Source organism: Mesocryomonas lacus, from assembly GCF_055730105.2.
Map to the genome: position 1 here is coordinate 455,005 of NZ_JBUZWF020000001.1, position 57,671 is coordinate 512,675.

A 57,671-nucleotide genomic window follows, 5' to 3' on the forward strand; every position below is an offset into this window, starting at 1 on the left:
GGCGCGGGCCGCCTTCGTGCGGCCGACCTGACGGCAACCGGTGTCGGACGGCGGGAAAGCCCCTTTCAGTCGATACGCCTTACGCCTGAATCACGCTGGCCCCTTGCACAAAAGGCGGAAAGATTTTATTGGCTCGCCCGGACGGACGTCGTCATGCGGTTGTAGCTCAGTTGGTTAGAGCGTTGGATTGTGGCTCCAGAGGTCGGTGGTTCGAACCCACCCAACCGTACCACTATTTTTTCCTGGTAATGTCAGTAAGATAGAAGACCCGCGCGCCGCCTGAGACATGGCACATTGCGCAGTCTTGTCACGCGGCTATCACCGCTTGGCCACCTCTCCAGGTATTCAGTCAGCCGTTTCGAACGACGGGACGCCACGCTGGTAGGCGGATGCGCCTAAAGGAGCAGTGACGCTCCGATCTAAAATGGCATGCGGCCGCCGGGAAGAGGATCCCCGACGGCCGTTCGGATGGGCGGACAGCCGGACTATACGTCCGCCTTGGTTCCGGATCAGAACTCTTCCCAGCTATCGGCACTGGCGTTAGCGCTAGCGCTCGGCTTGGCGGCGGCGCCCCCGGTGCCGGTGCTGCGCATCTGCACGACGGGCTTGGGGCTGGCGGCCGGGGGAGCGCGGCGGGCAACCGGCGCCGGGCGCGACTGCTGCACGGCCGCGGTCTTGAAGCGGTCGACCATGGCGGCGAGTTCCTCGGTCTCCGTCGACAGGTTCTGCGCGGCGGCCGTCGTCTCCTCGACCATCGCCGCGTTCTGCTGGGTAACCTTGTCCATCTGGTCGGCGGCGACCGAGACCTCCTTCAGCGAAGCCGCCTGCTCGCGGGCGCTGCGGGCGATGTCTGCGACGACGCTCGACATTTCGCCGACCTGCATCACGATCTCCTCCAGCGAGCGGCCGGAGGCGGTGACCAGCTCGACACCCTGCGTCACCTGGGTGGTGGAGGTGGAAATCAGGTTCTTGATCTCCTTGGCGGCTTCCGCCGAACGCTGGGCAAGCCCGCGCACTTCCTGGGCGACCACAGCAAAGCCGCGACCGGCTTCGCCCGCCCGGGCGGCCTCGACACCGGCGTTGAGCGCCAGCAAGTTGGTCTGGAAGGCGATCTCGTCGATGACGCCGATGATCTTGCCGATCTCGTCGGATGATTTCTCGATCTCCGCCATGGCCGCGATGGCGCGGCTGACGATCTCGCCGCCCTTCTCGGCATTTTTCTGCGCCGTAGCGGCGGAGGCCTGCGCGCGGTTGGCGCCGGTGGCACTCTCGTTCACCTTGCCGGTCACCTCGCTGAGCGCCGCGACCGTTTCCTCGAGCGAGGCAGCCTGCTGCTCGGTCCGCTGGGCCAGATCCCCGGAGGCAACGGAGATTTCGCTGAGGCCGACCCTGATCGCGCCGATCGCCGTGACCACGGAGCCGATCGTCGCCTCGAGGGAAGTCACACTGTCGTTGAACTTGACGCGGATCGGCTCGAACTCCGGCGCCACCGCCCGGTTCATCCGCACCGTCAGATCGCCGTTGGCGAGAGCGTTGAAGCCCTGCTCAACCGCCATGACAAAAGCCTTCAGATCCTCCGCCTTGGAGTTGTCCAGCGCCGACTGTCGGTCACGCTGCGCCATCTGGGCATTTTCGGCCTCGATGGCCGAAGCGGACAGTCGCCGGTTCTCGAGACCAGCCTCCTTGAAGACTTGAACAGAGCGAGACATGGCGCCGATCTCGTCACGACGCTCGATGCCCATCACTTCTACTGCGAGATCGCCAGCGGACAGCCTGACCATCGTGCCTTCGAGTTCCTTGATCGGCTTGACCAGCCAGGCTCGCACGCCGAAGAAGCCGGCGACACCAACGAGGGCGAGGCCCGCAAGGATCATGGCCCAAGTGTTCCTCATCGTCGAGACGGACAACGCGCTGAGCTCGTTCGAACGATCGTCGACCGACTTGGTGAGGCTGGTGGCTTTTGCGGTGAAAGACTTGGAAAGGCCAGGGAACTTTGGCTGACAATCCTTCAGGTAGCGATCCTGCGACACTTTGACGTCGGCTTCCGAGACCGCCTTCGCGGCGAATTCCATCACGGACCCGCAGTCCTTATCCACCGCCTTCAGGGCCGATGCCCGCAGAACCGGGAGATCAGCGTCTGCCGGCAAGGCCTGAATCGCCTTGTTCATGTATTCGACAAAACCAGCGCGGGCTTCCGCCACCTCCGTCAACGCGGACTTGTTCATCTCATCGCTGCGGGACATCATGAGATCGCCCACAGCGGCGCGGGCGGTCTGCAGGGAGCGGTTGGCCCTCGCCATTACCAATGCCGCCTTGGCATTCGTGTCGATCACACCGCTATAGGAGTCGTCGACTGCCTGCAACTGTGTTCCCGCATAGTAAGCAACGGCAATTCCAAAGACGCCAAAAGATGCTAGCAGTACAAAAAATTTGCCAATAATAGAAACATTCTTCATCGGTTCCGCGCCTTTGGTAAGTGACGATTAGAGGATGCGACAACATCTCTTACCCGGCACAATACGGTCGCGGCTATTAAAGAATGTTAAAAGTAAGTTATTGTTATTATTGCCAGAACTTCTCTAGCTTGGTCTTACGGCTTGCTTACAAAAACTCATCTCGGAAGCATCGAGACACTTCTATCATCCCAGTTTCTGGGACTGCGGGCGGGACTTGGCAGCAGAAAAGCCTGCATGCCCGCCGAAGATGGTCTTCCGTAACGATGGCCCGCGCGAAAACGAAAAGCGCGTCCCACGCAAAATCTTCGATAGCTCGTCTTCCTAGGTTGGCGAGTCGGCTCCGACCAGAGGAGTGTCGGCGCAGCGAGCGTCGCGCCTGACAACCGCAGCCCTAGAACAGCGTGCCTTGCATGTCGGTCCCGGCCTTCGCCGGTTTCGCCCGCTTGACCTTCGGTGCCCTCGCCGGTGCCGTGCCGAGATCGAGGGGCTCGACGGCCACCGCGTCGCGGCGCTCACGGCCGGTGAACTCGACCTGGAAGGCCATGCCGGGAACGAGGTTTTCCGCCCGTGTGATGGGCACGTCGTCCGTCCCGCGGATGATCGCATAGCCGCGCTGCAGCACGCGGCGGGGGTCGAGGCTGGCCGCAACCCGGCTCGCCGCATCGAGCGCCCGCCGGCGCTGGTCGAGCCTCTGCGCGAAGGCCTGGGTGAAGCGCGCCGACAGGCCGTCGAGCCGGTGGCGGGCCTGCAGGCTGCGGGCGGCGATGATGTGCGGGCGCAGATCCGAGGTCAGCCGGTCGAAGCGCTGGCGGCGCCGGGCGACCAGTCCCTCGAAGGCGTGCGCGGCATGGCTGTCGGCATGGCGCAGATCGCCGCGCTTCTCGCGCAGCAGCGTGTCGAGACTCGACGGCGCCAACCGCAGACCAACCTCGCCGTAGGCGCGGCGCTTCTCGAAGACGGCGAGCGTCAGGCAGCGGCCGATGGCGGTGGCGGCTTCGTCGAGCCGGCGGCGCGGCAGCGCGAGCAGCATGTCGGGCGTCGGCAGCGCGCGGGCGGCGCCGGCCACCGTGCGGCGCGATTCGCCGAGGCGGCGCGAGACCGCCTGGCCGTGGCGGGCGTGGAGCACGGCGAGCGTCGCGACGAGATCAGCCCGCACCGGCACGGCCATCTCGGCAGCGCCGGTCGGCGTCGGCGCGCGCACGTCCGCGGCGTGGTCGATCAGCGTCCAGTCGGTCTCGTGGCCGACGGCCGAGATCAGCGGGATGACGGAGGCCGCGGCCGCGCGCACCACGATCTCGTCGTTGAAACCCCAGAGATCCTCAAGGCTGCCGCCCCCGCGAGCGACGATGATGACGTCCGGCCGCGGAATGCCGGTGCTGCCGTCGAGCGCGTTGAATCCTTCGATCGCCGCCGCCACCTCGGCACCGGACGTCTCGCCTTGCACCCGGACCGGCCAGACCAGGAGATGAACCGGGAAGCGGTCGGCGATGCGGTGGCGGATGTCGCGGATGACGGCGCCGGTCGGCGAGGTCACGACGCCGATGACATTCGGCATGAACGGCAGCAGCTGCTTGCGCTCGCCCGCGAACAGGCCCTCGGCCTCCAGCCGCAGCCGGCGCTCGTTGACCAGCGCCATCAGCGCGCCGGCGCCGGCCGGCTCGATCTGCTCGATGACGATCTGGTATTTCGACGAGCCGGGATAGGTGGTGAGCTTTCCGGTCGCGATCACCTCCAGCCCCTCCTCCGGCTTGAAGGCGAGCTTGGAAAACGAGGTACGCCAGATCATGGCTTCGAGCCGCGCCCGGTCGTCCTTCAGCGCGAAATAGGCGTGCCCCGAGGAGTGCGGGCCGCGATAGCCGGAAATCTCGCCGCGCACGCGCACATGGTCGAAGGTTTCCTCGACCGTCCGCTTCAGCGCCCCGGACAGCTCCGAGACCGAATATTCCGTGACATTGCTGGGCGCGGGATCGAGGAGGCTCATGCCGCCCATCTGCCGGCGAAGATGTCGAGAGGTCAAGTAAACCAAGCGGGGTAAATTGCGGGACGCAGCTTGCGGCCGCTCATCCAAAGATGCCGCAAGCGGTTGTCGCGACCCTCAACCACCCGCCGCTCTTGGCGACAAGGGATAGCTTCTTGGCGTCGGCGTTCGGCAGCGGATCGTCGGGGCCGCTGTCGTCATAGCCCTGTTCGATCACGACGGCGCAGTCCCCCTTTTGCAAGACGAAGACGACCGGGGCACTCGCGCAGTTTTTCGTGATGCCGCACCGGCCCGCTTCGTGGAAATAGACCTCGGAATCCGCTTGAACAACGTCGCCCCAGCCGAGCGCGTTAAACTCACGTTCGCCGTTGCGCAGAAGGTAAAACTGGCCTTGGCCGGTGGGCTGGCGGAGCAAGGTAGCGCACTCTGTACCGGGTGGCCGGCGCACACTTCCGACCTCGTATTTGACATAGCCGACGGCGCCGAAACGCCATGCGGTGATGACTTTGAGGGTGTTGCCAACCGGTGGCAGCAAGACGCCAAGCAGGGCGACGGCTGCACCGATTGCGCCGACCTGCTTCACCAGGTGGTCGGCCAAACCGAGCCCACTAATCCATCGCTGCTTCCAGGCATCCGGCATGGTGAGCCCCCCCCGAGCGCCGATCAGGAGACTACGATGCACCAGGCATTTCAACCCCAGACTGTATTGCCACCAACACAGATGCGCGTTTAAGCAAGTGGCTGCGGCGTCTCACCACCCGGCGGCCACCATGCCCGAGCGCTGGCGCGGCGCGGGAAGGGCGCGGTTGTCCTGCAGCCGGCCGGCCGCCTGGGCAGCCTGGGGCGGCACCATGTTCTGCAGGCTTTCGCGGATATGGGCGATCAGTGCCTCGATTGCCGGGCGGGACGAGTTCTTGGCGCGGATCATGCCGATCTCGGCGTCCTCGAGCCGCGGAAAGCCTTCGGCTTCACCGAGCACCCGCATGCCCGAGCGCAGCGCGCATTCCGGCAGGACGCTGACGGCGAGACCCGACAGCACCGCCGAGGTGACGATGGTCGCCGACCAGGAGGTGAACAGAATCCGGTGCTCGCGGCCCATCAGGTTCAGCGCGTCGATGCACTGCTTGCGCCAATGGCAGTCGGCCCGGCCGATGGCCAGCGGCAGGACCTTTTCCAGATGCACCGAATGGGCCGCCGAGGTGACGAAGTGCAGCGGCTCGCGCCGGACCACCTCGGCCTGCATCGTCCGCGTCGGGCAGACCAGCGCGACGTCGAGATGACCCTTCTCGACGTGCTCGATAAGGTTGGTGGTCGGCTCGCAGGCGATCTGCAGCTCGACCTTCGGGTTGGAGCGCGAGAACCGGGCCATGATCTCGGGCAGGAAGCGCTCGGCATAGTCGTCGGGCAAGCCGATGCGCACGAATCCCTCGATCGATTCTTCGTCGAAGGCGCAGAGCGTCTCCTCGCTGAGCGCGAGCATCTTGCGGGCGTAGGTGAGGAGCCTGGCGCCCTCGTCGGTGAGGCGGGTGGCCCGTCCGGCCCGCTCGAACAGCTGGACCGACAGTCGCTCTTCCAGCCGACGCATCTGCATCGAGACGGCGGACTGAGTCTTGAACACCTCGTCGGCGGCCCTCGTGAAGCTGCCGGAATCGACGATGGCGACGAAGGTACGGACCTGGTCGAGATCGAGTGGCGATGCCATGCGGGCCTCCATCATCCCTGTTGATGATTCATATAACCAACATTCGTTGGTTTGATCAATCGCTCCCGGTTAGAACCATTTCGTCAGGAGCATTTCGCCTCTTCGGTTCTCGCAAGACACGGTTTGCGGGAAACGGCGAAGCCATGCCCGGCGCCCAAAGACACTGGCTCGACAGGAGTTTACAGCCATGACGATCTTCTCGAGGCCCTCGACGAGGTCCCTTCCCCGCATCCCCTCGCCCCGCATTCTCTATGCCGGTGCCCGCGCCGTGCTGCGGATGATCCGCAACCGCCGCGCCGCCTACCAGATTTCGGAATTGCCGGATTATCTCCTGAACGATGTCGGGCTGAAGCGTGACGACGTGCACGAGGCGCTGCACCGCGGCTGGCGCGAAGACCCGACCTTCCAGCTCGCCGTGAAGGCATCGAAGCGCCGCCGCGGCCTATGAGGACTGCCCGCCCCGACCCCTCCAACACATGAACGGCCCGCTTTTGGCGGGCCGTTTGCATTTCAGCGTCAGTCGTCGAGGATCTTCCGGAGCACGGATCGCTCAGAGCGAGGTATCGTCGCCCTCGTCCGGCTTGGTGACGATCGGCATCGCCATCACCTTGTCGATGCGGCGGCCGTCGAGATCGATCACCTCGAAGCGCCAGTCGGCCCAGTCGAAACCCTCGCCGACGCCCGGGATATGGCCGAACTGCTCCAGCACGAAGCCGGCGAGCGTCTCGTAATCGCGGTCCTTCGGCAGCTTCAGCCAGTCCAGCGACCGCTCGAGATCGTCGATCGGCATGCCGCCGTCGAGCAACCAGGAGCCATCCGCCCGGCGGACCGCGCTGTATTCGTCGTTCTGGCCTTCCGGTAGCGACCCGGCGATGGCGACGAGGATGTCGGTCGGGGTGACGATGCCCTCGAACGAGCCGTATTCGTCGAGCACGATCGCCATGTGCAGGTTCACCGCGCGGAACCGGTCGAGCAGCTTCAGGATCGGCATGGTCTCGTTGACGAAGAGCGGATCGCGCACCGCCTTGGCAAGGTCGATGCCATGGTCCTGGCGCTGCTGCTCCAGAAGGTCCTTGGCCTGCACGACGCCGATGATGTCTTCGGCATCGGCGCCCATGACCGGGAAGCGGGAATGGCCGGAGGAGTGGATCTCGTCAAGGATCTCGGTCTGGCTGTCGGAGACCGAGAGCCAGACCGTGTCCGGGCGCGGGATCATGATCGAGCGCACGGAGCGGTCGGCGATGCGCAGCACGCCCTCCAGCATCTCGCGCTCCTTCTCCTCGAACACGCCGCTCTGCGTGCCCTCGGCGATCATCGCCTTCACGTCCTCTTCCGTCACCATGCTGGAATCAGCCGAGTTCGCGCCGACAAGGCTCGACACCGCGACGGTGGAGACGCGCAGCAGCCAGACGATCGGCGCGCCGATGGTCGCCAGTGCTTGCATGATCGGCGCCACGGCAACGGCGATGCCCTCGGCGCGGGTCATGGCGAACCGCTTCGGCACGAGCTCGCCGAGGATCAGCGAGAGATAGGTGATGACCACGACGACGATGATGAAGGCCGTGGTGTTAGCCGAGCTGCCGAGGGTCGGCTCCAGCACCTTCGCCAGGGGCTCGGCGAAGACGGAGCCACCATAGGCGCCGGCGAAGATGCCGACGAGGGTGATGCCGACCTGCACGGTGGAAAGGAAACCGGTGGGATCGTCGACGAGCTTCAGCGCGCGCCGGGCGCCGTGGCTGCCATCATCGGCCAGCTGCTGCAGTCGGGAGCGCTTGGCCGAGACCATGGCCAGCTCCGACATCGCGAAGAACCCGTTGAGAATGATCAGAAAAAAGACGATCAAAAAGTTGATCAGGAGCATTTCACCACCGGTTGCGGGCCGAGGGTCCGGCCGCCTTTGCAAATCGAGATAGCGTCAGGGACCGACAATCCAAGCACCGCGTCTCGCCCTGACATGCTGCGGGCAAAGCCCTTCCGGCAGAACACGCTGCCGCAATGCACAAGGTTCAAGGTCGAGCTATGCCATAGAACCCCCGGCCTTGTCGCCCATCCGCGATCGCCGGGCGTCAATTAGGCTCGGACGGCCCTTGGTAGCGCTCGAACAACGTGGCCATCTCGCGGGCATAATCGGCCTGGATCTGCTGGCCAGATCGCATGAGATCGGCGACCAGTCCGTCATCGGCCGGGGCGAGCGCGTCGGCGGCGGGCGACGGCGGCGGATCGCCGGCAGGCGGCGCCGGGACCTTGGCGGATTGCGCCGTTGCGCCGCTTTTTGCTGGCGTCGATGCAGCCTCGTCCAGCGTACCCCGCATGCCCTCGGCGAAAGCCTCGAACAGGGTGGCGAAGGGCAGCATCGGGTTGAAGGTCTCGGGCGCCGGGGGCGCTTGCGGCGGTGCCCGGCCCGGCGATGGCGGCACCGCGGGCATGAAGGCCATGCCTTGCCTCAGCGCGTCGCCGAAGGCGTCGGCGAAATGCCGGGGCGCGAAGGCGGCGAAGCCGGGGCCGAGCCCGGCGCCAAGCGAATCCGAGGGACGGCCCAGCGCCTCCACGGCATTGGCGCCGCGCCGCATCATCTCGGCGGTGGCCCCGGCGAAATCGCCGGTGGCAAGCCCCGCCGGCTGCTGCCGGGACAGGGTCGCCATGACCTGGCGCACCATCGTCTCCATGCTGAGCAGCGCGAGCCCCGGCATCAACTTCTGCAGGGTCTCGGGAGCAATGCCGGCGAACAGCGACGCCTGCCGGGCGATCGCCGCCGTCAGGGCGTCCGAGCCGAAGACGGTGTCCGTGAAGGCGCGGCCGCGTTCGATGCCGGGCATCGCCGCCCCGTCGCCCGGCACCATGGCGCTGAACGCCCGGGCAAGATCATTCCACGCAGCCGGGCTCGCCATCGCCTTCTCTAGACCGAGCGCGAAGGCCGGCTGCAGCGCGGCCTGGGCTTTTTCCAGCTCGTTCCGGCTGAGCCGGAACTGCTCGGCCATGGTCTCCGCCAGAAGGGTCGGATCGGTGACCATTCGCCAGTCCTCGAACCCTGCCATCGCCTTCTCCCACGGGAGCGCTACCGGCCTTTCCGACCGGAACGACGCGCTCCAAACGAAGAGAATGAACGGCTTTCGGCGGCGATGCAAAGGCACCGGCGCCGCAGATCAGCGGCGGCACCGGCATCGGGACGTAGGAATCGCCGGCAATCCGGCTTCGACGGCGCGGTGCCGATCAGTAGGTGAGGTGTTTGAAGACCTTGCCCATGTCGCGGCCCCACTCCTCCTCGTAGAGGCGGACGAGCTCCTCGGCCGAGGTGGTGCCGCGCGCGACCACTTCCTTCAGCGGCGCGAGGAAGACGCTCTCGTCATTGCCCTCGTCGTTGAGTCGGGCACGGCGCTTCAGCCCCTCGTTCGAAATGTCGAGGGTCTGACGGGCGAGGTCGAGCACAGTGCCCGAGCGGAACGGCGTGCGGAAACCCTCCTTCGGCACTTGGCTGCGCAGCGCCGACACTTCCTCAAAGCCCCAGTCCTTTGTCATCTCCTCGGCCTCGTCGAGCGCCGTCGCATCGTAGAGCAGGCCGACCCAGTAGGCCGGCAGCGCGCAGATGCGGCGCCACGGTCCGCCATCGGCGCCGCGCATCTCGAGGAAACGCTTCAGCCTGACGTCGGGGAAGAGAGTGGAAAGGTGGTTGGTCCAGTCGCCCATGTTCGGGCGGGGATCGCTGACCTTGCCCTTCAGCGCGCCGTCGAGGAACTGGCGGAAGGTGATGTCAGTCGCGTCGCGGTAGCGCCCGTCGCGCATGACGAAGTACATCGGCACGTCGAGCGCCCATTCGGCATAGTCGGAATAGGTGAAGCCGGGCTCGAACACGAAGGGCAGGAGGCCCGAGCGCTGGTTGTCGACATCGGACCAGACGTCGGAGCGCCAGGAAACCAAGCCATTCGGCTTGCCCTCGGTGAACGGCGAATTGGCGAACAGCGCCGAGGCGACCGCCTGCAGCCGCATGCCGACCTGCATCTTCCGGCGCATGTCGCGCTCCGAGGAGAAGTCAAGGTTCACCTGGATCGTCGTCGTGCGGTACATCATGTCGAGACCGCGGGTGCCGATCTTCGGCATGTAGTTGCGCATGATGTCGTAGCGCGACTTCGGCATGATCGGCGTCTCGGCCAGCGTCCAGGTCGGGCTGGAGCCGAGGCCGAGGAAGTCGATGCCGAGCGGCTTGGCGACCTGGCGAACCTGGGCCAGGTGCTGGTTGGATTCGCGGCAGGTTTCGTGGATCGTCTTCACCGGCGCGCCGGAAAGCTCGAACTGGCCGCCCGGCTCCAGCGATATCGCGCCCATGCCGTCGGCGCCGGCGAGGCCGATCAGCCGGCCATCGTCGATGATCGGCTCCCAGCCGGATAGCGCCTGCATGCCCTCGAGCAGCTTGCGGATGCCCCGCTCGCCCTCATAGGGCACCGGCGAGAGGTCGGCGGTATAGAAGCCGAACTTCTCGTGCTCGGTGCCGATGCGGAAGGCGTCTTCCGGCTTCTCGCCGTCCCGCATGTGCTCGACGAGGTCTTCCATTCCGGCAATCGGCGTCAGATCGGTGGTATCGCGCGCCATGGAATGCCCTCGAAGTTTTGGTCGCGACCCGTCCGGGCGGAAGGGCGCGTCTGTTGCAGGGATCGCTGTCTGAAATCTTTCAGGATGTTTCGCAAGCGGAATCGATTGAACGGTGTGGCCGCTTCGCCCGGCAGCGCCTCAGCTGGGGTTGGTGTTCCAGTCGCCGACGGCCGCCTGCAGGACCGCAAGGGCTGCGACCGCTGCAGTATCGGCGCGCAGGATGCGGGGACCGAGCGACATCACGATGACGCCATCCACCGCCAGCAATTGCCGGCGCTCGTCGGCGGAAAAGCCGCCCTCCGGCCCAATCAGCAGCGATAGCGGCCTCGCGCTCGCGGCCATCGCATCGCGCAGCACGTCTATCGAGCTCGCAGCATCCGCACGCTCGTCGCAGAAGACCAGCGTCCGCGTGCCGTCCCAGGCAGCGAGGACATCCGTGAGGCGCAGCATGTCGCGGCAGTCCGGAATGGACAAGATGCCGCACTGCTCGGCGGCCTCCACCGCATTGGCGCGCATGCGCTCGGTCTTGATGCGCGGCGCCTGGACATGCTGCGTCATCACCGGCTGCAGCACGCCGGCGCCCATCTCGACAGCCTTCTGCACCATGTAGTCGAGCCGTGCCTGCTTCAGCGGCGCGAACAGATATTCGAGCGCCGGCACCGGCGTCTGCGGCCGCACAAGGCGTTGCGGCGTCAGCGAGAGGCGCTTCTTCGACGGCTGCTGCAGGCCGGTCAGCCACTCGCCGTCGCGGCCGTTGAACAGGAGAACGCCATCCGCCGCCGTCAGGCGCAGGACGTTGACGAGGTAGTTGAACTGCTCGGGCGTCGCCTCGATGGGCGCATCCGCGGCGAGGTCGGCATCGACGAAGAGGCGGGGGCTGCGAAAGTCGTGATCGGGCATCGCCGTTCTTAACGCCTCTCCTGGCGAAACCGAAAGTCCCCAGCCCCGTTGTCGGGCAAACAGCAAGGGATTGTATCATGGACTTGGGTATCAAAGGTCGCGTCGCGATCATCACCGGTGCTGCCGGCGGCATGGGCTTCGAGACGGCAAAGCAGTTGGCGGCCGAAGGCGCGCTGCTGGTTCTGTCGGACATGAAGATCGACGAACTGGAGAAGAAGGCCGCCGAGCTTCCAACCGAATCCGTCTGCGTCGCCGCCGACGTCACTAAGCAGGCCGATGTCGACGCGATCGCGGCGGCAGCGCTGAAGCGCTTCGGGCGCATCGACATCGTCGTCCACATGTCCGGCATCACTGGCGCCAAGGGCCACCCGCTGGAGATGAAGGACGAGGACTACGAGGAGGCCTGGAAGATCGACTTCTTCTCGGCCGTCCGCATGGCCCGCGCCACCTTCCCCACCATGCGCGCTGCAAACTGGGGCCGCTTCGTCTGCATCACCTCAGAAAACGCCGTCCAGCCCTATTGGGAAGAGGCGACCTACAACGCCGCCAAGGCGTCGCTCGCGACCTTCGTCAAGAACCTCTCCTACAAGGAAGCCGAGCACGGCATTCTCTGCAACACCGTCTCCCCGGCCTTCATCGAGACGCCGATGACCGACGGCATGATGGAGAAGCGCTCCGAGGAGAAGGGCGTCTCCTTCGACGAGGCGATCGAAAGCTTCCTCGATGAAGAGCGTCCAGGCATCTCGCTGAAGCGGCGCGGCCGCGTAGACGAAGTGGCGGCGGTCATCGCCCTTTTGGTTTCCGACCGAGCCTCGTTCATCAACGGCTCGAACGTTCGCGTCGATGGCGGCTCCGTGCAGGCCGTCCAGAACTAGAACCACCCTTCGGCTGCTTGGGCACCCCGCCCCGCCCTCAGCGCCCGCCGCGCGCCCGGGCAGCCGTTTTTCCGCCGGCAGGATGCAGCGCACGCTGCGCACCGGCGATTGACTTTTGTCCCAGCCTCTTCCTATAAGCACCCAAACGAGCGGACGGCGTCTGCGCGGGGTTTCGCGCATGCCATGATGCCGCCGTCCAATGACGACGATCCGGTCTCCGGTAATTTTTTCGCACGATCAAGAGGCCTGCGGCACGGCTGCGGGGATGGAACAATGAAGCGCACTTTCCAGCCGAGCAATCTCGTCCGCAAGCGTCGCCACGGCTTCCGTGCGCGCATGGAGACGGTCGGCGGCCGCAAGGTCATCGCGTCGCGTCGCGCCAAGGGCCGCAAGCGCCTCTCGGCCTAAACCGACATGGGCTTCGGCCGGATGAAGACGCGCGCCGAGTTTCTCGCCGCGCGCAAGGGGCGGCGTCTGAATGGCCCGCTCTTCTTCATCGAGGCGCTCGACCGCAAGGACGAGGACGAGGCTAGGCTAGGCTTGACGGTAACCCGCAAGGTGGGCAACGCCGTCGAGCGAAACCGCATCCGCCGGCGCTTGCGCGAGGCGGTGCGGCTGGAATGTGGAAATGACATGGCCTCGGGCTTCGACTATGTCGTCGTCGCCCGTCGCGATCTTCTCGGCGTGCCCTTCGCGACGCTGAAGCACGAGCTGTCCCGGCGCTTCGCGCGGACCCGGCGCGATCGGCCGGCGCCCGTTGACACCGGCAGGGCACCCACCGGGGAATAATCCATGCAGAACAACCGCAACTTCCTGATCGCCATGGCGCTGTCGATTGCCGTGCTGGTCGGCTGGCAGTTCTTGGTCGTCAGCCCGCGTATGGAAGCGCAGCGCCAGGCGCAGATTGCCGCCGGCAATTCGCCGGGCTCGCTGCAGACGCCGCAGACCCCTGCCGGCACGCCGCAGCAGAGCGTCCCCGCCCCGGCCGGCCGCGAGAGCATCGTCCCCTCCTCCGCCAACACGCCGCTGCCGGGCACCGCCACCCGCGAGCAGGCCCTGGCGGACGCACCGCGGATCGCGGTCGACACGCCGACGCTGGTCGGCTCGATCAACCTGCGCGGCGCCCGGCTGGACGATCTTCGCCTGCGCAAGTATCACGACACCGTCGACGACAATTCCCCGACAATCGTCCTGCTCTCGCCCGAAGCGACGCACGACGCCTATTACGCCGAATTCGGCTATTCCGGCACGGATGCCGGCACGACGCCTGGCCCGCAGACGGTGTGGACTGCCGAGGGCAACCAGACCCTGACGCACACCGCCCCGGTGGTGTTGACCTATACCAACGAGAAGGCCGTCACCTTCCGCCGCGAGATCGCCCTCGACGGCGACTACATGTTCACCATGACCGACACGGTCGAGAACGCCGGCACCACGCCGGTCTCGGTCTCGCCCTATGGCCGCGTCGTGCGCTTCACCAAGCCGCAGGTCGCCTCGGCTTGGGTCGTGTTCGAGGGCCTCCTCGGCGTCTTCGGCGACGAGGGCGTGACGGAGACCACCTTCTCGAAGATAGAGAGCGAAGGCCGCGTGCAGCCCGCCAAGGCCTCCAGCGGCTGGCTCGGCGTCACCGACAAGTACTGGGCGACCGCGCTGATCCCGGAGACCGGCCGGCCGTTCTCCTCGGAGTTCCTGTACCAGTCCTCCGGCCGCCCTCAGTACCACAGCTCCTATCTCAGCGACCCCGTCACCGTCGCGCCCGGCGCCACCGCCAAGGTGGTCTCGCGCACCTTCGCCGGCCCCAAGGTCGTCGATGTCATCGACGGCTACGAGAAAGAGGCCGGCGTCCAGAAGTTCGGCCAGCTGATCGACTGGGGCTGGTTCTTCTTCATCACCCGCCCGCTGTTCCACGTCATCGACTGGCTGTTCAACTTCACCGGCAATTTCGGTGCGGCCATCCTGATCGTCACCGTTGGCCTCAAGCTGATCTTCTTCCCGCTCGCCTCGAAGTCGTACAAGTCGATGGCGAAGATGAAGAACATCCAGCCGAAGATTGTCGAGCTGCGTGAGAAATACGCAGACGACAAGATGAAGCAGCAACAGGCGATGATGGAGATCTACAAGACCGAAAAGATCAATCCGGCCGCCGGCTGCTGGCCGGTTCTGGTGCAGATCCCGGTCTTCTTCGCGCTCTACAAGGTGCTCTACGTCACCATCGAGATGCGGCATGCGCCGTTCTTCGGCTGGATCCAGGATCTCGCCGCGCCCGATCCGACCAGCCTCTTCAACCTGTTCGGCCTGATCCCCTGGTCGCCGCCGCATGCGCTGCTGATCGGCGTCTGGCCGCTTCTGATGGGCATCACGATGTTCGTCCAGATGAAGCTGAACCCGACGCCGCCGGACCCGACGCAGAAGATGATCTTCACCTGGATGCCGGTGATCTTCACCTTCATGCTGGCGACCTTCCCGGCCGGCCTCGTGATCTACTGGACCTGGAACAACACGCTTTCGATCATCCAGCAGTCGGTGATCATGAAGCGCAACGGCACCAAGATCGAGCTGTTCGACAACATCCGCGACGTGTTCAAGCGGAACAAGAAAGAAGCCTGAGCCAGCGGTTCAGGCGACATCGAAGAGCCGGAGGTCCTGCCTCCGGCTCTTCGCGTTTTCAGGCTGGCGTCGAAACGCTATGAAGGGAGACGCCCTCCCCGTGCCTGCCCCATCCTTGCCGCCCGGCGTGGCACCAAAAATCCAGCTGGAGACGGCCCTCATGAGCGACTTCATCAAAAACGAAGGCCCGGCCGCGGGCGGCGACCACCGGCTGTTTTTCGCCCGGCCCTGGGTGTTCATCCGCGGCGTGCCGGCGATGAAGTTCCTGCCGCCGGAAGGCCCACCGGAGGTCGCCTTCGCCGGCCGCTCGAACGTCGGCAAGTCCTCGCTGATCAATGCGCTGGTCGGACAGAAGGGCCTCGCCCGTACGTCGAACACGCCGGGTCGGACGCAGGAGCTGAACTATTTCGTGCCGGGCGGCCATACCGGCGAGAACGGCGACCTGCCGCCGATCGCCCTCGTCGACATGCCCGGCTACGGCTATGCCGAGGCGCCGAAGGACCAGGTGGATGCTTGGACGCGCCTCGTCTTCGACTATCTCCGCGGCCGCGCGACGCTGAAGCGGGTGTTCGTGCTGATCGATTCGCGCCACGGCATCAAGACCAACGACGCCGACGTGCTGGCCCTCCTGGACAAGGCCGCCGTCTCCTACCAGATCGTCCTGACGAAGACCGACAAGATCAAGCCGGAGGGCGTGCCGAAACTGATCGACGCGACGCTGAAGCTGATCGCCAAGAGACCGGCCGCGTTTCCCGTGCTGATCGCGACATCCTCGGAAAAAAACCTCGGCCTCACCGAACTGCAGCAGACGATCACCTCGTTCGCCACTGAGGAGCGCTAGGCGCCCTCGCCCGAAACCGGCTCTGCGCCCGGAGCGGCAACGCCGTAGCCGGCCATGAACAGCGTGACGGCCGCATCGACCGTTCGGGCGATCTCGTTCGCCGTCGGATCGGGAAGGTCCTGGTTGAACAGTCGGCAGCGGAACAACCCTGCCATTGCCAGTTCGTTGAACTGGTGCGCCGCCATCACCGGATCGGGGACCTTCAGATGCCCTGCCGCGGTGGCGGACGAGAGGTAGGACGACAGCAAAGCGATGGCCCGCTGGGGGCCCTTGGCGAAGAACTCGATGCCGATCTCCGGCATGCGGCTGGCGACGGCGATCACCGTGCGGTTGACCCGCATGATCTTCGCCGTGGTCAGCATGGTGGTCAGCGCTTCGCCATAGGTGCGCAGCGTTTCGGCCGGGTGGGTCGGATCGGTGAAGATCTTCTCGATCCGCGCGAAATAGGCGTCCCGCGTCTCGGCGATCAGGGCGGTGAACAGTTCTTCCTTGCTGCGGAAATAGACGTAGAGCGTCGACTTGGAGACGCCGGCCGCCCGGGTGACGTCGTTCATGCTGGCGGCATCGAAGCCGAGCGAACTGAACACCTGGCGCGCGCCCTCGAGAATCTGCCCACGCTTCAGCGGATCCTCGCCGGCGGCAGAACGGACGGCCACCTCGCTCATCGCCAGCCGCCGCGGCTTGGTGCGGTCTCCCTGAGAGAAGCGCCGGTTTGCCCCCACGTCGAAAGATGCCGAATCGTCACAGTTTGCCGAACCTATTTTAATACGGCGTGAAATTCCGCCGGCTATCTTGAAATGGGTGATGAAGGCCGCTACGTCAACATCGAACTGAACGGTTCGGTTCGATTGAAGGAAGTTACCAGTGCTCGACATAGTGGACAAGCAACAGGGCCCTTCCGGCGAAGCCGCCGAGAGCACCACCGGTTCCAGCTCGGCCTCAACGAAGACCGCGCCGCAAGCGCCGGCGACGCTGCGCGACGTGCCGGTCGAGACGCCGAAGCAAGAGGCCAAGACCGAGACGTCTGTCGCCCCGCCGGCCGCGGCGGCAGAGCCGCAAAAGCCGAAGCGCGCCTGGAAGAAGAAGCTCGTCCTCTCCCTGGTCTTCCTCGCCGCCCTTGGTGGCGGCAGCTATTACGGCCATTACTACTGGACGACGGGGCGGTTCATGGTCTCAACCGACGACGCCTATCTCGGCGCCGACATGTCGATCGTCTCGCCGAAGATCACCGGCTACGTCCAGACCGTGCCGGTGAAGGAGAACGACATTGTGCGCGCGGGCGCGCCGCTGGTGATCATCGACGACGGCGACTTTGCGCTGGCGCTGGAGAGGGCGGAGGCGAAGATCGCCACCCAGCGCGCCGCGATCGACCGGATCGCATCGCAGCGCGACGCGGCGGAAGCCCAGATCGGCGAAGCCGAAGCGTCGCGGAACGCGACCTCCGTCGACCTCGCAAAGGCCGAGCTTGACCTCTCGCGCGCCAGCAACCTCGTGACCAGCGGTGCCGGAACGAAGGCCGGCAAGGACACGGCACAGAGCACGCGCGATTCCTCGGCCGCGAAGGTTGCCGGCGCCGACGCGTCGATCACCGCCGCCAAGGCCAACGTCGCGGTGCTCGATGCCCAGCGTAAGGAGGCCGAGCGGACCGTGCGCGAGTTGGAGATCGCCCGCGACCAGGCGGCGCGCGATCTGACCTTCACGACCATCCGCGCGCCGTATGACGGCATCGTCGGCAACCTTGCGGTCCAGCCGGGCGACCTCGTCTCGGCCGGCCGTCGCCTGGCCGCCATCGTCCCGCTCGACCGGACCTACATCGACGCGAACTTCAAGGAGACGCAGCTGCGCGATCTCCGGCCTGGCCAGAAGGTCGAGATCGAGCTCGACGCCGTGTCCGGCCGTAAGTTCGAGGGCACGATCGACAGCCTGTCGCCGGCGTCCGGCTCGGTGTTCTCGCTGCTGCCCTCCGACAACGCCACGGGCAACTTCACCAAGGTGGTGCAGCGCGTGCCGGTGCGGATCGCGATCGACCACGAGTCCGAATTCGCCGGCGTGTTCCGCCCCGGCCTGTCGGCCGTCGTTTCGGTCGACATTCGCACCGGGCCGAAGACCGACACCGCGGCGGCAGCCGCACCCGAGCGCACCGCAGATGTGGCAGCGACCGCGCACTAGCAGCCTGCGCCTCACCTGAACCTCGGTTCGGCGGGGCGCTGCTACCTGCAAGAAACCGCTCATCGACCGACCTCGGCCGGCCCAGATCCCCCATCCGGCCCAAGGCTCCGCGCCATGTCCAGCACCACCACCTCCGCCGTCCCCGCCAGCGCGCCGAAGCCTGCCGCTGAGGAGACGATCTCGACCCGCAAGATGATCGCCTTCATCGCGATGGTCTTCGGCATGTTCATGGCGATTCTGGACATCCAGATCGTCTCGGCCTCGCTGTCGGAGATCCAGGCCGGCCTCTCCGCCTCCTCGGACGAGATCCCCTGGGTCCAGACGGCCTACCTCATCGCCGAGGTCATCATGATCCCGCTGTCCGGCTTCCTCGGCCGGATGCTGTCGACGCGGGTGCTGTTCGCTTGCTCGGCGGCCGGGTTCACCGCCGCCTCGGCGCTCTGCGCGACCGCCACCAACATCGACCAGATGATCGTCTACCGCGCCATCCAGGGCTTCATCGGCGGCGGCATGATCCCGAGCGTCTTCGCCGCTGCCTTCACCGTCTTCCCGCCTTCCAAGCGCAACATCGTCTCGCCGATGATCGGCCTCGTCGCGACGCTCGCCCCGACCATCGGCCCGACCGTCGGCGGCTATCTCAGCCACGCCTTCTCCTGGCACTGGCTGTTCCTGGTCAACGTGCCGCCCGGCATCATCGTCGCCATCTCGACCTGGTATCTCGTCGACTTCGACAAGCCGGACCTCGGCCTGTTCAAGAAGTTCGACTGGTTCGGCCTCGCCGGCATGGCGGCCTTCCTCGGCTCGCTGGAATACGTGCTGGAGGAAGGCCCGCTGAACGACTGGTTCGAGGATACCAGCATCTCCATCTTCGCCGTCGTCGCGACGCTCGGGGGGGTGCTCTTCCTCTACCGCGCCTTCACCGCCAAGGAGCCGATCGTCGACCTCTCGGCCTTCGCCAACCGCAACTTCGCCTTCGGCTCGCTGTTCTCCTTCGTGATGGGCATTGGCCTCTACGGCCTGACCTATCTCTACCCCGTCTATCTCGCCCGGATCCGCGACTATGATTCGCTGATGATCGGCCAGACGATGTTCATCTCGGGCCTTGCCATGTTCGTCATGGCGCCGGTGTCCGGCTTCCTGTCGGGCAAGATGGACCCGCGGGTGATGATGGCGATGGGTTTCTCGTCCTTCGCGCTCGGCACCTGGCTGATGTCGGGCCTGACGCATGACTGGGATTTCTGGGAGCTGTTCATCCCGCAGATCCTGCGCGGTGTCGGCCTGATGATGGCGATGATCCCGATCAACAACATCGCGCTTGGAACGCTCGCGCCCGCCAAGATGAAGGGCGGCTCAGGCCTCTACAACTTGACACGCAACCTTGGCGGCGCGGTGGGCCTCGCCATCATCAACACCCTCCTGACCGACCGCGAGACGCTGCACTACGAGCGGCTGGCGGAATCGGTGCGCTGGGGACGCGGTGTGGTCGAGGACCGGATGAGCGACATGGCGGCGTCAATGAACGCCCGCGGGCTCGACGGCGACATGACGGCGCTCAGCCAGATGTCGAACATCGTCCGGCGCGAGGCGATGGTGATGTCGTTCGGCGACGTGTTCCTGACGCTGACGCTGCTGTTCTCGTGCCTTGTCGTACTGTCGGTCTTCATCAAGAGGCCGAACGCCGGCGTGAAGGTCGAGGCGCACTAAGTTGTCGGCTCAGCCTTCGGCGAGCATGCGCTGGCGGATGCGCGCCTCGATCCGCTCGCGCACGTCGCGATAGGCGTCGAGGATCTGCTGGCGGCTGCCGGTGACCACGGAGGGATCCGGCATCGGCCAGAACTCGACATCGACCGCCTGCGAGCCGGTGCTGTCGAGCACGGTGTGGTGGGCTTCCGGCGCCATGGTGACGATCAGGTCGAAATAGCCGTCGGCGAGTTCCTCCAGCCCCTGCGGCTTGCGGGTGCCAAGGCCGAGGCCTTTCTCGGCCAGCACGACGTCGACGAACGGGTCGCGCTCGCCGCCGCGGATGCCGGCGGAGACGACGTAGGTCGTGGGCGGCAGCAGCGAGCGGGCCAAGGCTTCCGCCATCGGCGAGCGGATGGCGTTCATGCCGCAGACGAACAGCACCGAGGCGATCCGCCGCGCTGCCTTGCCGTCGGGCGTCACGTCGCTCGCCATCGCCTCAGTTCCGCCAGTGCAGCACGCAGATCAGCGTGAACAGGCGCCGGGCGGTATCGAGGTCGACCTCGATCTTACCGGCCAGCCGCTCGCGCAGGACCTGCGATCCGTCATTGTGGATGCCGCGTCGCCCCATGTCGATCGCCTCGATCTGCGAGGGCGTCGCCGAGCGGATCGCCTGGTAGTAGCTGTCGCAGATCAGGAAATAGTCGCGGATGATCCGCTTCAGCGGCGTCAGCGACAGAATGTGGGTGACGACGGCCTCTTCGGTCTCGTCGCGGATGTCGAAGACCAGCCGCTTGTCGACCAGCGAGAGTTTCAGCCGGAATTGGCCGGGCGCAAGGCCCACCGGCTGAAAGTCGTTCTCCTCGATCAGGTCGAAGATCGCCACCGCCCGCTCGTGCTCGATGTCGGGCGTCGCGCGGCCGATGGTGGCGTCGAGGTCGATGGCGATCAGCCGGGAGCCGGAAGGGGTGTTTGCCATCGGATCGCCTAGAGGTTCAGGCGGATGGCGACGGACCGTCCGTGCGCGTCGAGCCCCTCGACGCGCGCCAGTTCGATCGCCGCGGGGCCAAGCTGGCGCAGCTGGTCCGGCCCGAGCTTCAGGGTCGAGGTCCGTTTGACGAAGTCGAGCACCGAGAGCCCCGACGAGAAACGCGCCGAGCGAGCGGTCGGCAGGACGTGGTTGGAGCCGCCTACATAGTCGCCGATGACCTCCGGCGTATGGCGGCCGAGAAACACCGCGCCGGCATTGCGGATCTTCGCAAACAGCGCGTCGGGATCGTCGACGGCAAGCTCCAGGTGCTCGGCCGCGATCCGGTCGGCCAGCGGCGGGGCTTCGGAGAGATCGCTGACGAGGATGATCGCGCCGAAATCGCGCCAGCTGGCGGCGGCCGTCTCCTGGCGGGACAGGCGGGTCAGCTGCTGCTCGACGGCCTCGGCCACCGCATCGGCGAAGGCCGCGTCGTCGGTGATCAGGATCGACTGCGCGGCCGCGTCGTGCTCGGCTTGCGCCAGGAGATCGGCGGCGATCCAGGCGGGGTCGTTGCTGCCGTCGGCGATAACGAGGACTTCCGAGGGACCGGCGATCATGTCGATGCCGACCATGCCGAAGACCTGGCGCTTGGCGGCGGCGACATAGGCATTGCCGGGGCCGACGATCTTGGCGACCGGGCGGATGGTCGGGGTGCCATAGGCGAGCGCGGCCACCGCCTGCGCGCCGCCGACGCGGTAGATCTCGTCGACGCCGGCAATGCGCGCGGCCGCCAGCACCAGCGGATTGAGCGTGCCCTTCTGCGCCGGCACGACCATGGCGATGCGCTCGACGCCCGCGACCTTGGCGGGAATGGCGTTCATCAGCACCGAGGACGGATAGCTCGCGGCACCGCCCGGCACGTAGAGCCCGACCGATTCCACCGCCGTCCAGCGGCTGCCGAGCTCGACGCCGATCGCGTCGGTATAGACATCGTCCTTCGGCATCTGGCGCGCGTGGTGGCTGGTGATGCGGGAGTGTGCCAGCTCGAGCGCTTCGAGCGTCACCGCGTCGGTGCGGCGATAGGCATCCTCGACCTCGTCCGCACCGATGCGGATCGTTTCGGGCGTCAGCTCCAGCCCGTCGAAGCGCGCCGTCAGCGCGATGAGGGCCGCGTCGCCATTCTCGCGGACATCGGCGACGATGGTGCGGACGACGGCGTCGACATCCGCCGAGACCTCGCGCTTGGCGCCTAGCAGCGCAGCAAAGCTGGCTTCGAAATCAGCGGCGCTTGTGGTCAGCCTGACCGGCAATGGCTTATCTCCCCGCGCCCGGCCGCCGGACCGGCGTGTGCCGGCTTCTAGCGATCGTCGGGCTGATCATGATCGGGGCGCGCGGTGGTGGACCAGGCGGCGCCGAGATCCGTCAGACGCGCCTCGACGCATTCGACGTCGAGCCTTATCGCGGACCCGCCGGCAAAGACAAGCTCGATCCGGCCCGAGGGCAATTCGCCGGGCTCGAAACGCATCGTCAGCAGCGACAGCACCTGCTCGCCGACGGCGGGATCGAAGCCGATCCGCTGCACGCCGCGGACACGGGTGAAGTGCAGGCCGGCGCGCCGCCGCTCGTAGTCGCGGCGGCGAAACAGGCTGAACCGCGCGCGGGCCTCGGTCTTCTCCCAGACGAAGCGGTTCATCAGGAGGTCGAAGGTGCCGGTCCGCGCCGAATAGCTGCAGTCCTCGAGGCGCACCACGCTGTCCTGGCAATGGGCGGACAGGATGGCGAGGTCGTCCGCATCGACGGCATCGAGGCGCAGGCTATCCATGAAAGGGCCTTCCGGTTTGGCTATGCAACTGACGCGCTGGAAATAGGCCGCACCCCGGCCGCGCCCAGCCATTCGCACGGATTTCGGCCCGTCGCCACCGTTTCACGGCGCGATGCGGAACCGCGACAGCAGCCGCAGGCCGACGACGGAGATCCAGGCGAGCATCCAGGAAGGGTCGGCGCGCTTGAAGAGATAGCTCTCCAAGAAGGAGTTCAGCAGCATGAACGCGAGCACCATCAGGAAGAGATCGGCCAGCATCTCGTTCTCGGTGCCCGCCCGGCAGCGGACATAGTCGGCGAACGGCAGCAGAATGAGCATGACCGCCGCCAGCGCCAATGCGGGCCAGCCCATGGCGATGGCGATGTCGAGATAGCCGTTGTGCGAGTGGACGATGCCGCGCGGATCCCAGGACAGTTCGAACGGCGTCTCGGCGCCCAAGACGTTGGAGGTCAACCAGAAGGATTCAAAACCCCAGCCGGTCCATTGCCGCGGCGCCATGGTGTCGACGGCAAACCGCCAGAGATCCATTCGGCCGGTGAAGGTAGTGCCCGGCAGCACGGCCTGCAGCAGGCCGTCGAGCGTCGGCGACACCGCAGCGCCGAGCGTCATCAGCGCCATCAGCGCAGCGACGAAGCCGAGGATCGCGACCGGCAGCACCCGCCCGCCGAAAATCCGCGCACCGACGATCAGGCAGGCGACGAGCGGCACCAGCGCGGCGGAGGTCTTGGAGCCGGTCTTGTAGACGAAGAGGGCGGCAAGGAGGGTGATGACCCAGCCGAACCAGCGCTCACCACTGCGCAGGAGGTAGAGGCCGACAAAGAACAGCGCGGCCATGACGGGACCTGCGACGTTCTTGTGGCTGTAGATGCCGCGCCAGAGACCGGCATGCTCGGGCTCGTCGCCGCTTGCCGTGTGGATGGCGATGTCGGGCAGGACGACGAGGCCGGCATAGGACAGGCCGAGCACCGCCAGCGCGCCGGCGATCAACACCACGCGAAACCCGCGCGCGGTCGTCGGCAGGCAGACGACGCCCGTCGCCGCGACCATGGCAAAGAGCGAGAACAGCACGGCGCGAAAGGCTGCATCCGGCCAGTTGGACTGGGTGATGGAGAAGACGAGCCAGGCCGCCATCAGCAGCCAGGTCGGGCGCAGCAGCGACAGCGCCACGCGGCGATCGGTGAACATCAGATGGCCGAACAGCGCCAACAGCCCAAGGCTGCCATAGCCGATCTGGTTGATCACATTGCCGCTGTCGGCGGTCGCCGCGCTCTGTACGTTGAACGGTGTGAAAGAGACAAGGAGGACGACGAAGACGGCGGCCCCCAGCATCGTGCGGACGGCCTCGACGGTCTGCTGCTCCAGCGACGGTTCAGTTCTGTTCGGGACGGCGGTACTGCTCATTCACCCTCCCGAACTCGGCCTGGAACCGGCCGATGGCGACTTGGACGGGATAGAGACCGATGGCGGCGGACCGCGCCTTCCACCCTTGTCTGATAGCCCTGAACGGCGAGGCTGCCAACAGCGCCAAGCTCTTGGCCACACGCCGCCGGGTGCCGGCCGCGCCGGGGTCGGCCCGGCGCTCGATGATCGCCGAGATCGCGCCATTGCGCAGGCTCCGCGCCTGGATCCAGTCGAACTCGGTGCGCCGGGCCGGCGTCGTCTCGAACACCGGCGCCTCCTCGCACCAGCCGAAGCGGAAGCCCCGCCGGCGGGCGCGGGCATAGAAATCGCTGTCGCCGCCGCCGATGAAATTGAAGGCAGTGTCGAGGAAGGGCGCACCCATCGCCTCCAGCACGGCGCGCCGGATCAGCACGTTACCGGAGGAGTAGAGGATCGGCACCGGCCCGGTCGCGGCATAGTGCGGCGTGAAGACGGGATGGCGGGCATAGCCGAGCGCTGCGCCCGGCTCGAACACCGGCCGCTGCGGGCCGCCGACCATATCGGCGCCGATCGCCTCTGCCGCCTGGCAGAGACGCTCGATCCAGTCCGCACCGGCGCATTCGTCGTCGTCGATGACAAGGAGATGCTCGAGGGCGGGAAATTCGGTGAGCGCCGTCTGCCAGCCGGCATTGTAGGCCGAGCAGTTGCCGCGCTCGTGCGCGACCAGCACCAGACCGGTCACCGCGCCCGCGGAAAACATATTCCCGGCCGCGGCAAGGCCCGCTCTCGCCTCGGCGTCGTTCTCCATGACGATGACGGCAAAGCGCCGCGTCGTCTGCTGGGCCGTCAGCGAGGCGAGCGTCTTCAGGAGATGATCGGGCCGGCGGAAAGTCGGCAAGGTTACGACCACCGTCGTCTCAGCGGCGGCCTCGCTCAAGTGGGGCGAGCGCACTTCGATGGTGATGGATTGGCGCATGCACCGTCCCGGTCCGTGCCCATGCCTCGGGCGGATGAGAGGAGCAGACGATAGATTAGTGAAGATGCGCTGAAGCGTCGTGCCGTGATCCCGACTAATTTAGGCGGCAATGAGCTTGGCGCAGGGCGTTAGCGCAATCTCAAGGCGTTGCCGCCATGCTAGGATGCGATTGCACCGCCATGGTCGACCCAATGCATCTCCTGTTCATCACCTCCCTCCTGCCGACCAGCGCGCCCGCGTCCGGTTTCGAGATCGCCAATCAGGCCATCATCGAGGAATATACCCGTCAGGGCGTGCGGCTTTCCTTTGCCGGGTTCCGTCGTCCGGGCGCCGCGCCGGCGCAGGAGGGCGAGCTCGACCTCGGCGAGATGGCGATCGAAAACGCCGCTGTCGGCCGCCGGCAGAAGCTGGCCTGGCTGACCCGCGCCGTCGTCCGCGGCTTGCCGATCTCGGCCGCCAAGCTTGCGGTTCTCTCCGAGGAGCGGCTTAGGGCCGCCATCGCCAAGGCCGGCCCGATCGACGGCTACGTCCTCAACTCGATCCAGATGCCGGCGGCCTATCCGTTTCTCATCCGCGACAAGCCCTCGGTCTTCATCGCCCACAATGTCGAGCACCGCTCCGCCGCCGAGAATGCCAGGACGGCGCGCTCGCTGGGCGGGCGGCTGTTGTACCGGCGCGAGGCACGGCTTCTCGGCCGCGCGGAGCAGGCGGTCTGCGCCGCCGCCGCGGTCGTGCACACGCTGAGTGCCGACGACGGAACGGCGCTCGGCCTCGGCGGCGATCCGCGCTGCCACCCGCTGGCGCTGAGCATCGGCCGCGCGCTGCTGCCGGACGACGGAAGGCGCAGCCAGGACATCGGGCTGATCGGCACCTGGAGCTGGGCACCCAACCGCGCCGGCCTCGACTGGTTCATCGAGGAAGTGGTGCCGCTCCTGCCCTCGACGCTGTCGATCGTGATTGCGGGCCGCTTCGACGGCAAGCCGCCCGCCGCCCCCAGCAATGTGCGCTTTGCCGGCCGGGTCGACGACGCGCAGGCCTTCGTGCGCGCCTCCCGCGTGATCGCGCTCGCCACGAAGGGCGGCACCGGGGTGCAGCTGAAGACGATCGAAACCTTCGAGGAAGGATTGCCGGCGGTGGCGACGACCGCGGCGCTGCGCGGCGTCGACCGGCTGCCGGAGAACGTCCGCGTCGCCGACGATGCGGCAGGCTTCGCCGCGGCCCTGTGCGAGAGCGTCGGCGGCGAGCGCCAGGGCGCCGTCCAGCGCTGCAGCGGTTTCGGCTTCATGCTGGCCCAGCGCCAAGCGCTCTCGGCCGGCGTGCAAGCCGGCCTTGCCAACCTTGCCTTCGCGCTGGCCCATCCGGCCCGTCCGACGGAAACAGACGCCGCCGCCGGCAGGGCCAACCCTGTCCTGCCGCCGCGCGGAGTAGCACGCGGATGATTTTCGCCGGCGCCATCATCACCCCGCCGCTTTCGGCCGGCGAGAGCAAGCCCGCGCCCGAGCACCGGCGCATCTGCGGCCTCGACATCCTCGCCGCCCCGGCCGGCCTGGCCGCCGAGATGCTGCGCGAGCGGCTGGAGAACGGCGTCTACACGCCGGTCGGCTTCGTCAACGCCCATTGCGTCAACCTCGCCGCCAGCAAGCCGGCCTTCCGCGCCGCCCTCAGCGACTTCGTGCTGCTGCCCGACGGCCTCGGCATCGATCTCGGCGCGCAGCTGCTGTTCGGCGAGAGCTTTCCCGACAATCTGAACGGCACCGACTTCGTGCCCTTCCTGCTGTCGACGCTGACGCGCCCGATGCGGATCGCGCTGATCGGAGCGTCGGACGGGATCGTCGAGCGGGCGGCCGATGCGCTGACCCTCGACCATCCGCAGCATGTCTTCCTGCCGATCGGCCACGGCTTCTTCGCCGAAGGGCCCGAGACCGAGAAGATCCTCGGCCGGTTGCGGGCGGCCCGCGCCGACATTGTTCTGGTGGCGCTCGGCATGCCGCGCCAGGAGCTGTTTATCGCCGGGCACCTCGACGCGGCGCATGCGACCATGCCGATCGCCGTCGGCGCGCTGCTCGACTTCATGGCCGGCAAGGTCCCGCGCGCCCCGTCGACCATCCGCCGGCTGCGGCTGGAATGGGCGTACCGGCTGATGATCGAGCCACGGCGGCTGTGGCGCCGCTACCTCCTCGGCAATCCGCGCTTCATGCTGCGCATCCTGATGGAATGGCGCCGCTCTGTGGGCAGGCGGCCGCGTTGATCCCTGCCGAGCCCCGCAACGCTCAGCTGCCGACGGCGATCGTCACCGCCAGCTATCGCGGCGACTTCGAGCGGTGCCGCCTCTTGTGCGAGAGCATCGACGCCCGCGTCACCGGCCAAACCCGCCACCTGATCCTCGTCGAGGCCGCCGACGTCGCGCTGTTCCGGCCGCTCGCCGGCCCGAGGCGCGAGATCATCTCGGAGCGCGATCTCCTGCCGTTCTGGCTGCGGCCGTTTCCCGATCCGCTGAGCCTCGGGAAGCGGCGCGTCTGGCTGTCGCCAAAGGGGCCGCCCCTCCGCGGCTGGCATGTCCAGCAGCTCCGGCGCCTGGCGATCGCCGCCCTGATGCCGGAGACGGTGATGGTGTCCTGCGATTCCGACGTGGTCTTCGTGAAGCCGTTCGACGTCGGCAGCTTTCAGCAGGATGGAGCGGTCGAGTTCTACCGGATCGCCGATGCGCTGCGGACGGTTCTGCCCGGACTGATGGACCATCACATCGGCTGGTCGCGCCGCGCCGGGACGCTGCTCGGCATCGCCGCGCCGGAGGTCACCGATCCCGGCTATATCGCGACCCTCATCGCGTGGCGCACAGATACCGCCCGCGAGATGATGGCGCGGATCGAGGCGGTCGGGCGCCGGTCGGCGATGAGCTGCCTTGCCGCCAGCCGGCAGCTCTCGGAATGCACGATCTACGGCCGCTTCGTCGACGAAGTCGAGAAGAAGCCGGGGCGGCATTTCGCGTCCGAGCGTCGTCTCTGCCGCACCTACTGGAGCGGCGCGGCGATGAACGGGGACGAGCTGCAGGATTTCGCCGCCGAGATGGCGCAAGAGCAGGTGGCGATCGGCATCCAGTCGTTCACCGGCACCGACACCGCGCTCATCCGGCGGGCTGCCGGACTGGCGTGACGCCGTCCGGCTGCGGCCTCTGCCGCGGCTTGCGGTCGAAGGCGAAATAGGTCGCCGCGCCCGAGACGAGCCAGAGCACCAGGAAGAGCCCGTTCAGCCCGGCGATCCAGCTGGTTTCGCCAGCATCGGCATCGGCCAGCAACAGAACCAGCAGCCCGGCTTTGATGAGCCCGACGAGGGCCAGCACCAGCACCCGGATCGTGGTCATGCCGCGGGCATAGAGCAGCTCGCTCTGGTACTCCACGAGATTGCGGAAGACCGGCACCAGCAGCGCCACCAGCACCAGCGGCGCGGCGTCTGCGACGTTGCGGCCGAGGGCGGTCGGGAAGAAATGCAGGAAACCGCCGAGGAAGGCGAGCCCGGCGATCGACACCGCGGCAATGCCGGCCTCGATCGAGATCCGCACCCGCCAGGAGGCCAGCCATTTCGGCGTCTTCATCAGCTTCTGCACCACCATCGTGTTGAACGAGCGGATCGGCAGGGCGGTGAGGTCGACCAGCCGCATCAGGATGGCATAGACGCCGGCGATGGCAGGGCCGCCGATCGACAGGACCAGCAGCTTGTCGAGCTCGGACTGGAGATAGAAGATGATCTCGGCGCCCGCGACGGAAACGCTGTCGCGCCAGCGGGCGAGATAGAGGCGCGGCGTCCAGCGCAAGCGGATGCGGGGGTAGAAGAACAGCACCGCCATGGCGAGCGCCAGCGCATTGGCGGCCATGTAGGTCAGCGCCCAGGCGATCAGCGAGCCGTCCGACAGGCTGGCGAAGCCGACCGCCCCGACCGCCCGGATCGCCGACCCCAGGATGACGAGGATGGCGGCGCGGCCGAAGCGGCCGAGGCCGTTGTTGACGATGCAGACGACCTCCAGCGAGCGCCAGAAGACCACCTCGGCTGCCACCACGGCGGCGAAGGCGGCGACGCTCATCTGCCCGGCGAAGAACGCGGCGTAGAAAACCGCCGCCGCCAGCGCGACCAGCGGCAAGGAGGCGGCGAGCGCGGCGAGGTAGCCGGCCGTATAGGCGCCGACCAGCCGGCGGCGCCCGGTGGCGACGCGGTAGAGCGGGGAGACGAAGCCGAAACTGGCAATGCGCGACAAGACGACGCCGGTCGCCGACGCGGTGGCGAACAGTCCGAAATCGGCGACGGTCAGGCCGTTGGCGACCGAGACGAAATAGGCGAGCGACAGCACCAGCCGGCCGAGCGAGCCGCCCATCAGGTTCGCATAATCCGTGACAAGGCCGAGATTGGCCCTTAGCCTCGTCTTCCAGAGCCCCAGCATCGCCAATCCCCGAGCAAACATGGCCATTCCCGACAGACGCCGCCGCCGGAACGAGGCGCGGACGCCCACGATCGACCCCGGCGCCAACGCAGCTATAGCCGGACCGGGCTTAACGCGGCGTTCGTTTGTCGCGGGGGCCGCAGCCCTTGGGCTCGGCTTGCCCCTGGCGCCCGGCAGAGCGGGCGCCGCATGCCGCCCGGTGCCTTTCGGCGCCGCGATCCAGAACGAGCTGCTCGACGGCGACCCGGCCTATGCGAAAGCCTTCCTCGATCATTGCGACCTCATCCTGCCGATGAACGAGCTGAAGCTCGCCGACCTCCTGCGGCCGAGCGCCGAGACGTTCGACTTCGCCCCGGCCGACCGGATCGTCGACCTCGCGACCTCGAACGGACGGCTGACGCGCGGCCACGCCCATGTCTGGTGGAACGTGGTGCCCGCCTGGCTGGAGGCGATCACCGCGCCCGGCGGGGCCGAGGCGGCACTCGTCCGGCACATCGACACGGTGATGCGGCGCTACCGCGGCCGGCTGCAAAGCTGGGACGTCGTCAACGAGGTGATCGCGCATGAACCGACGGAGGACGCGCCGCTGCGCGACAGCTACTGGCTGAAGGTGATGGGCCCGCGCCACATCCCCGTCGCCTTCCGGGCGGCGGCGGCGGCCGATCCGGGCGCGCGGCTGGTGCTGAACGACTACGACCTCGAATTCGAAGGGCCGCGCTACGACCTGCGCCGGGCGGTCGCGCTGTCGATCGTGCGGCAGCTGCAGGACGCCGGAATCCGCATCGACGCCGTCGGCATCCAGGGGCATCTCTATGCCGACCAGAGGATCGACGTGCCCGCTGTCGCGGCCTTCGGCCGGTCGCTGAAGGCGATGGGCGTGTCGCTCGCCGTGACCGAGCTCGACATCATCGACTGGAACATCAGCGGGGGACCGGAAGAACAGGACGCCGCGGCCCTGCGGATCGTCGGCGACCTCCTCGACGGCGTGTTCGATGCGGGTCGCCCGGACGCGGTGATCTCATGGGGCATGTCCGACCGCTACAGCTGGATCGAGGAGGTGATGCCGCGCCGCGACGGCAAGCCCTGCCGACCCCTGCCGCTCGACGCCGACTACCGGCCGAAGCCCTGGTTCGAGCTCATACGAAAAAGACTGGCTTGCTGACGAAATAATGTCACTCTGAGGCGTTAACGTTTTGTTTTCCATCTTGCTTCACTTTCCCTCAAGAGCTCTTTCCGACTGGTGCCATGTTCACGTCCGAGGAAACATCGACGAAGGCTGCGGACATCCGGCCAGACCCGGCGCCCGCAACGGCGCCGCTCGGGCGTGAGGACCGCCGTCGCGCCAACCCGACATCGCTGATCGACCCGGTCTACGTCGCGCGGTCGGTGTGGAAGTCGAAATTCCTGATCCTCGGCGCAACGGTCGCCGGCGCGGCCCTGGCGGTCATCGTCGCGGCCAATACGCCCAAGCAATACGTCGCCACGACGCAGATCCTGATGGATCCGCGCGACCTGAAGGTCGTCGCCAACGAGATCACCCCGAACGGCCTGCCCTCCGATGCGACCCTCGCTTTGATCGAAAGCCAGACGGCGGTCATCATGTCGAGCAACGTCCTCTCGCGGGTCATCGAGCAGGCAAAGCTCGAGCAGGATCCGGAATTCAACGGCCAGGCAGGCACCGGCTTCGGAGCCCTCGTCTCTGCGGCGTTGCAGGCGCTTCTCGGCGGCGCCAAAGGCGCCCCGGAGGACCCTGAATACGAGACGCTGGCGCAGCTTCGGCATGCCCTGACGGTCGACCGCGAGACCAAGAGCTTCGTCATCAACCTGTCGGTCGACAGCCAGTCGCCGGACAAGGCCGCCGAGATCGCCAATCTCGTCGCCAGCGTCTTCATCGACGAGCAAGGACGGGTGCAGTCCGAGACCGCCCGCCGCGCGACCACCGCGATCACCTCCCGCCTGTCGGAACTGCGCAAGAGCGTGGTGAACGCCGAGCAGGCGGTGGAGGACTACAAGAGCCAGAACGCGCTGATCGGCGTCGGCGGGCGGCTGGTCGACGACGACTACATCACCCGCATCAACGACCAGTTGGCCAAGGCGCGCGGCGACATCACCGCGCTGCGCGTGAAGGCCGAGTCCATGCGCAGCGCCAGCGTCGAGGACGTGGTGCGCGGCACGCTGCCGGAGGAGCTGAGCTCCGAAGTGCTGGTACGGCTGCGCACGACCTATTCCGACCTCAGCCAGCAAGCCGCGGCTCTCGCCACCAAGCTCGGCACCCGCCATCCCCAGCGCATCGCCAGCGAGGGCGCGCTGTCCTCCTCGCGCCAGGCGATCGCCGCCGAGCTGTCGCGCATCGTCGCCGCGGCGCAGACCGAACTCGCCCGCGCCGAGACGACGGAGCGCGACCTCACCGCGCAGATCGCCGACCTCAAGGAAAAGCAGGTCACGACGTCCGGCTCCTTCGTCAAGCTGCGCGAGCTCGAGCGCGAGGTGGACGCCTCCCGCGCCGTCTACGAGGCCTTCCTGCTGCGCGCCCGTGAAACCGGCGAGCAGGAGAGCCTCAACACCGCCAACGTCCGCGTCATCTCGCAGGCGACGCCGCCGCAGAAGACCACCGGCATGTCGCGCAAGACGATGGTGCTGACCGGGGGCATGCTCGGTTTTATCGCCGGCATCGGCCTCGCCACGCTCTTCGCCATTGCCCGGTTGCTGCGGGCGGTGTTCGCCGATCGCCGTCGGAGCCGGAGGCCACGCGTCGTGGTCGAGGATCTTCGCGCGACAGCAGCGCCGACCGCGGCGATGGCGGACGCATCACCCTCTCCCGGCGCGGCGCCGGATCGTCTCGAGATCCGCATGCCGCCCGTCGCTCCCGCGGAGCCGGCAGCGGCAGAGGTCAAGGCCGCAGAGGCCGCCGAAGCGATGCGGCACGAGCGAGAGCTCCAGGCAGAGGCCGAAGCGGCAAGGCAGCGCGAGCAGGCGGCTTCCGCCGCCGCCGTGGCGGAAGCGGCGGCGCAAGCCGCGCGGCAGGAAGCCATGGCCCGCCAGTGGGAGGCCGAGGCCGCCGAGAACGACCGATTGAGCGATGCCGCCCGGCGGGCGCGGGCAGCCTTGCGTGCCATGGGCACGGCCCCGGCGACCCAGCCGGACGGCGTCTTCGACCTCGACGCCCAGCCGATCCGCCAGCCGACCCGCGAGGAGGCGCTCCTCCAGGCCAATCTCGAAAGACTGCAAGCGGCGTCCGCGCCCTTGACGAAAGACGCGGCGCCGGTCGCCGACCTGCCGCTCGCCAGCGCCGGGGAACGGGCCGCCCGGCCCGTGCCGAGTGCCGAGCGCCTGTCGCTGCGCGACCGGGTGCGCGCGCTCTCGCTGGCGAAGGATGTCGAGATCGAGGATGAGCGGCGCCGCGACGCGGCGCTCGCGCCGGAAGTCGCCTCGCTGCACGACGAGATCCAGACGGTGAAGCAGGCGATCGCCGACATCCGCCGCCGCCGCGGTTCAGGCTCTTCCGGAACCTGAACCCCGCCGAAGGCGCGGCCCGCGTCGGCCCGCCATCCCGATCATTTCCGCCGGTTCAGTCGGCGAGGACGCGCTGCGAGGGGAAGGCGATCTCGACCAGCGTCCCCTCGTTCGGGGTGGAGCTGATCGCGAACTGCGCGCGGTTCGCCTCGACCATTGCCTTCGTCAGCGGCAAGCCGAGACCTGTCCCCTCGCCGCGGTTGGCGCTTGGCGCATGTACCTGCTGGAACGGCGTCAGCGCGATCTCGATCTCGCGCTCGGTCATGCCGATGCCGGAATCCCGGAACCGCAGCAGCACGTCGCCATCAGCCGTATAGGTCGTCGAGGCGATGATCTGCCCGCCGGCCGGGGTGAAGCGGATGGCGTTGGCGACGAGGTTCAGCGCGATCTGGCGCATGGTGCGGCGGTCGGCGACGACCGGCGGCACCGAGGACGGCAGGTTGGAGCGCACGATCACCCGCTCGCGGTTGGCCTGCGGCTGCATCAGCGACACCACTTCCGACACCACCTCGTTCAGCGACACCGCCTCGAAGGCGAGGTCGAGCTTGCCGGCCTCGATCTTGGAGATGTCGAGGAGATCGTTGACGAGGTCGAGCACGTGGTGGCCGGACCGCTTGATGTCCCCGAGATATTCGAGATAGCGCTCATTGCCGATCGGGCCGAAGCATTCCGAGGCCATGACGTCGGCAAAGCCGATGATGGCGTTCAGCGGCGTGCGCAGCTCGTGGCTGATATTGGCGAGGAACCGGCTCTTGTGAAGGCTTGCCGCCTCGGCCTGCCGGCGGGCGTTGACGAGGTCTTCCTCGATCCGCTTCCAGTGGGCGATGTCGCGGATGACGACGCACCAGCCACGCTCGCCCGAGAGCCGGCCGATGGTGATGAACAGCGGGATGAAGCCGCCTTGCGCGACGCGCCCGATCACCTCGCGGCCATCGTTGAGGATGCCCGCGAGCCCGTCGTCGCGCAGCATGTCGAGATAGTCGAGCGTCGCCTTCTGGCTCTCGTGCGCAAAGAGGGTGGAGAGATGCCGCCCGCTGTGATCGCCCTCGCCCGTGCCGAACAGGGCCTGCGCCGAGCCGTTCATGCCGCGGATCGTGCCGGCGGGATCGAGCAGCACGATGCCGTCGGTCGCGGTATCCAATACCGTCTGCAGTTCCTCGACCTGCTGGCGCAGATCGACCGTCTCCGGCGCGGCTTCCGGTGCCTCCGGCACGTGTGCGACGGCTGCGGCATCGCGCGGCGAGGGCGTGAACGACATCAGCAGGCTGGAGCGGCCGCCGAAGGTCGCCCGCTGCATGTGCACGCGCACGTCGATCACCTGCCCGCTGGACCTTCGGATCGCCAGTTCGCCGGCATGGCCGAGATCGCCGCGGTCAGCGAACAGCGCCTCCAGGCCACCGGCCACCTCCAGCGCTTCGATGCTTTCATACCCGCTGAGATCCTGGAACTCGCGGTTGCCATAGACCAGCCGGCCGTGCGCCTCGGCCAGCACCGGCAGCGGCAGCGAGGCGAAGACGGCTTCGAGATCCAAGGCGAGCGCCGCCTGTTCCGCGGCCTCGTCGACCACGGCTTCCTCGGAATCGTCAACGGTCTCGGCGTCCCCGGCAACGGGAGCGTCCTCTTCCGGAGCGATCGCCTCGGGGGCGGCGGTGGCGCGGTCGGCGACGCCGAGAGCGGCGTCTTCAAGTTCAGCCGAGGGCTCGGGCGAGAACACGGGGCGCGCCGTCGCCTCGCCGGTCTCGGCCTGTTCGGGTGTGGACTCGGCGCTCGCGGTCTCGTCGCCCACTGCGTCGTTGGCCTCAGTGGACGACTCCGCTGGAGCGGACGCCCAAGGCGAGACCGTCACCACAGCCGGCCGCGCCGGTTCTTCTGCGGCGTGCTGCTCCGTGCCGCCGGCAAGGTCGTCCTCGGCGGGACCGCGGTCGGCCAGCCCATCTCTCACGCTCGACGTAGGGACCTCGGCCTCCGCTCCATCCGCATCGGCCTCAGCCGCTTCGGTGGCGCGCTGCGCATCGTCCGCCGGCAGCGGCGAAGGCTCGGCCGCTGTTTCCGCCGGACGACCGGGCTCGTCGGCGGGCATTGGAAGGCTCGCCGCCACATGCTGATCGCGCGCATCGGTCGGCGCGGGGCTAAGCGTGTCGGTGACCGTCTTCGGCACCATCCCGGCGCGCTCGCCGAGCTTCAGGCCGATCGCGCGGAAGGCCGCCTCCTCGGCGTCGGACAGTGCACCCTCGCGCGGGCGGCGGCGCTCTTCCAGCTGGATGACCTTCGGCGCGCCGTCGGTCGGGGCGGCATCGGGGTTCGACGCGAGCGCCTCGGACGTCGCCTCTTCCTCCACTGGCGCGGCCGGCCGGCGTCCGAAAGATGCCGCCTCGAACGTCTTCAGCAGCGGCTTCTGCGCAGTCTCCGTCTCGGTCTCAGGAACAGCGCCCGGCACTGTCGCGGCAGCCTCCTCCGGCGAGACGTCGGTGACGGGCGGAGCCCCGGCCTCGGCAGCGACGGGGCGGTCGCCGAGGATCATGCCGATGGCCTCGGGGTCCTCGACCGACTCGTTCATCCGGACAATCCCGAAACCGCGGAAACCGTCGAAACTGCGGTCGCGGGCATAGATCGGGAGGGCCGCGAGATCGACCGGCACCTTGCGATCGCTGCCTTCGACCGGCCAGAGGATGCTGCGGCCGGACCAGGTATCGCGGCGGTCGAGAAGCCGGGCGATCTCGCCATCCGCGTCAAAACCGAAAACGGTGGCGACCTCGCGAAAACTGCGGCCGCCGACATCGGCCGCTTGCGGCCCGACGGCCGCCGAGAATTCCGGCGTCAACGTCCGGAACTTGCCCTCACGGTCGATCTGCCAGACGAAGCGCACCGGCGCCATGTCGAAGCGCGGCTGGAAGGGAGGCGCGGCGGCGCTCGCCTCTGCCGAGGGCGGAACCGCGTCGTGCGACGACACAGGCTGCGGTGCCGTGGGCTGTAGCGCCATGGGCTCGGCCGCCTGCGGCTCGGCAGACGAGCACTCGCCCGCCGGCTCGGTTTCCGATGACAGGGCCTCAGTAGCCGGAGGCACATCCCGGGCCAGACGGACTGTGTCGGCCTCGGAGGCCGCCATCGCGAAATCTTCGCCAGCGACCGTATCGGACGCATCGTCTGAAGCGACAGGCGGCTCGGTTACTGCATTCTCGTCGGCCAAAAGCACGACGGTTTCCGGCTCGGGAGGGAGATCCGCCGTATCGGCAGGCGCGTCGACCTGCTCGGCCGTCGCGGACGCCTTCTCATCTGCTTCAGTTTCGACAGGAAGACCCGCGTCGGCTGCCGCGAACGGCAGCTCCGGCTCGGGCGAAGATATGGTCGCCTCGACGCTTTGCGCGGGTGATACTGGCGCCGGTGAGGCCTCAAAGGAGCCGTCGACGGCACGCGAGGGTGCCACCGGTTCCGCCGTATCGACGGGCGCCCGGGCCTGCGGCTCCGCTGCCATCGGCGCATCGGGAGAGGCGTCCGGACTTGCGTCCGGCGCTTCGTCGCTAGCCGGCGCTTCCGGCAGAGGGTCCTCGATGGTCTCAGGCTGATCGGCACCGGTCTGGCGGGTGTGCCAGCGCTGGAGCAGGCCGTTCATGCTCATCCGGCCACCGCGGTCGCTGGAGAGCTTGCGGCGCTTGACCGAGAAATAGCTGCGCGGCGCTGGCTCCCCCTCCGAATCGAGAGGATCGGCCGGCTCTTCAGGCGCTGCCGGCGCGGCCGGCCGCGGCTCCTGCTGGACCAGCACCAGGCCTTCGCCGACGAGAGCGAGCGTCGTCTGCGCCGCGGGATCGTCGACCTCGCCGAGCGCCTGCCCCGCCGCGATGAAGGAGGCGATGCCTTCTGCAAGGCTGTCGGTCGCGCGGAACGCCGTTGTGGCGGCCAGGGCGCCCCCGGCATCATAGATGGCGGCAGTCTCGAGCCGGCTGTCGGCCAGAAGGCTCCCCGCCCAGGCGACGTCGGAACTCACCGCCGGCCGCAGGTCGGGCAAGGTCAGCAGCACCAGGTCGGCCGCCTCGATGCGCCGAAGTGTTGCGACCACGGCCTTGGAGGCGCGGCCGACGGACGAACGGACGAGAATGCGCGCCTCGCCCCAGCTCTCGACCGAGCGGGCGGACGCCTTGATCTGCCGCGCGATGAGCGCGGTGGCGTCCAGGCTGGTCTCGCCGACCGACAGCCCGAGCGCCGCGCGGCCGGGGGCGTTGGCCCAGAGCACCTCGCCCAGCGTGAGGTCGAAGGCGACGAGCCCCGCACCGGCGGCGCCGGCGTCACGGACTTCGCGCAGCGTCATGATGGCGAGCGGCGAGGATCCTGGCAGTCTGGTCATTCCGAACCGATCCGTGGCGAGCTGGCGGCATGGCGCCCCAGCACTGGCTTAACGTCTCATTAATAATCACAGGGCGCAGGCTTATCCAGAAGCTTTGGCGCCCACACCCGACGGCTTTGCAGAAGGGTTAATTAAAGCTCTAAGCTGATCCCTCGCTGGCGTCAGAATATGTTGCAGTGCACAATGCGATCTGCTAAACAAATAGGCAGCTTAGGGCCTACGGCCAAAGGGCCGAACCTTAAGTGATCCGGCGCTTTCGGGAGGACGGGCATCGCCCGGGCGGAAGCGCCGTCGAAAACGAGAAAGGTCCACCACCGAAGCGCTAGGCTGAGGTGCGGGAGACAAGCGGGAGCGCAGCATATGATAGATTCGTCGCAGCAAAACGCGCAGGACATGATGAACCAGGCGCAGTCGATGATGGGCATGGACCCGTCGAAGATGACCGAGACGTTTCGCACCATGACGCAGAAGTCGATGGAGCAGTCGAAGGAAGCCTATTCGCGGATGAAGACTGCCGCCGACGACGCCACGAAGACGATGGAGTCGACGATGGAGAACGTGCATCAGAGTTCGCTGTCGTTGTCGAAGAAGGCCATCGAGGCGATGCGCAGCAATGCCGAAATGGGCTTTGCCCATCTCGAGAAGATGATGGCCGCCAAATCCTTCGCCGAAGTGGTGGAGATGCAGACCAGCTATGTGCGCCGTCAGATCGAGGCGGCGACGGACCAGACCAAGGAAATGCAGGCGCTGGTCCAGTCGGTGGCCCAGGAACTGACCAAGCCCGCCCGCGAAGCCTTCCAGAAGGCCGCGGGCGCCGCCAAGAGCCTCTGAACGAGACATACCTTCATCGGCATGAGCGACCGGGCCTTGCGCCCGGTCGTCGTCGTTTGCGGCCATGAGCGCTCAGCGAGGCCGCGCTGTCCATCGACCAGTGCCTCCCCGCACGAACTCGTGCAGAGCGCGCTATGGCGGCCACGCGTAGGCTGCGGCAATGGACGCCGGCGCCTATCCCCCCTAGAAGGCGAGACTGGCGGCAAGGGTTAGACAGTACCAATGCAGGTTCAGTCATGGTGGCGCTATGCGCCCATCGCGCTTATCGTCGCCGGACTGGCGCTCGCCTATGCCTGCGGCGTCAAGGAATACCTGTCGCTCGATCAGCTCTATGCCAGCCGGACTGCGCTGAAGGCTGCTGTCTCCAAGCACTTCGTCCTCGCGGTGACCGGATCGGTGGTTCTCTATACCATCGCCATCGCCTTCATCTTCCCTGCCCCGGTCATCCTCACCGTCGCCGCCGGCTTCCTGTTCGGCTGGTGGATCGGCGGCCTCATCGCCATCCTCGGCGCGACGATCGGGGGAACCCTCCTGTTCCTCGCGGCGCGGTCGGCTTTCGGGACGGTGCTGCGAAACCGCGCGGGCACTGGCGTCCAGCGCTTCGCCGAAGGTTTTCGCCGCAATGCCTTCACCTACCTCCTGGCGCTGCGTTTGACGCCGCTGCTGCCGGTCGCCGCCCTCAACATCGGCCCGGCGCTGTTCGACATCCCGCTGAAGACCTTCGTCCTCGCCACCATCCTCGGCATCATTCCGGGGGCGATGACCTATGCCTTCCTCGGCAGCGGCCTGGAGCGGGCGCTGAAGATCGCCGGCAAGGTCGACGGCCTGTCGCTGAGTGACCTGATGACCTGGCAGCTGACCGTCGCGCTCGTCGGGCTGACCGCGCTGTCGCTGGCCGGCCTCGGCCTGAAGAAGTGGGTCATCCGGCCGGACCCGGCGGCACAGCCCGCGGCAGGTCCGGCGGGCCGTCCGTGAGCCGCGGCCGCAAGACCGGCGTGCTGACGCCCGACCTCTGCATCATCGGCGCGGGATCGGGCGGCCTCAGCCTTGCCGCGGCCGCCGCGGCTTTCGGCACTTCCGTCGTCCTCGTCGAACGGGGCAAGATGGGCGGCGACTGCCTGAACCATGGCTGCGTGCCGTCCAAGGCCCTCATCGCCGCGGCGCGGCACGCGGCGGCGATCCGCGCGGCGCCCGCTTTCGGCATTTCGGCGGGGCCGCCAGAGGTCGATTTTCCCGCCGTCATGGCCCATGTCCGCGGGGTAATCGCGGCGATCGCCCCGGCCGATTCAATCGAACGGTTCACACGCCTCGGCGTCGACGTGATCGCCGCCGAGGCGCGTTTCGTCGATCCGCAGACGGTGATCGCCGGCGGCACGCTGATCCGCGCCAGGCGCTTTGTCCTCGCCACTGGCTCGAGGCCGAGGATACCGGCGATCGAGGGGCTCGCCACCGTGCCTTTCCTTACCAACGAGACGCTGTTCGCGCTCGACACCCTTCCCCGGCACCTCCTCGTCATCGGCGGCGGCCCGATCGGCCTCGAAATGGCGCAGGCCTTTCGGCGGCTGGGCTCGGCCGTCACGCTGGTCGACAGCGGCACGGTGCTGAAGCGCGACGACCCGGACCTTGTCGCCATCGTCCGCGATCGGTTGATCAGCGAAGGGGTCGACATCCGCGAGACGACGCAAGTGCTCGGCGTCTCTGGCGGCGCCGGGGAGATCGCTCTGACCCTCAGTAGTGCCGGCGGGGCGCGGGAGACCGTTACCGGCAGCCATCTCCTCGTCGCGATCGGCCGGGAGGTCGACAGCGGCTCGCTCGGGCTGCGGGAAGCCGGCATCGCGGCGGACAGGTCGGGCATCACCGTCGACAAGAGCCTGCGCACCGCCAACCGCCGGGTCTACGCGATCGGCGACGCCGTGGGCGGTCCGCAGTTCACCCACCGCGCCAACCATCATGCCGGGCTGGTCGCGCGGGCCGTCCTCTTCCGGCTGCCGGTGCGCGAGAACCTCGACGGCCTGCCGCACGTCACCTTCACCGACCCCGAGCTTGGCCATGTCGGCCTCACCGAGGCGGCGGCGCGGGCGCGTGGGCTCAGCGTGGAAGTGCTGACCGTCGGCTATGGCGAGAACGACCGCGCGCAGACGGAAAAGCGCACCGATGGGCTGCTGAAGCTCGTGGTGGGACGGCGGGGACGGCTGCTCGGCGCGAGCGTCGCGGGCACCGGCGCAGGCGAGGTCACCAACCTGCTGGCGCTGGCCCTCGCCCGGCGGATGGGCATGCGGCAGCTGCAGGATTTCATTTCCCCCTACCCGACCTTCGGCGAGATTGGAAAAAGGGCGGCGACCGCCTATTTTGCTCCTTATGGGCGCCGCGGGTTCATTCGGGCGGCGACGCGCTTTCTGGCCCTCTGGGGATAACCGGACAGTTCATCCGCCACCCCCGCGCCCAGCAGGACCTCGAAGGATCAGATTTCATTGTACTGGCGGCGTGAAACCCCCGAGGCATGGCGCCGGAAAGGTGCGACGACGGCGCCGCTGCGCCGGCTGTCCGGCCGCCTGCTCGTCCTGACCATGGTCGCGGTGATGATCGCCGAAGTGCTGATCTTCGTGCCGTCGGTCGCCAATTTCCGCAAGGAATGGCTGCGCCAGAAGATCGAGACCGCAGCGATCGCCGGCCTGACCGTCGAGCAGGTCACGGTCGAGGGCGGGCCGGTGCTCGGGATCGAGCAGCAAGCGGGCCTGCTGCGCGCGCTGGACGCCCAGCTGATCGCCATCGTCGACGGCGGCGTGTCGCGGCTGCTGGCCCGCAGCGACGATCTCGGCGCCATCGAGATACAGGTCGACCTCGGCACCCAGAGCTGGCTGCGCCTCATCGGCGGCGCCTTCGACACGCTGCTGTTCGGCAGCGACCGGACGATGCGGGTCTACGGACCGGTCGGCGACGCCGGGATGACTGCCGAGGTCGTGGTCCAGGAAGCGCCGCTGCGCCGGGCGATGCTGGGCTATTCCCGCAACATCTTCGTGCTCTCGCTGGCGATCGCGAGCTTTGCCGCCATCCTCGTCTATCTCGCGATCTCGGCGCTTTTGATCCGGCCGATCACTGCCATGACCCGTTCGATGGTCCGCTTCGGCGAGAACCCGGCGGATGCCGACCGGATCATCGTCGCGTCCGGCCGTGCCGACGAGATCGGCTTTGCCGAGGCGGAGCTCGCGGAAATGCAGACGGCGCTCGCCAAGACCTTGCGCGAGCAGCGCCACCTCGCCGATCTCGGGCTCGCCGTTTCGAAGATCAACCATGACCTTCGCAACATCCTTGCCTCGGCGCAGCTGATTTCGGACCGGCTGTCTGACCTCGAGGACCCGCGGATCCAACGCTTCGCCCCGCAGCTGATCCGCAGCCTCGACCGCGCCCTCGTCTACACCCAGTCTGTCCTCGCTTACGGCCGGGCGGTCGAAAGCCCGCCGGCCAAGCGCAAGGTGCGGCTGCGGCGGCTGGTCGAGGATGTGATCGAGACCCTCGTCGTGTCCAGCAGCATCGAGGTCGTCAACGCGGTCGGCGAGGCCTGCGAGATCGACGTCGATCCCGATCAGTTCTACCGCGCGCTGAGCAACCTCTGCCGCAACTCGGTCCAGGCCTTGGAGAGCGAGGACAGCGAGGCCGTGGTGCGGCGCATCACCATCGCGGCGCGCCAGCTGCCGGACAGCGACACGCTGATTTCCGTCGAGGATACCGGCCCCGGCCTGCCAGAGCAGGCGAGGCAACACCTCTTCAAGGCGTTTCGCGGCTCGACCCGCGCCGGCGGCACCGGGCTTGGGCTTGCCATCGCGGCTGAGATCGTCGAGGCGCACGGCGGCAGCATCACCCTCGGCCCCGACATGCCCGGCGCCCGCTTCGACATCATCCTGCCCGCCCGGCCCGCCGCAGCAATCCGCGCTCCCTCCGACGTTAATCCGCGCGTCCCCGTGGCCGGCACGGTCGGCACGGCGGGGTAAGCAAGCGCTGGGTCGGCGGCAGTCTCAGCCGGCCCGATGGCAGGAGAGCGCGACATTCCTGCCCAACTTTCTTGCCCGACCGTCTTGCATTTGCCGGCACCAGCCTTTAGTACCCGCTCACTGCCGGACGGGGACACGTTCTCCACCGGCCGGTCGCGCCCGTAGCTCAGCTGGATAGAGCACCAGACTACGAATCTGGGGGTCAGGAGTTCGAATCTCTTCGGGCGCACCACTTTAATCTACATTCCGCACATGTCAGCGCCGGGGCCAGAAATGGCCTCCGCGATCGCTGAAAGGCGAGTCCGCCCCGAATAGGGACTGACGATCGCCGCCCAGCCGCCTGCTTCGCTGACGCGCGCTCGATTGCGTCAGCAGCGCCTGCGTTAGATGGCAGCCTGCTTGAGACGAGGACGAGCAAACTCCCAGCCTGCGCCGGCCGCCGATCCCGCTTACGCCCGCAGCTCGTTCTTGTAGACGAGCCCGTCCTTCATGATGATCTTGAAGTTCGCATCGGGATCGGCGACGAGGTCGATGTCATCGGTCGGATCCCCGTCGACGAGGAGGAGGTCGGCCAAGGCCCCCGGCTCCACGACGCCGAGCTTGCCGGGATAGGGAGAGCGCAGACCGGACATGGCGAGAAGTTCGGCATTCGTACCCGTCGCCATCTTCAGGATTTCGATCGGGCTGTACCAGCGCTTCATCTTCGCGAGTTGCGCCCCCTGGCGCGCGGTCATCCGGGCGTCGAACAGCGTGTCGGTCCCCCAGGCGGTCTTCAGCCCGTGTTTCTTGGCCAGCGCATAGGCCGTGTCGGTGCCGCGCGACATCTGGATCTGTTTCGCCCGATTGGGCGAGCCCTCGGGTTGCCGGTTGGCATCCGCGTCGTCGAGGAAGGGCTGGGCACACAGCCAGACCGCCTTCTCGGCCATGATCGCCGCGGTCTCGTCGTCCATCAGCTGTCCGTGCTCGATACAGCGCACGCCGCTGCGGACCGCCATCTGGATGGCGCGCGGCGTGTAGGCGTGGACGGCGACATAGGTGCCCCAGTTCTCGGCGGCCTCGACCGCGGCCCGGAACTCCGGCTCGGTATACTGGCTGACGTCGAGAGGGTCGTAGTTCGATGCGACGCCGCCCCCCGCCGACAGCTTGATCTGGCTGGCGCCCATCATCAGCTGCTCGCGCACCCGCTTCAGCACCTCGTCGACGCCGTCGGCGATCATGCCGCCGCCGACGACCTCGCCGCGGCTGAGCGGCGCGCTGGCGGCGGCCGGCACCTCGTAAGGCAGCCGGAAGTCGCCGTGGCCGGAGGTTTGCGAGATCATCGCGCCGGACGGCCAGATGCGCGGGCCGCGGACCAGTCCGGTATCGATCGCCCGCTTCAGGCCGAAGCTCGGTCCGGCCATGTCGCGAACGGTGGTGAAGCCGCGCATCAGGGTCTTCTCGGCCTCGTCCGCCGCGACGAGGTTGATGTAGCCGACATCCGCCGTCAGCAGCGTCGTCAGGCTCAACGCCGCCATCATCGCGTGCCAGTGATTGTCGATCAGCCCGGGCATCAACGTGCGCCCGCCGCCGTCGATGACGAGGTCACCCGGACCGGCCACCCGTTCGCCGGCCTCGACCGACAGGATCGTGTTTCCGGCGACGACCACCGTGATGCCGTCGCGGAGCCGATCCGAAACCCCGTCGAACAGCCTGACGTTTCGAAAGACGACCGGGCCGGGCGGCGGCGCCGGGGACCGGGCACGGGACTCCCCCGCCCCGAAAGCCGAAACCGCCAGAACAGCGCCCGCCCCTGCCAGGACGGAGCGGCGGGAGAGCCGTTGCGTCAGGAGACCATTGAGCCGTGCAAAACCCGGCTGCCGGCAAAGGCATCCGCCTGCGACGCCCAAAGCTTCGTCGGCCAGCGCGCAATGGAACATGACAGCCTCCGCCTGGTTCGCATGCCTTATATTTTTTCTACATTTATTAATGCTTTGATAGACCGTATCAGAGCCACTGCTCCGACAGCAACAGCCGACTCGTTTGGGTGGAATACATATCGAACTAAAAAGAAATACAGATGAGGGGATTAAACCCTCATCCCGTCACCCCGCACGTCCCGAACGCCACGCTTTCCCGAGACCGCAAGGCCTGCCAACCTTCCCGCCCTGGCGACAAGCGTCGGGACGCCAGAAGGACGGATGCGGTTTGGCTCCGCAAGGCACTTCGCCAAGGGGCCCCGCGCACAAGAAGCGCCATAGCGGCGGACGGTCGCATTTCGCCGACAGATCGTTGGATTGCCTCAAATCAGCGTTTAAAGGTACCGCGAATGCTTTCGCGCCTGCGGCAGCAGGCTCGACCAACCCGGCAAGAGGCCTTGCGTGACGTCATCTCCCCAGCCGTCCGACGCCCCATCCGGCAAGGATGAGCCGGCACTGCCGAACGACCCGGCATCGTCTCAGGGCGACGCTTCAGCCCGGCGGATCGCCGAGCTCGAGCGAAGCGAAAACGCCCTTCGCCAGGCGTTCGACCGGGCCGAGGCCGCGCGTGAAAAGGCGAGCGCTGCGCGGGACAGGGAGAGCGCCTGGGCGCGCGAGCTTGCGCAGCGGGCGAGCGAGGCCGTCAAGCGCGCGAACGAGGCCGCGCTGCGTACCCAGAATGCCGAAAGGCAGATCGAGCGGCTGACGCATGAAAGCGCCGACCGACAGATGGAGGCTGCCAGCCTTGCGGCAGCGCTGAGCGCGGAGCAAGCAGCAACCGCGGCCGTCAGGGCCGAGCGCGATGCCGTGCTGACCTCGACGTCGTGGCAGGTGCTGACGCACGTGCTCCGGCTGGCCTCGCGCGTGCCGGCACCGGTGCGGTGGCACGGTCGCCGCATCCTCAAGGCACTCTGGTGGGCGGCGACCCCGTGGAAGACGCGCCAGCGTCTCGCGCTCCTGCGCCAGCGCGGGGAGCCGGGGGAGTTGATGGAGACGCTGGCGCCGCTGTTCGCCCCCGCCGATCCCGACAACCAGGCTTATCAGGACTGGATCCAGCTGTTCGAGACGCAAGGTGACCGCCCGGCCGAACCTTTTGTCGACCCGGACGGTGCCACGGTCCTGCGGTTCAGCATTCTCGTTCCGGGCGCCGTGTCCGACGGCGCGCCCGCCGACGAGGGCGCGCTAGCCGCCACGATCGCCTCGCTGACGGGCCAGCTCTTCGCCGACTGGGAATGTCTCATCGCCACGCCCGAGGGATCTCCGGCGATCGGCGATGATGGAAGAATCAAGCGCGTGACAATCCCCGCCTCGGCCAGCCGGGGAGCGGTCCTCGCCGCCTTGGCCGGAGAGGCAGCCGGCCGTTTCGTCGCCGTGCTCGATCCCGGCGACCGGCTGGCGCCGGGCAGCCTTGCGGCAATCGCCGGGGCGACCGACGGCAGGCACGACATCGCCGCCGTCTACGGGGACGAGGACGAGATGTCGGCCAGCGGCGGCCGCAGCCGGCCGCAGTTCAAGCCGTCCTTCTCGCTGCAGCTGCTGCAGGCCTACAACTATTTCGGCCGGGGCACTTTCCTGGCGCGGACCGCCGTCGCCGCAGCCGGCGGTTTCCGGCCGAGCGATGCAGCCGGGGCGGAATGGAGCCTGAACCTCCGGCTGGCGGACGGGACCGGGACAAGCGGCGAGGCGATCTTGCGGGTTCCCCAGGTTCTCTGCCACCGCGCGCCCGGCAGCGACCGGGACCGCCCGGCGCCCGAGAGCATCGCGGCCGCGGACCACCGCGCGGTGCTTCGCGGTTACTGGCAAGGGCTCGGCATCGACGAACCGGCGGTGGAGACGCAGCCCGACGGAACCCAGCGCTCGTCCTGGGCCATCCCCGACGCGCTGCTGGTTTCGGTTATCATTCCGAACCGCAACAATGCCGAGATGCTGCAGCGCTGCGTCCGCGGTCTTCTCGAGGAGACCGCCTATCAGCGGCTCGAGATCATCATCGTCGAGAACAATTCCTACGATGCGGCGATCTTCGATCTTTATACCGAGCTCGAGCGCGACGAGCGGGTTCGCGTCGTCACCTTCAGCGGCGCCTTCAACTATTCGGCCGTCTGCAACCGCGGCGCCCGCGAAGCCCGCGGCGACTACCTGCTCTTTCTCAACAACGACATCGAGGTGGTCGAGAGCGGCTGGCTCAGCGAACTGGTGCGCGTGGCGAGCCTTCCCGGCGTCGGCATCGTGGGCGCCAAGCTGCGCTATCCCACCGGCGAGCTTCAACATGCCGGCGTCGGTGTCGGCATCCACCTCTTCGCGCTCCTATCCTACAAGGCGGACGAAAGCGCATGGGGCCCCTTCGGCTCGACCAACCAGACCCGCAACTGGCTGGCCATCATGGGCGCCTGCCAGATGGTGCGGCGCGAGGTCTTCGACCGCGTCGGCGGCTTCGACGAGGCCTACCGCATCGCCAACAGCGATGTCGCGCTCTGCCTTCGCGCGCACCGCGCCGGCTGGCGGACCGCCTATACGCCCTTCGCCGTCCTCACCCATCACGAGGGCGCCAGCCGCGGGCACGAGAACCCGATGGAGGACATGGCCCGCTCGGCGCAGGAGGTGCGGCGCCTCGGTGTGGACGAAGACCCCTATCTGCATCCCGCCCTCAGCCCCCACCAGCCGGCCATCGCGCTTCGCCAGCCGGGCGAGCCGGACATCAGCGACAATCTGAAGACCATCGTCTTGCGCCTCCTATCGGAACACCCGCTGCGGGAGACCGAGCTCGACCTCTACGACCTCGCCGAGGTCCAGGCGGCGACGGAGCTGCCGTCGGCTTCGCTCCTCTGGCCGCCGCAGCCGGTGGCGGCCATCGCCGACCATTGGGGCGCGGTGCGCTGGATCATCGATCTCCTGCGCACGCGGCAAGATCTGCGCCAGCGGTTTCCGAAAGCCCTAAGCGGAGGCCCACAAGGCGCGTTTATCCGCTGGCTTGCAGCAGAGGGTGCCGACCAGCTTCGTCTGCCGAGCGAGGCGCATCGTCACATCGCCGATGCCCTCGGTGGAGACCCCGGCGCCGCCTGCCTCAGCACCTATTTCCACCGCGGCGATCTCCGGGCGGCCTATCCGCTTGGCCTCGTCCCGGCCGGCCAAAGGGGACTGGCTACCTGGCTGCTGCGGCATGGCGACGACGAGGCCGGACTGCGCCTCGAGGCAATCTGGTGGTTTCTCATGGCAACGGCAGAGGATCCGGCCGCCGCCCTCGTCAAGACCTACCGCTTCACCCCGGCCTGGCAGCAGGCGCACCCTGCCGGCTTGACGCGGTTCGGCGCCGACGCCTTCGCCATCTGGCTGTCCGAGCGGTATCTGATCCCCTCCTCGGCGTCCTGGCTGCGGCCCGAACATTGGCAGCCAGGCCTGACGCCGAGCGAGGAGCTGAGGCTCGCCTACTACGCCCGTGCGGACTGGCAGGCCGCCCATCCGAACGCCTTTGCGACCCCTGAGGGCGCGGCGGCGCTGCTCGCCTGGCTCGGCGGCGGCAATGGATCGCTGGACGCGGGGCTGACCTCGTGGTGTGCCGATCGCGCCGGCGACGGCACCGCGGCAAAACTCGCCCTTCCCGGTGCCACTATCCTCGGGCATTTCTGCTACCCGTCGGGCCTCCGCGTCTCGGCGGAATCTCTGTCTGGCGCGATTGCCGTCGGTGGCGGCGGGGTGTCGCAGCGCGATCTGCGCACCACCTTGCGCGACGAGCCGCACCACGACAGCTTCGGGGGCCTGGAAGCCTACGACGTCACCATCATCCACGCCCAGCCGGATCCGCATTTTGTCGGAGCCTACGAGGTCGCGGATCTGGCGGAGCGTTCGCCGAAACCCTACCGGATCGGCTACTGGTACTGGGAGTTCGACGAGGTGCCGGCGCACTGGGCCGAGCGTGCCGCGACGGTCGACGAGGTCTGGACGGCGACGGAGTTCGTCGCCGGCGCCCTGCGCAAAACCTTGACGGTCCCGGTTCAGACGCTGTTCCCCGGCGTCCGCCTGGCGCCGTTCCGGGTGCGCCCGCGCGAGGCTTTCGGCGTGCCCGGCTGGCGCGAGGGACGCTTCACCTTCCTCTTCTCGTTCCACATGAGCAGCATCATGGAACGCAAGAACCCGCTCGGCCTCATCCGCGCCTTCCGCCAGGCGTTCGATCCGTCCGAACCGGTCGACCTCATCCTGAAGACCACCACCAACGGCTATGAGGGCAGCGAGGTCGGCGAGCTCCTGCAGGCCATCGAGGGTGCCAACATCTACATCATCGACCAGACCTTCACGGCGGACGAGACGCTGTCGCTGACCGAGGCCTGCGACGCCTACGTGTCGCTGCACCGGAGCGAGGGCCTCGGACTGACGATGGCCGAGGCGATGATGCTCGGCAAGCCGGTGATCGCCACGCGCTATTCCGGCAATCTCGACTTCATGACCGACGAGAACAGCCTCCTGGTCGACTGCGATATCGTAGAGCTCGGCCGTGACATCCCGCCTTACGAGGCGTCCTACCACTGGGCCGAGCCATTGACGGACCATGCCGCTAGGCTGATGCGCGGGCTCTACGACAACCCGGCACGGGCGGCTGCTCTTGGCGAGCGGGCCAGGGCCGACGCCAAGAATCACCTGTCCGTCGAGGCTGCCAGCGTGCGGATTCTCGAACGCCTGAAGGCCATCAAGGCAGACCAGTCATCGCGCTTGGCGTGAGAGGGCTGCGCCTTTATGGCGCTGCCGGGCTCTAGCGACCCGCCGCCTGCCTCGATGCCGCGCTGTCGCGGCACCCAATGCGCCGGTCGGCGAGCCCGGGGCGCTTACTGCATTGACCCGCCAGGTACCGCCGGAGATAAGGCCCCGGTTCGTCGCTCGGTGGGACCGTCATGCCGCTACCCGTATCTTCGTCCGCAACACCGGTGACGGTTCTCGTCCACATCCACTACCCCGAGATCTGGCAGGAGATGTCGGGCCTTATCGCCCGGCGGCTGACCCTCCCCTTTCACCTGGTGATGACCACATCGCGCCCGATGGGCGATCTCGCATTGCCGAAAACGCCGCATCTCCTGTCTCACCGCTCCATCATGGTGGAAAACCGGGGGCGGGACATCCTGCCGTTCCTGCGGGCGCTCGCCGAAACCGAGCACTTCGAAATCGGCCTGAAGCTGCACACCAAGAAATCGCCGCAGCGGGCCGATGGCGCGCAATGGCGGGCCGAACTGCTGGATTCCCTCCTGCCGTCGCCGGAGGGCACCGAGGCGATCGTGGCGAAGATCGCCGGTGATCCGCGGATCGGCTTCGTGACACCCTCGGGCTTCTGCCTGCCGGTAAAACCCTGGATCCTCGTCAACGGACCGGCGATGCAGCGGACCATGTCGGTGGTCGGCGACGGCCTCACCGACGGGGACATGGAGGGCGCCTATTTCGCCGCGGGCAGCATGTTCTGGTTTCGCCGTCCCGCTCTGGCGGCGCTGGCGGATGCGGGGCTTCCGCCGCTCTTCGAACCAGAGGAAGGGCAGCTCGACGGGACGATGGCGCATGGCATGGAGCGGCTGTTTCCGGTCGAGGCGCGGCGCCAGGGGTTCCTCAGCGTCGCGATGCCGGTCCTCATGGCCTCCGGCCCGGACACTCCGGAATCGAGCCTACTCTCGGCGACGCAGGCCCATACCGAAGAGCCGAACTTCCTGTTCCCCGCGCCCTACGTCTCACCCGCCTCGGCCGCCTTTGCCCCGCCGCCACCGGCGGTACCGATGCGGATACGTATTCTCCGCTTTCTTGCCCCAGCCTACCGTGCGCTTCCCGCGCCCCTTCGGCGTCTCCTCAAGAAGCTCGCCGGTCGCTGACCGCGACCCGCGCTGCGATCAGAGCTTGCGGGCGGCCGCTGGCGGCAAGGCCGCATGGATCTCGGCCAAACGCGTCTCGACGATCCGGCCGACATTGGCCGGGCCGTATCGCTCTTCGATGAAGGCCTGGCCGGCCTTGGCCTTCAGCGCGGCCTCCTGCGGATCGGCGACGACGCGGGCCATCGCCGCCGCGCAAGCCGCCTCGTCCGGATCGGCCCAGACCTGACCCTCGGCATAGACGTAGTCGTCGGGCCCGACCCGCTTCAGGCGGAAGGGGACGGGATAGCCGGTATCGTCGCGCAGAAACTCCGTGTTGCCGGAATAGTTCGTGGCTATGACGGGCTTGCCCATCGCCATGGCCTCCGCCATCCCGAGGCCAAAGCCCTCGGCGCGGTGCAGCGAGACATAGCAATCGGCAGCGTTCATCAAGGCGAACATGTCGGAACGCGACAGCGACCGGTCGATGATCCGGATCCGGCGATCATTCCGCGCCGCAGTGAGAAGCGCTTCCTTGATCTCGGGGAAATGGCCCTCCGCGCCCGTCGACTTGACGATCAGGCCGACGCGGCTCGACGGGTCCGGAAAGGCCTTTCGGAAGGCCCGCACCACCGCCAGCGGGTTCTTGCGCTGCGGGAACGAATAATAGTCGAACGAAAACAGGAAGTACCGGCGATCGTCCTCGAGCTCGAACCGGCTTCGGCCATCGCTCTCGACCTCCGGCAACATGACGCAAGGCGGGACCACCGTGATCGTCTTGTCGAAGATCGTTCGGAAGCTCTCGGCCACGAAGTCGTTGGGGGCCCAGATCTCGTCGACGGCCTCAAGTTTCGGACGCCAGCTTTCCGGCGCTTTTCCGAGTTCCCAATAGGTGCGCAGGACATTGTAGCTGCGGTCGAAGTGCAGTGCGCTGATGTTGCCGAAGACGGTCGCCAGCTCGTCGGGCGTCACCTCGATGACGTTGACGGCGTGGGCGCGGTTCAAATCGTAACGCTCGGGCATGTAGGGGCCCGCGCGGCGTCCCTCCACGCCGATGCCGAAGGGATAGATGGCGAACGGCGTGCGGGTCTTCAAAAGGGCCAGCGCCATGCCGCGCAGCGACTGCCCGAGGCCGAGCTGCGCATCGATGTAGCCTATCAGAAGCGCCGAGCCAGCGAGCGGCGCGATGCGGCGGCGGTAGACATCGAGGGCGGATTGGCCCGTCCGCCTCAGGCGCTTGCCGGCGCCTTGCCGCAAACGCACCACCCTGTCCGAACGAGACCGCAGGAAGTGTCCGAGTTCGCCGAGCGTCGCCCGGCTGGCATTGCCGAAGCCTTGCTCTTCCCAGAGCGTCCCGAGCTGCAGCGTCAGGCGCCCCGCCGTCTGGACCCGGCGCGCGGCAAGGCCGCTGAGGCGGCGCGCCATGAGCGAGGAGGTCCCGGCCTGCTCGCCGTCGAGAGCGATCGCCTGCACCAGAGGCTGTCGCCGCCTGAGGCTTTCGACGATGGCACTCGGATCGCGTGTCTGCAGCTGCGAAAGGGCGTGCCGCAGCGCCATTGCCGTATGGCGCAGGGTATATCGGTTGCGGACCTCGTAGAGCCCGCGCTCGCCTATCCGCCGGCGTTCGGCAAGGCCAAGACCAAAGCTGCCTTCCAGCTGGTGCAACAGCCCGTCGACATACGCCGCCGCCGTGCCCTGTTCCGGTGACGCCTCGCCGACCGCATCGCCTCCCGAAAACGAAAGCCCTCCCTCGAAAGCGAGCTCGCCGAGCGATCCGTCACGGCTGAACAGGCACGGCACCCCGCAAGCCTCGGCCTCGATGATGGTCATGAAGGCCTGATCGGCGCTCTCGCCAGCGATCGTGAAGTCGACGCTCCGGAAGATCCGCGCCCTCTCCTGCACGCTCACCGGCGTAAGCGTCTGGTAGACGTCGATCCGCTCGGCGTTAAAACGCGCGATCTCGAAACCCGACCAGCGATAGCTGCTGTCCGGCCTGGCCGGCAGTCCGGTCAAAAGGCCGGGCCCCATCAGGACCAGTCGTGCCGATTTTCCATCCGCCACGAAGCGGCGCCATGCTGCGAGGATGGCATCGGCGGACCGACGCTCCCCCTCGCCGAGAACGGCGAGATAGGTCGGCTCGTCGAAGAAACGGACGGCCGGACCCGACGGATGGAAGATGTCCGTCTCGACCCCGCGCGGGATGTGGAAGCAGTTGGCAAATCCCGCGTCGGCAAAGGCATCCCGCATCCGACGCGAGGCGGCGAAGACGGCGCGGTAGCGGTCCTTGTGGGCAAGCCAGCCTTCGGGAAGGTTGTCGCCCTCGAAGCTGGTGTAGAGATAGTCGCCGGTGTCGGCGTCCGCATGGGACAGGACGAGTTCCGGCGCATTCTTGTCGATCAGCCCGAAGCGCCGGAGGTAGGAATACAGCCGCCCGGTGCTGACATCCTTCTCTTCCTCTGACCGCGGGTCCGGCTCGGCCAGGTGGACGCCGAGGCCGAGATGCTTCTCAGCAAAGTAGAGCTTGTTCTTGGCGATATAGTCGGCCTTGCGGGCCAGCTTCTCCTGGTTGAAGGTCGAGCTCGAGAAATGGTCGATCTGCGAGGCCGGAAGATAGGCACAGCTGTAGCCCGCCTGCCGCAGGCGGAACCCGAAATCGGCATCCTCGTGGTAGAAGCCGAACTCGTCGTCCAGAAATCCGATCTCCTCGACCGCCGAGAGGCGGACGAGCGCGCAGGTCAGCTCGCAGAAGTCGGACTCCAGACGCGTCGCCGCCCCCTCGGCGGGGTGTGTGTCGTGGAAGAAATCGACCCGGTCGAGGTTCCAGAAAACCCGGTAGGACAGCGGCTGCTCGTTGCTGTTTTCCTCGATGATGTTCTGCGAGGGCGCGACGATGCCGAGCCGCGGATCGCGCTCCATCTCCGCCAGCATCTCGCCCATCACGTCGGTGCGGAACACGATGTCGTTGTTGGAGACGCAGACATAATCGAGGCCGCGGCTGCGGGCCAGATCGGCGCCGATGTTGCAGGCCTGCGTGTAGGTATGGGGATGGCCGAGCTGGACGATCTCGACCCCGGCCGCCGCGCACACGGCCTCCGTCGTGTCGGTGCTGCCCTGGTCGAGGACGACGATGCTGGACGGCGCAAAGCGCAGCGTCGGCAGCATCCGCTCCAGCAGGCGGCCGCCCTCGATCGACGGAATAACCATCAGAATCTTGTGCGACGGATCTGCCATATTCATTCGCTTCCTGCCTCGGAATCGTCCGAGAGTGACCGTGCCGAGACGGCATCGGAAAACATCTGGACCGGCGGTCCGATATATCCAGCTATGGATCGCCGCAAGTGTGCCGCGCGCCCGCCGCGAGCACCTTTCAGAGAGGGCGGTCCGCGGCCCGCCAATGCTCCAGCACGTCATGCAGCGTCGTCTCGAACGGGATGCTCGGAGACCAGCCGAGAAGCTCCCGCGCGCGGGCGCCGTCGCCGACGGCGCGCGCGATCTCGTTGGCGCGCATGCGCGCCGGATCCTGGGTGACCGTGATCGCCTGCGGGCTCATCGCCAAGAGCGCTTCCAGAACGGTCGAGATCCGGCGCGCCGTGCCGCTGGCGAGATTGATGGCGATCCCCTGCGGCAGGCTTTCAGGCAAAAGAGCCGCCAGCGCATAGGCCCTGACCACGTCCCGGACGTCGAGGAAGTCGCGCTCCGCCTCAAGATCACCGACAGCCACGACCGGCAGCTGCCGGCCCTTCTCGATCTCGGCGATCTGCCGTGCGAAAGCCGAGACGACATAGACGTCGGCCTGCCCGGGGCCGGTGTGGTTGAACGGGCGAAAACGCACCGTGTCGAGCCCGCTGCCGGCCATCTGCCCGAGCAGCAGATCGGCCGAGGCCTTGGTGACGCCGTAGAGGGTGGCCGGCTCTAGCGGCGCGCTCTCGGTCAGGCCCTTGGGGAAATGATTGAAGCTGCGGCCATAGGCTTCCGAGCTGCCGGCAAACACGAGCCGCGTCCGCGGGGAGCAAGCCAGAATGGCTTCCGCGAGGTTCAAGGTGCCGGTCAGGTTGACGTCGAAAGCCGCGCGCGGATCGCGGCGTGCCTCGGCGGGCGCCGCAATGGCCGCCAGATGCACCACGCAATCAGGCTGCAGCTCCGTCAGGGTCGCCCGGATCAGTCCGGTGTTGCCAAGACCTTGAATGCCCGGCGGAAAGAACGGCACCGCGGCGACGCCAAGCTCGGCAAAGTGACGCATCAGCCATCGCCCGACAAAGCCGGACGCGCCGGTGACCGCCACGCGGGGTTTCGTCAAGCTCGGTCTCCGTCGAGGCTTAAAAGGGAACAGGCGCGACCATGCCGGACGCGGCCTGCAGCTTCAAGGCCGAAGGCGCTTCAGGTCGGCGTCGACCATTTCCGTGATCATCTCTTCCAGCGTCGTCTTCGACTGCCAGCCGAGCTTGTTCCGGGCCTTGGTGGGATCGCCCAGGAGAACGTCCACCTCGGCCGGCCGGAACAGTTTCTCGTCGATCACCAGGTGATCGTCCATGGTGAGCCCCGCATGCTGGAAGGCGATGCGGCACATGTCGCGCACGGTCACGGTCCGCCCGGTGGCGATGACGTAGTCGTCCGGCTCGTCCTGCTGCAGCATCAGCCACATCGCCTCGACATAGTCGCGCGAATGGCCCCAGTCGCGTTTGACGTCGATATTGCCGAGACGAAGCTCGCTGGACAGTCCAAGCTTGATGCGCGCGACACCGTCTGTGACCTTCCGGGTCACGAATTCGAGGCCGCGAAGCGGCGACTCGTGGTTGAAGAGGATGCCACTCGAGGCATGGATGCCGAAGCTCTCGCGGTAGTTGACGGTGATCCAGTGCCCGTAGAGCTTGGCGACGGCATAAGGCGAGCGCGGATAGAAGGGCGTAGTCTCCGACTGCATCGGCTCCTGGATGAGACCGTACATTTCCGAGGACGACGCTTGATAGAAGCGCGCCCCCGGGCATTCCAGGCGGACCGCCTCCAGCACATTGGTAACGCCCAGCCCGGTGACGTTGCCGGTCAGGATCGGCTGCTGCCAGGAGGATTTCACAAAGGACTGGGCTGCCAGATTATAGACCTCGTCGGGCGCCACCTCGCGTACCATGCGGGTGAGGCCGGAAAGATCGAGCAGGTCGCCGTCGAGGAGTTGCACCCGGTCGGCGATGCCCAGCCACTTCAGGCGGACATCGTTGACTTCCGAGGTGCTGGAGCGCCGGACCAGTCCATATACCTCGTATCCCTTGTCGAGGAGGAGCTGCGAGAGGTAGGCGCCGTCCTGACCGAGAATGCCGGTCACCAGGGCTTTTTTCGTCATGGAAATTCACACTTTAAGAACTGCGCGGAACCGCCGCTGCATTACCTTGCGACGCAAGGTGACGATGGGGCCTCAAGCTGGCTATGCTTCACCAAGCCTGAACATGATGTCCGCATCTAGGCAAGCCGATGATGAAGGCAATCGCTGATTCCGCCGGGCGTGCCCCCCCCCCCGCCTGGCACTGCCCGACGCCAACGCCACGCCCTTTAGCGCCTGCGCAATTACTCGGCGGTGGCATCCGAGGCCTACGCCCTTCAGGGTAGCAGTACTGCAGCAACATCTCGCTCGCCGACAGCCAGCGGCGTGGTTCAAGCGGCTCGACGGGCGATGTTGCAGGCCCGCCCCCTCAAAGAGGCAGTCGCCGTGGTCGACGTCGGCCTTGCCGGCGTCGCGGCGGTCAGAAGCCGAGCGCCATGCCGTCCTTCCGGCTGTCAGAGCCACCCTCGAGCAGATGGTCGCCGATGCGGATCGCTTGGCTGCCGCCGATCGGGCTCGCGGCGGTGGTGAGGACATGGCCACGGGCGGAAAGATCGGCGCGGGTCGCCTCGCCGATGCCGGGCTCGAGGTCGAGCGTGCCGGCATGGGCGAAGCTGCGCGGCTCGTCCATCGCCGCCTGCGGATCGAGGCCCCTGTCGATGAGGCCGGAGAGGAAAGCGGCATGTCCGGTCGCCTGGTACTGGCCGCCCATCACGCCGAAGGGCATCAGCGTGCGCCCGTCCTTCGTCACCATGCCGGGAATGATGGTGTGCATCGGCCGCTTGCGGGGGGCAATGGCGTTGGGATGGCCCTCGATCAGCCGGAAGGAGGCGCCGCGGCTGTGGAAGAGCACGCCGGTCGCGGGGTCGAGCCGGCTCGAGCCAAAGCCGTGGAAGATCGAGTTGATGAAGGAGATAGCATTGCCGGCCGCGTCGACGACACTGAGATAGATCGTGTCCTCGTGCTCGGGCTCGTCCCAGAGCGCCGGCGGCAGCGCCCGGTCCATCTTGATCCGCGCCCGCAGGGCGGCGATCGTCCGCTCCGAGAGCAGCGTCTCGGCGACGCCCTCGCAATGGTCGGAATCACCGATCAGCGCGTCGCGGTGGTGGTAGCCAAGCTTCGTCGCCTCGGCGAGGAGATGGATGCGGTCGGCCTCGCCCATGCCGGCGACGTCGAAGCCCTCCATAATCTTGAGGATCACCAGCGCGACGAGCCCCTGCCCGTTCGGCGGGCACTCGTGCACGGTGAAGCCGCGATAGTCGGCTGAGATCGGCTCGACCCAGGTCGCCCCGTCCGTCCCGGCAGCGAAATCCTCGACCGTGTGGAGGCCGCCGAGCGACTGGAGATGCGCGACCATCTTGGCCGCCGTGTCGCCTTCGTAGAAGCCGGCCGCACCCTTTTCGGCAATCTCCTCCAGCCGCTCCGCGAGCAGCGGCTGGGCGAAGCGGTCGCCGGGCGCGGGTGCCTTGCCGCCGGGCAGGAAGTGCGCGGCCGCATGGACGTCGCCGGCCGGCGTCGCAACCGTGTTCGCCCAGTCCATGGCAACGCGCGGCGTCACCGGAAAACCGTCGCTGGCGTAGGAGATCGCCCGGGCGAACAGCGCCGAGAGCGGCCGCGAGCCGTGGTCGGCATGCAGGCGGCACCAGGCCGAGATCGCGCCGGGGACGGTCACCGAATGCGGGCTGGTCTGCGGGATCTCGTCGGTCAGCCCCGCCGCCTTCAGCGCCGCGACAGTGGCGGCCGCCGGTGCCCGGCCGGAGCCGTTGATTGCCTTTACCGCCCCGCCCGCCGGCGCGTAGAGCGCAAAGCAGTCGCCGCCGATGCCGGTCATCAGCGGATCGACGACGCACTGCACCGCCACCGCCGCGATCGCCGCGTCCACCGCATTGCCGCCGCCCTGCAGCACTTCGAGGCCGGCCGCCGTCGACAGCGGGTGCGAGGTCGCGATCATCGCCGTCGAGGCATAGGTCGTCGGGCGGCGGGCGGAGAAGAAGTCGAACATGGGGGAAAGGCTTTCGGGCTGCTCAGGAAAGGGGATGGTAGCAGGCGGCGGCGCGTCCGGGAACGCGCTGCACCAGCGCCGGGTCGTCGGCATGGCAATCCGCCTGGACGTAGGCACAGCGGCCGGAGAAGCGGCAGCCTCTCGGCAGATCGAGCGGGCTCGGGATCTCGCCCGGCAGCGGGTCGGTGATCGGCTGGAAGAATTCCGGCGAGGCATGGCGCAGCGCCAGCGAATAAGGATGCGCGGGCGCCGCCAGCACGGCATTGGTCGGGCCGGTCTCTACGATGCGGCCGAGATACATGATGGCGATCTCCTCGCAGAGATAGCTCGCGACGCCGAGGTCATGGGTGATGAAGAACAGCGTCAGCCCCATTTCCCGCTGCAGCTTGCGCAGGAGGTTGAGGAGCTGGGCCTGGGTCGAGACGTCAAGACCGGACACCGCCTCGTCGGCGACGAGCACCGAGGGGTTGGAGGCGAGCGCCCGGGCGATGGCGACGCGCCGCACCTGCCCGCCGGACAGCGCGGCCGGATATCGCGCGGCGACCT

At 67.5% G+C, this 57,671-nt stretch carries 43 protein-coding genes and 2 tRNA genes (2 of these 45 only partly in view); 22 read left to right on the forward strand and 23 right to left on the reverse strand.

Annotated elements, in window-relative coordinates:
- Together ACZLZQ_RS01965 and ACZLZQ_RS01970 are read left to right on the forward strand one after the other, a co-directional pair.
- On the forward strand, window positions 1-31 hold the end of the coding sequence (locus ACZLZQ_RS01965) for a DNA-3-methyladenine glycosylase I (protein WP_472948426.1). The gene continues 644 nt to the left of window position 1, outside the view; only the last 31 of its 675 coding nucleotides appear in the window; the start codon falls outside the window, past its left edge; it ends in the stop codon at window positions 29-31.
- Window positions 32-155: 124 nt separating this feature from the next.
- Window positions 156-232, forward strand: a tRNA-His gene (locus tag ACZLZQ_RS01970).
- A 277-nt stretch (window positions 233-509) separates the two neighbouring features.
- Here the strand turns inward: ACZLZQ_RS01970 and ACZLZQ_RS01975 are convergent.
- The 4 genes from ACZLZQ_RS01975 to ACZLZQ_RS01990 all read right to left on the reverse strand — a co-directional run bounded on the left by ACZLZQ_RS01975 (window position 510) and on the right by ACZLZQ_RS01990 (window position 6,136).
- Window positions 510-2,363 carry a methyl-accepting chemotaxis protein gene (locus ACZLZQ_RS01975; protein ID WP_472947886.1) on the reverse strand — a complete coding sequence of 618 codons (1,854 nt, stop codon included), beginning with the start codon at window positions 2,361-2,363 and terminating at the stop codon, window positions 510-512.
- Window positions 2,364-2,847: 484 nt separating this feature from the next.
- Entirely contained in the window at window positions 2,848-4,437 is a 1,590-nt protein-coding gene (gene xseA / locus ACZLZQ_RS01980) for an exodeoxyribonuclease VII large subunit (protein WP_472947887.1), read from the reverse strand.
- 79 nt (window positions 4,438-4,516) lie between these two features.
- Window positions 4,517-5,074 carry a hypothetical protein gene (locus tag ACZLZQ_RS01985; RefSeq protein ID WP_472932225.1) on the reverse strand — a complete coding sequence of 186 codons (558 nt, stop codon included), beginning with the start codon at window positions 5,072-5,074 and terminating at the stop codon, window positions 4,517-4,519.
- Window positions 5,075-5,185: 111 nt separating this feature from the next.
- A complete protein-coding gene (locus tag ACZLZQ_RS01990) occupies window positions 5,186-6,136 on the reverse strand; it encodes a LysR family transcriptional regulator (RefSeq protein ID WP_472932224.1) in 951 nt (316 codons plus the stop codon).
- A 187-nt stretch (window positions 6,137-6,323) separates the two neighbouring features.
- Between ACZLZQ_RS01990 and ACZLZQ_RS01995 the strand changes: the two genes are divergently transcribed.
- On the forward strand, window positions 6,324-6,584 hold the full coding sequence (locus ACZLZQ_RS01995) for a YjiS-like domain-containing protein (protein WP_472932223.1): 261 nt from the start codon (window positions 6,324-6,326) through the stop codon (window positions 6,582-6,584).
- A 102-nt stretch (window positions 6,585-6,686) separates the two neighbouring features.
- On the opposite strand, the gene ACZLZQ_RS02000 is transcribed toward ACZLZQ_RS01995, so the two are convergent.
- From ACZLZQ_RS02000 to ACZLZQ_RS02015, 4 genes are all read right to left on the reverse strand, one after another.
- Complete coding sequence (locus ACZLZQ_RS02000) at window positions 6,687-7,979, reverse strand: hemolysin family protein (RefSeq protein ID WP_472947888.1); 1,293 nt, start codon at window positions 7,977-7,979, stop codon at window positions 6,687-6,689.
- A gap of 223 nt (window positions 7,980-8,202) precedes the next feature.
- Window positions 8,203-9,171: a hypothetical protein gene (locus ACZLZQ_RS02005; RefSeq protein ID WP_472947889.1), complete on the reverse strand. Its 969-nt coding sequence runs from the start codon at window positions 9,169-9,171 to the stop codon at window positions 8,203-8,205.
- A gap of 175 nt (window positions 9,172-9,346) precedes the next feature.
- On the reverse strand, window positions 9,347-10,720 hold the full coding sequence (locus tag ACZLZQ_RS02010) for a glutamate--cysteine ligase (RefSeq protein ID WP_472947890.1): 1,374 nt from the start codon (window positions 10,718-10,720) through the stop codon (window positions 9,347-9,349).
- Window positions 10,721-10,858: 138 nt separating this feature from the next.
- Complete coding sequence (locus tag ACZLZQ_RS02015; protein ID WP_472947891.1) at window positions 10,859-11,620, reverse strand: 16S rRNA (uracil(1498)-N(3))-methyltransferase; 762 nt, start codon at window positions 11,618-11,620, stop codon at window positions 10,859-10,861.
- Between the two features lie 77 nt (window positions 11,621-11,697).
- Here ACZLZQ_RS02015 and ACZLZQ_RS02020 point away from each other — a divergent pair, with 77 nt between their 5' ends.
- The 5 genes from ACZLZQ_RS02020 (at window position 11,698) to yihA (ending at window position 15,943) form a co-directional block, all read left to right on the forward strand.
- Entirely contained in the window at window positions 11,698-12,495 is a 798-nt protein-coding gene (locus ACZLZQ_RS02020; RefSeq protein ID WP_472947892.1) for an SDR family NAD(P)-dependent oxidoreductase, read from the forward strand.
- A gap of 273 nt (window positions 12,496-12,768) precedes the next feature.
- Window positions 12,769-12,903 carry a 50S ribosomal protein L34 gene (gene rpmH, locus ACZLZQ_RS02025; protein ID WP_472932217.1) on the forward strand — a complete coding sequence of 45 codons (135 nt, stop codon included), beginning with the start codon at window positions 12,769-12,771 and terminating at the stop codon, window positions 12,901-12,903.
- A gap of 21 nt (window positions 12,904-12,924) precedes the next feature.
- Window positions 12,925-13,284, forward strand: a complete 360-nt coding sequence (rnpA, locus tag ACZLZQ_RS02030) for a ribonuclease P protein component (protein WP_472940226.1) — start codon at window positions 12,925-12,927, stop codon at window positions 13,282-13,284.
- A gap of 3 nt (window positions 13,285-13,287) precedes the next feature.
- The gene (yidC, locus tag ACZLZQ_RS02035; protein ID WP_472932215.1) at window positions 13,288-15,102 is read left to right on the forward strand and encodes a membrane protein insertase YidC; all 1,815 of its coding nucleotides are present in this window, start codon (window positions 13,288-13,290) and stop codon (window positions 15,100-15,102) included.
- Between the two features lie 160 nt (window positions 15,103-15,262).
- Window positions 15,263-15,943 (forward strand): ribosome biogenesis GTP-binding protein YihA/YsxC, encoded by a 681-nt coding sequence (gene yihA, locus ACZLZQ_RS02040; RefSeq protein ID WP_472947893.1) that lies wholly within the window; start codon window positions 15,263-15,265, stop codon window positions 15,941-15,943.
- On the opposite strand, the gene ACZLZQ_RS02045 is transcribed toward yihA, so the two are convergent.
- The gene (locus tag ACZLZQ_RS02045; protein WP_472947894.1) at window positions 15,940-16,608 is read right to left on the reverse strand and encodes a TetR/AcrR family transcriptional regulator; all 669 of its coding nucleotides are present in this window, start codon (window positions 16,606-16,608) and stop codon (window positions 15,940-15,942) included. The genes yihA and ACZLZQ_RS02045 overlap by 4 nt on opposite strands.
- A 208-nt stretch (window positions 16,609-16,816) precedes the next feature.
- Between ACZLZQ_RS02045 and ACZLZQ_RS02050 the strand changes: the two genes are divergently transcribed.
- Window positions 16,817-18,112, forward strand: coding sequence for an HlyD family secretion protein (locus tag ACZLZQ_RS02050; protein WP_472948427.1), 1,296 nt, complete (start codon window positions 16,817-16,819; stop codon window positions 18,110-18,112).
- 114 nt (window positions 18,113-18,226) lie between these two features.
- On the forward strand, window positions 18,227-19,816 hold the full coding sequence (locus tag ACZLZQ_RS02055) for a DHA2 family efflux MFS transporter permease subunit (RefSeq protein ID WP_472947895.1): 1,590 nt from the start codon (window positions 18,227-18,229) through the stop codon (window positions 19,814-19,816).
- A 9-nt stretch (window positions 19,817-19,825) separates the two neighbouring features.
- Here the strand turns inward: ACZLZQ_RS02055 and ACZLZQ_RS02060 are convergent, their stop codons facing one another.
- From ACZLZQ_RS02060 to ACZLZQ_RS02085, 6 genes are all read right to left on the reverse strand, one after another.
- Window positions 19,826-20,287, reverse strand: coding sequence for an arsenate-mycothiol transferase ArsC (locus ACZLZQ_RS02060; RefSeq protein WP_472932211.1), 462 nt, complete (start codon window positions 20,285-20,287; stop codon window positions 19,826-19,828).
- A gap of 4 nt (window positions 20,288-20,291) precedes the next feature.
- Window positions 20,292-20,771, reverse strand: coding sequence for a UPF0262 family protein (locus ACZLZQ_RS02065; RefSeq protein ID WP_472932210.1), 480 nt, complete (start codon window positions 20,769-20,771; stop codon window positions 20,292-20,294).
- A gap of 8 nt (window positions 20,772-20,779) precedes the next feature.
- Window positions 20,780-22,072 (reverse strand): histidinol dehydrogenase, encoded by a 1,293-nt coding sequence (gene hisD, locus ACZLZQ_RS02070; RefSeq protein WP_472947896.1) that lies wholly within the window; start codon window positions 22,070-22,072, stop codon window positions 20,780-20,782.
- 47 nt (window positions 22,073-22,119) lie between these two features.
- Window positions 22,120-22,584, reverse strand: coding sequence for a DUF2948 family protein (locus ACZLZQ_RS02075; protein ID WP_472932208.1), 465 nt, complete (start codon window positions 22,582-22,584; stop codon window positions 22,120-22,122).
- A 102-nt stretch (window positions 22,585-22,686) separates the two neighbouring features.
- Window positions 22,687-23,985 (reverse strand): O-antigen ligase family protein, encoded by a 1,299-nt coding sequence (locus tag ACZLZQ_RS02080; protein ID WP_472947897.1) that lies wholly within the window; start codon window positions 23,983-23,985, stop codon window positions 22,687-22,689.
- On the reverse strand, window positions 23,954-24,940 hold the full coding sequence (locus tag ACZLZQ_RS02085) for a glycosyltransferase family 2 protein (RefSeq protein ID WP_472947898.1): 987 nt from the start codon (window positions 24,938-24,940) through the stop codon (window positions 23,954-23,956). The genes ACZLZQ_RS02080 and ACZLZQ_RS02085 overlap by 32 nt, the downstream gene beginning before the upstream one ends.
- Before the next feature lie 179 nt (window positions 24,941-25,119).
- Here ACZLZQ_RS02085 and ACZLZQ_RS02090 point away from each other — a divergent pair, with 179 nt between their 5' ends.
- The 3 genes from ACZLZQ_RS02090 to ACZLZQ_RS02100 are packed head-to-tail and all read left to right on the forward strand — an operon-like array spanning window position 25,120 to window position 28,093.
- Window positions 25,120-26,379, forward strand: a complete 1,260-nt coding sequence (locus ACZLZQ_RS02090) for a glycosyltransferase family 4 protein (protein WP_472947899.1) — start codon at window positions 25,120-25,122, stop codon at window positions 26,377-26,379.
- Window positions 26,376-27,188, forward strand: a complete 813-nt coding sequence (locus tag ACZLZQ_RS02095; protein ID WP_472947900.1) for a WecB/TagA/CpsF family glycosyltransferase — start codon at window positions 26,376-26,378, stop codon at window positions 27,186-27,188. Before ACZLZQ_RS02090 ends, ACZLZQ_RS02095 begins: the two co-directional genes overlap by 4 nt.
- Window positions 27,185-28,093, forward strand: coding sequence for a DUF6492 family protein (locus ACZLZQ_RS02100; protein WP_472947901.1), 909 nt, complete (start codon window positions 27,185-27,187; stop codon window positions 28,091-28,093). Before ACZLZQ_RS02095 ends, ACZLZQ_RS02100 begins: the two co-directional genes overlap by 4 nt.
- Here the strand turns inward: ACZLZQ_RS02100 and ACZLZQ_RS02105 are convergent.
- Window positions 28,065-29,372: a lipopolysaccharide biosynthesis protein gene (locus ACZLZQ_RS02105; RefSeq protein WP_472947902.1), complete on the reverse strand. Its 1,308-nt coding sequence runs from the start codon at window positions 29,370-29,372 to the stop codon at window positions 28,065-28,067. The genes ACZLZQ_RS02100 and ACZLZQ_RS02105 overlap by 29 nt on opposite strands.
- 199 nt (window positions 29,373-29,571) lie before the next feature.
- Here ACZLZQ_RS02105 and ACZLZQ_RS02110 point away from each other — a divergent pair, with 199 nt between their 5' ends.
- Window positions 29,572-30,534: an endo-1,4-beta-xylanase gene (locus ACZLZQ_RS02110; RefSeq protein WP_472947903.1), complete on the forward strand. Its 963-nt coding sequence runs from the start codon at window positions 29,572-29,574 to the stop codon at window positions 30,532-30,534.
- Between the two features lie 83 nt (window positions 30,535-30,617).
- A complete protein-coding gene (locus tag ACZLZQ_RS02115; protein WP_472947904.1) occupies window positions 30,618-32,885 on the forward strand; it encodes a GumC family protein in 2,268 nt (755 codons plus the stop codon).
- 55 nt (window positions 32,886-32,940) lie between these two features.
- Here the strand turns inward: ACZLZQ_RS02115 and ACZLZQ_RS02120 are convergent, their stop codons facing one another.
- Window positions 32,941-37,224 (reverse strand): histidine kinase dimerization/phospho-acceptor domain-containing protein, encoded by a 4,284-nt coding sequence (locus ACZLZQ_RS02120; RefSeq protein ID WP_472947905.1) that lies wholly within the window; start codon window positions 37,222-37,224, stop codon window positions 32,941-32,943.
- A 360-nt stretch (window positions 37,225-37,584) separates the two neighbouring features.
- Between ACZLZQ_RS02120 and ACZLZQ_RS02125 the strand changes: the two genes are divergently transcribed.
- The 5 genes from ACZLZQ_RS02125 (at window position 37,585) to ACZLZQ_RS02145 (ending at window position 42,276) form a co-directional block, all read left to right on the forward strand.
- Window positions 37,585-38,055: a phasin family protein gene (locus ACZLZQ_RS02125; RefSeq protein ID WP_472932198.1), complete on the forward strand. Its 471-nt coding sequence runs from the start codon at window positions 37,585-37,587 to the stop codon at window positions 38,053-38,055.
- 222 nt (window positions 38,056-38,277) lie between these two features.
- Entirely contained in the window at window positions 38,278-39,030 is a 753-nt protein-coding gene (locus tag ACZLZQ_RS02130; protein ID WP_472947906.1) for a TVP38/TMEM64 family protein, read from the forward strand.
- Window positions 39,027-40,469, forward strand: a complete 1,443-nt coding sequence (locus ACZLZQ_RS02135; RefSeq protein WP_472947907.1) for a dihydrolipoyl dehydrogenase family protein — start codon at window positions 39,027-39,029, stop codon at window positions 40,467-40,469. Before ACZLZQ_RS02130 ends, ACZLZQ_RS02135 begins: the two co-directional genes overlap by 4 nt.
- Before the next feature lie 57 nt (window positions 40,470-40,526).
- The gene (locus tag ACZLZQ_RS02140; protein ID WP_472947910.1) at window positions 40,527-42,044 is read left to right on the forward strand and encodes a sensor histidine kinase; all 1,518 of its coding nucleotides are present in this window, start codon (window positions 40,527-40,529) and stop codon (window positions 42,042-42,044) included.
- 155 nt (window positions 42,045-42,199) lie between these two features.
- Window positions 42,200-42,276, forward strand: a tRNA-Arg gene (locus tag ACZLZQ_RS02145).
- Between the two features lie 217 nt (window positions 42,277-42,493).
- Here ACZLZQ_RS02145 and ACZLZQ_RS02150 read toward each other — a convergent pair.
- The gene (locus ACZLZQ_RS02150; protein ID WP_472947911.1) at window positions 42,494-43,960 is read right to left on the reverse strand and encodes a metal-dependent hydrolase family protein; all 1,467 of its coding nucleotides are present in this window, start codon (window positions 43,958-43,960) and stop codon (window positions 42,494-42,496) included.
- A 441-nt stretch (window positions 43,961-44,401) separates the two neighbouring features.
- Between ACZLZQ_RS02150 and ACZLZQ_RS02155 the strand changes: the two genes are divergently transcribed.
- Complete coding sequence (locus ACZLZQ_RS02155; RefSeq protein WP_472947912.1) at window positions 44,402-48,709, forward strand: glycosyltransferase; 4,308 nt, start codon at window positions 44,402-44,404, stop codon at window positions 48,707-48,709.
- A gap of 170 nt (window positions 48,710-48,879) precedes the next feature.
- A complete protein-coding gene (locus ACZLZQ_RS02160) occupies window positions 48,880-49,836 on the forward strand; it encodes a rhamnan synthesis F family protein (protein WP_472947914.1) in 957 nt (318 codons plus the stop codon).
- 18 nt (window positions 49,837-49,854) lie between these two features.
- Here ACZLZQ_RS02160 and ACZLZQ_RS02165 read toward each other — a convergent pair whose 3' ends face one another.
- The 5 genes from ACZLZQ_RS02165 to ACZLZQ_RS02185 form a co-directional block, all read right to left on the reverse strand.
- On the reverse strand, window positions 49,855-53,043 hold the full coding sequence (locus ACZLZQ_RS02165) for a glycosyltransferase (protein WP_472947915.1): 3,189 nt from the start codon (window positions 53,041-53,043) through the stop codon (window positions 49,855-49,857).
- Window positions 53,044-53,179: 136 nt separating this feature from the next.
- Complete coding sequence (locus ACZLZQ_RS02170) at window positions 53,180-54,109, reverse strand: GDP-mannose 4,6-dehydratase (protein ID WP_472947916.1); 930 nt, start codon at window positions 54,107-54,109, stop codon at window positions 53,180-53,182.
- Window positions 54,110-54,172: 63 nt separating this feature from the next.
- Window positions 54,173-55,147, reverse strand: a complete 975-nt coding sequence (gene gmd, locus ACZLZQ_RS02175) for a GDP-mannose 4,6-dehydratase (RefSeq protein ID WP_472947917.1) — start codon at window positions 55,145-55,147, stop codon at window positions 54,173-54,175.
- A 397-nt stretch (window positions 55,148-55,544) separates the two neighbouring features.
- Complete coding sequence (locus ACZLZQ_RS02180) at window positions 55,545-57,125, reverse strand: gamma-glutamyltransferase family protein (RefSeq protein WP_472947918.1); 1,581 nt, start codon at window positions 57,123-57,125, stop codon at window positions 55,545-55,547.
- 22 nt (window positions 57,126-57,147) lie between these two features.
- Window positions 57,148-57,671, reverse strand: the 3' portion of a protein-coding gene (locus tag ACZLZQ_RS02185) for an oligopeptide/dipeptide ABC transporter ATP-binding protein (RefSeq protein WP_472947919.1). It continues 490 nt past the right edge of the window; the window shows 524 of its 1,014 coding nt (coding positions 491-1,014); the start codon falls outside the window, past its right edge; its stop codon occupies window positions 57,148-57,150.

Excerpts from the sequence above, each read along its gene's own strand:
- ACZLZQ_RS02115 (WP_472947904.1), top strand. The coding sequence starts at position 30,618 with ATGTTCACGTCCGAGGAAACATCGACGAAGGCTGCGGACATCCGGCCA.
- yidC (WP_472932215.1), top strand. The coding sequence starts at position 13,288 with ATGCAGAACAACCGCAACTTCCTGATCGCCATGGCGCTGTCGATTGCC.
- ACZLZQ_RS02180 (WP_472947918.1), bottom strand. The coding sequence starts at position 57,125 with ATGTTCGACTTCTTCTCCGCCCGCCGCCCGACGACCTATGCCTCGACG.
- ACZLZQ_RS02130 (WP_472947906.1), top strand. The coding sequence starts at position 38,278 with ATGCAGGTTCAGTCATGGTGGCGCTATGCGCCCATCGCGCTTATCGTC.
- xseA (WP_472947887.1), bottom strand. The coding sequence starts at position 4,437 with ATGAGCCTCCTCGATCCCGCGCCCAGCAATGTCACGGAATATTCGGTC.
- ACZLZQ_RS01985 (WP_472932225.1), bottom strand. The coding sequence starts at position 5,074 with ATGCCGGATGCCTGGAAGCAGCGATGGATTAGTGGGCTCGGTTTGGCC.
- ACZLZQ_RS02065 (WP_472932210.1), bottom strand. The coding sequence starts at position 20,771 with ATGGCAAACACCCCTTCCGGCTCCCGGCTGATCGCCATCGACCTCGAC.
- gmd (WP_472947917.1), bottom strand. The coding sequence starts at position 55,147 with ATGACGAAAAAAGCCCTGGTGACCGGCATTCTCGGTCAGGACGGCGCC.
- ACZLZQ_RS02160 (WP_472947914.1), top strand. The coding sequence starts at position 48,880 with ATGCCGCTACCCGTATCTTCGTCCGCAACACCGGTGACGGTTCTCGTC.
- ACZLZQ_RS02080 (WP_472947897.1), bottom strand. The coding sequence starts at position 23,985 with ATGAGCAGTACCGCCGTCCCGAACAGAACTGAACCGTCGCTGGAGCAG.
- rnpA (WP_472940226.1), top strand. The coding sequence starts at position 12,925 with ATGAAGACGCGCGCCGAGTTTCTCGCCGCGCGCAAGGGGCGGCGTCTG.
- yihA (WP_472947893.1), top strand. The coding sequence starts at position 15,263 with ATGAGCGACTTCATCAAAAACGAAGGCCCGGCCGCGGGCGGCGACCAC.
- ACZLZQ_RS02150 (WP_472947911.1), bottom strand. The coding sequence starts at position 43,960 with ATGTTCCATTGCGCGCTGGCCGACGAAGCTTTGGGCGTCGCAGGCGGA.
- ACZLZQ_RS02105 (WP_472947902.1), bottom strand. The coding sequence starts at position 29,372 with ATGCTGGGGCTCTGGAAGACGAGGCTAAGGGCCAATCTCGGCCTTGTC.
- ACZLZQ_RS01995 (WP_472932223.1), top strand. The coding sequence starts at position 6,324 with ATGACGATCTTCTCGAGGCCCTCGACGAGGTCCCTTCCCCGCATCCCC.
- ACZLZQ_RS02125 (WP_472932198.1), top strand. The coding sequence starts at position 37,585 with ATGATAGATTCGTCGCAGCAAAACGCGCAGGACATGATGAACCAGGCG.
- ACZLZQ_RS02095 (WP_472947900.1), top strand. The coding sequence starts at position 26,376 with ATGATTTTCGCCGGCGCCATCATCACCCCGCCGCTTTCGGCCGGCGAG.
- ACZLZQ_RS02075 (WP_472932208.1), bottom strand. The coding sequence starts at position 22,584 with ATGGATAGCCTGCGCCTCGATGCCGTCGATGCGGACGACCTCGCCATC.
- ACZLZQ_RS02015 (WP_472947891.1), bottom strand. The coding sequence starts at position 11,620 with ATGCCCGATCACGACTTTCGCAGCCCCCGCCTCTTCGTCGATGCCGAC.
- ACZLZQ_RS02055 (WP_472947895.1), top strand. The coding sequence starts at position 18,227 with ATGTCCAGCACCACCACCTCCGCCGTCCCCGCCAGCGCGCCGAAGCCT.
- ACZLZQ_RS02045 (WP_472947894.1), bottom strand. The coding sequence starts at position 16,608 with ATGAGCGAGGTGGCCGTCCGTTCTGCCGCCGGCGAGGATCCGCTGAAG.
- ACZLZQ_RS02020 (WP_472947892.1), top strand. The coding sequence starts at position 11,698 with ATGGACTTGGGTATCAAAGGTCGCGTCGCGATCATCACCGGTGCTGCC.
- ACZLZQ_RS02005 (WP_472947889.1), bottom strand. The coding sequence starts at position 9,171 with ATGGCAGGGTTCGAGGACTGGCGAATGGTCACCGATCCGACCCTTCTG.
- ACZLZQ_RS02085 (WP_472947898.1), bottom strand. The coding sequence starts at position 24,940 with ATGCGCCAATCCATCACCATCGAAGTGCGCTCGCCCCACTTGAGCGAG.
- ACZLZQ_RS02060 (WP_472932211.1), bottom strand. The coding sequence starts at position 20,287 with ATGGCGAGCGACGTGACGCCCGACGGCAAGGCAGCGCGGCGGATCGCC.
- ACZLZQ_RS01990 (WP_472932224.1), bottom strand. The coding sequence starts at position 6,136 with ATGGCATCGCCACTCGATCTCGACCAGGTCCGTACCTTCGTCGCCATC.
- ACZLZQ_RS02120 (WP_472947905.1), bottom strand. The coding sequence starts at position 37,224 with ATGACCAGACTGCCAGGATCCTCGCCGCTCGCCATCATGACGCTGCGC.
- ACZLZQ_RS02010 (WP_472947890.1), bottom strand. The coding sequence starts at position 10,720 with ATGGCGCGCGATACCACCGATCTGACGCCGATTGCCGGAATGGAAGAC.
- rpmH (WP_472932217.1), top strand. The coding sequence starts at position 12,769 with ATGAAGCGCACTTTCCAGCCGAGCAATCTCGTCCGCAAGCGTCGCCAC.
- ACZLZQ_RS02165 (WP_472947915.1), bottom strand. The coding sequence starts at position 53,043 with ATGGCAGATCCGTCGCACAAGATTCTGATGGTTATTCCGTCGATCGAG.
- ACZLZQ_RS02090 (WP_472947899.1), top strand. The coding sequence starts at position 25,120 with ATGGTCGACCCAATGCATCTCCTGTTCATCACCTCCCTCCTGCCGACC.